This is a genomic window from Nocardia sp. NPDC056611 (genome assembly GCF_042792755.1).
GTDB lineage: Bacteria > Actinomycetota > Actinomycetes > Mycobacteriales > Mycobacteriaceae > Nocardia.
In genome coordinates, this window is sequence record NZ_JBHTVV010000003.1 from 169,464 (window position 1) to 227,134 (window position 57,671).

General features: G+C 69.6%; 48 protein-coding genes (2 of these 48 cut by a window edge). 27 read left to right on the plus strand and 21 right to left on the minus strand.

Annotated features, from left to right (window positions below):
• Positions 1-276 carry the 5' portion of a TetR/AcrR family transcriptional regulator gene (locus tag ACFRAQ_RS17400; RefSeq protein WP_379100579.1) on the minus strand. 372 nt of this gene lie to the left of the window's left edge, so only the first 276 of its 648 coding nucleotides appear in the window; its start codon is at positions 274-276; the stop codon falls past the left edge of the window.
• 108 nt (positions 277-384) lie between these two features.
• On the opposite strand from ACFRAQ_RS17400, the gene ACFRAQ_RS17405 reads away from it, so the two are divergent.
• Complete coding sequence (locus ACFRAQ_RS17405) at positions 385-2,673, plus strand: molybdopterin guanine dinucleotide-containing S/N-oxide reductase (RefSeq protein WP_379100581.1); 2,289 nt, start codon at positions 385-387, stop codon at positions 2,671-2,673.
• 18 nt (positions 2,674-2,691) lie between these two features.
• Here ACFRAQ_RS17405 and ACFRAQ_RS17410 read toward each other — a convergent pair whose 3' ends face one another.
• On the minus strand, positions 2,692-3,570 hold the full coding sequence (locus tag ACFRAQ_RS17410; protein ID WP_379100584.1) for a LysR family transcriptional regulator: 879 nt from the start codon (positions 3,568-3,570) through the stop codon (positions 2,692-2,694).
• Positions 3,571-3,664: 94 nt separating this feature from the next.
• On the opposite strand from ACFRAQ_RS17410, the gene ACFRAQ_RS17415 reads away from it, so the two are divergent.
• Positions 3,665-4,927 carry an MFS transporter gene (locus ACFRAQ_RS17415; protein WP_379100586.1) on the plus strand — a complete coding sequence of 421 codons (1,263 nt, stop codon included), beginning with the start codon at positions 3,665-3,667 and terminating at the stop codon, positions 4,925-4,927.
• Here the strand turns inward: ACFRAQ_RS17415 and ACFRAQ_RS17420 are convergent.
• The 3 genes from ACFRAQ_RS17420 to ACFRAQ_RS17430 form a co-directional block, all read right to left on the minus strand.
• Positions 4,900-6,300, minus strand: coding sequence for an aminotransferase class I/II-fold pyridoxal phosphate-dependent enzyme (locus ACFRAQ_RS17420; RefSeq protein ID WP_379100588.1), 1,401 nt, complete (start codon positions 6,298-6,300; stop codon positions 4,900-4,902). The genes ACFRAQ_RS17415 and ACFRAQ_RS17420 overlap by 28 nt on opposite strands.
• On the minus strand, positions 6,297-12,641 hold the full coding sequence (locus ACFRAQ_RS17425; RefSeq protein WP_379100590.1) for an SDR family NAD(P)-dependent oxidoreductase: 6,345 nt from the start codon (positions 12,639-12,641) through the stop codon (positions 6,297-6,299). The genes ACFRAQ_RS17420 and ACFRAQ_RS17425 overlap by 4 nt, the downstream gene beginning before the upstream one ends.
• Positions 12,642-12,741: 100 nt before the next feature.
• Positions 12,742-13,371 (minus strand): GNAT family N-acetyltransferase, encoded by a 630-nt coding sequence (locus tag ACFRAQ_RS17430; RefSeq protein WP_379100592.1) that lies wholly within the window; start codon positions 13,369-13,371, stop codon positions 12,742-12,744.
• A gap of 278 nt (positions 13,372-13,649) precedes the next feature.
• On the opposite strand from ACFRAQ_RS17430, the gene ACFRAQ_RS17435 reads away from it, so the two are divergent.
• Positions 13,650-14,744 (plus strand): TerD family protein, encoded by a 1,095-nt coding sequence (locus ACFRAQ_RS17435; RefSeq protein WP_379100594.1) that lies wholly within the window; start codon positions 13,650-13,652, stop codon positions 14,742-14,744.
• Positions 14,745-14,750: 6 nt separating this feature from the next.
• Here ACFRAQ_RS17435 and ACFRAQ_RS17440 read toward each other — a convergent pair whose 3' ends face one another.
• Both ACFRAQ_RS17440 and ACFRAQ_RS17445 read right to left on the minus strand, forming a co-directional pair.
• Positions 14,751-16,007 carry a TerD family protein gene (locus tag ACFRAQ_RS17440; RefSeq protein WP_379100596.1) on the minus strand — a complete coding sequence of 419 codons (1,257 nt, stop codon included), beginning with the start codon at positions 16,005-16,007 and terminating at the stop codon, positions 14,751-14,753.
• Positions 16,008-16,064: 57 nt separating this feature from the next.
• Complete coding sequence (locus ACFRAQ_RS17445; RefSeq protein WP_379100598.1) at positions 16,065-16,763, minus strand: haloacid dehalogenase type II; 699 nt, start codon at positions 16,761-16,763, stop codon at positions 16,065-16,067.
• Between the two features lie 46 nt (positions 16,764-16,809).
• On the opposite strand from ACFRAQ_RS17445, the gene ACFRAQ_RS17450 reads away from it, so the two are divergent.
• From ACFRAQ_RS17450 to ACFRAQ_RS17480, 7 genes are all read left to right on the plus strand, one after another.
• Positions 16,810-17,673: a class I SAM-dependent methyltransferase gene (locus ACFRAQ_RS17450; RefSeq protein ID WP_379100600.1), complete on the plus strand. Its 864-nt coding sequence runs from the start codon at positions 16,810-16,812 to the stop codon at positions 17,671-17,673.
• Positions 17,674-17,818: 145 nt separating this feature from the next.
• Positions 17,819-23,866: an amino acid adenylation domain-containing protein gene (locus ACFRAQ_RS17455; RefSeq protein WP_379100602.1), complete on the plus strand. Its 6,048-nt coding sequence runs from the start codon at positions 17,819-17,821 to the stop codon at positions 23,864-23,866.
• Between the two features lie 108 nt (positions 23,867-23,974).
• Positions 23,975-24,973, plus strand: coding sequence for an alpha/beta hydrolase (locus ACFRAQ_RS17460; RefSeq protein ID WP_379100604.1), 999 nt, complete (start codon positions 23,975-23,977; stop codon positions 24,971-24,973).
• 1 nt (position 24,974) lies between these two features.
• Positions 24,975-25,874 carry an SDR family NAD(P)-dependent oxidoreductase gene (locus ACFRAQ_RS17465; protein ID WP_379100606.1) on the plus strand — a complete coding sequence of 300 codons (900 nt, stop codon included), beginning with the start codon at positions 24,975-24,977 and terminating at the stop codon, positions 25,872-25,874.
• Positions 25,875-25,890: 16 nt separating this feature from the next.
• Positions 25,891-26,811 carry a ferritin-like domain-containing protein gene (locus tag ACFRAQ_RS17470; protein WP_379102125.1) on the plus strand — a complete coding sequence of 307 codons (921 nt, stop codon included), beginning with the start codon at positions 25,891-25,893 and terminating at the stop codon, positions 26,809-26,811.
• Positions 26,808-28,274, plus strand: a complete 1,467-nt coding sequence (locus ACFRAQ_RS17475; RefSeq protein WP_379100608.1) for a flavin-containing monooxygenase — start codon at positions 26,808-26,810, stop codon at positions 28,272-28,274. Before ACFRAQ_RS17470 ends, ACFRAQ_RS17475 begins: the two co-directional genes overlap by 4 nt.
• Before the next feature lie 72 nt (positions 28,275-28,346).
• Positions 28,347-29,111, plus strand: coding sequence for a MerR family transcriptional regulator (locus ACFRAQ_RS17480; RefSeq protein WP_379100610.1), 765 nt, complete (start codon positions 28,347-28,349; stop codon positions 29,109-29,111).
• Here the strand turns inward: ACFRAQ_RS17480 and rplL are convergent, their stop codons facing one another.
• From rplL to ACFRAQ_RS17495, 3 genes are read right to left on the minus strand one after another with little or no spacing between them, the layout of a single operon-like run.
• Positions 29,112-29,495, minus strand: a complete 384-nt coding sequence (gene rplL, locus ACFRAQ_RS17485; protein ID WP_379100612.1) for a 50S ribosomal protein L7/L12 — start codon at positions 29,493-29,495, stop codon at positions 29,112-29,114.
• Positions 29,496-29,537: 42 nt separating this feature from the next.
• Entirely contained in the window at positions 29,538-29,927 is a 390-nt protein-coding gene (locus ACFRAQ_RS17490) for an acyl-CoA thioesterase (protein ID WP_379100614.1), read from the minus strand.
• Positions 29,927-30,310 carry an acyl-CoA thioesterase gene (locus ACFRAQ_RS17495; RefSeq protein WP_379100616.1) on the minus strand — a complete coding sequence of 128 codons (384 nt, stop codon included), beginning with the start codon at positions 30,308-30,310 and terminating at the stop codon, positions 29,927-29,929. The genes ACFRAQ_RS17490 and ACFRAQ_RS17495 overlap by 1 nt, the downstream gene beginning before the upstream one ends.
• Before the next feature lie 114 nt (positions 30,311-30,424).
• Here ACFRAQ_RS17495 and ACFRAQ_RS17500 point away from each other — a divergent pair, with 114 nt between their 5' ends.
• The 3 genes from ACFRAQ_RS17500 to ACFRAQ_RS17510 are packed head-to-tail and all read left to right on the plus strand — an operon-like array spanning position 30,425 to position 33,344.
• Positions 30,425-31,402 (plus strand): GlxA family transcriptional regulator, encoded by a 978-nt coding sequence (locus tag ACFRAQ_RS17500; protein ID WP_379100618.1) that lies wholly within the window; start codon positions 30,425-30,427, stop codon positions 31,400-31,402.
• On the plus strand, positions 31,399-32,130 hold the full coding sequence (locus ACFRAQ_RS17505) for a DJ-1/PfpI family protein (protein WP_379100620.1): 732 nt from the start codon (positions 31,399-31,401) through the stop codon (positions 32,128-32,130). The genes ACFRAQ_RS17500 and ACFRAQ_RS17505 overlap by 4 nt, the downstream gene beginning before the upstream one ends.
• A gap of 20 nt (positions 32,131-32,150) precedes the next feature.
• Positions 32,151-33,344, plus strand: coding sequence for a cytochrome P450 (locus ACFRAQ_RS17510; RefSeq protein WP_379100622.1), 1,194 nt, complete (start codon positions 32,151-32,153; stop codon positions 33,342-33,344).
• Positions 33,345-33,364: 20 nt separating this feature from the next.
• On the opposite strand, the gene ACFRAQ_RS17515 is transcribed toward ACFRAQ_RS17510, so the two are convergent.
• On the minus strand, positions 33,365-34,492 hold the full coding sequence (locus ACFRAQ_RS17515) for an NADH:flavin oxidoreductase (RefSeq protein ID WP_379100624.1): 1,128 nt from the start codon (positions 34,490-34,492) through the stop codon (positions 33,365-33,367).
• A 118-nt stretch (positions 34,493-34,610) separates the two neighbouring features.
• Here ACFRAQ_RS17515 and ACFRAQ_RS17520 point away from each other — a divergent pair, with 118 nt between their 5' ends.
• Positions 34,611-35,054, plus strand: coding sequence for a MarR family winged helix-turn-helix transcriptional regulator (locus ACFRAQ_RS17520; protein ID WP_379100626.1), 444 nt, complete (start codon positions 34,611-34,613; stop codon positions 35,052-35,054).
• Between the two features lie 109 nt (positions 35,055-35,163).
• Here ACFRAQ_RS17520 and ACFRAQ_RS17525 read toward each other — a convergent pair whose 3' ends face one another.
• Positions 35,164-35,832 (minus strand): CoA transferase subunit B, encoded by a 669-nt coding sequence (locus tag ACFRAQ_RS17525; protein WP_379100628.1) that lies wholly within the window; start codon positions 35,830-35,832, stop codon positions 35,164-35,166.
• Entirely contained in the window at positions 35,829-36,575 is a 747-nt protein-coding gene (locus ACFRAQ_RS17530) for a CoA transferase subunit A (RefSeq protein ID WP_379102127.1), read from the minus strand. Before ACFRAQ_RS17530 ends, ACFRAQ_RS17525 begins: the two co-directional genes overlap by 4 nt.
• A gap of 176 nt (positions 36,576-36,751) precedes the next feature.
• On the opposite strand from ACFRAQ_RS17530, the gene ACFRAQ_RS17535 reads away from it, so the two are divergent.
• Entirely contained in the window at positions 36,752-37,531 is a 780-nt protein-coding gene (locus tag ACFRAQ_RS17535; protein ID WP_379102129.1) for an IclR family transcriptional regulator C-terminal domain-containing protein, read from the plus strand.
• 16 nt (positions 37,532-37,547) lie between these two features.
• On the plus strand, positions 37,548-38,756 hold the full coding sequence (locus ACFRAQ_RS17540) for an acetyl-CoA C-acetyltransferase (RefSeq protein ID WP_379100630.1): 1,209 nt from the start codon (positions 37,548-37,550) through the stop codon (positions 38,754-38,756).
• Between the two features lie 14 nt (positions 38,757-38,770).
• Here the strand turns inward: ACFRAQ_RS17540 and ACFRAQ_RS17545 are convergent, their stop codons facing one another.
• Complete coding sequence (locus ACFRAQ_RS17545; protein WP_379100632.1) at positions 38,771-39,598, minus strand: helix-turn-helix domain-containing protein; 828 nt, start codon at positions 39,596-39,598, stop codon at positions 38,771-38,773.
• Between the two features lie 254 nt (positions 39,599-39,852).
• Here ACFRAQ_RS17545 and ACFRAQ_RS17550 point away from each other — a divergent pair, with 254 nt between their 5' ends.
• From ACFRAQ_RS17550 to ACFRAQ_RS17590, 9 genes are all read left to right on the plus strand, one after another.
• The gene (locus tag ACFRAQ_RS17550; protein ID WP_379100635.1) at positions 39,853-40,743 is read left to right on the plus strand and encodes an NAD(P)-dependent oxidoreductase; all 891 of its coding nucleotides are present in this window, start codon (positions 39,853-39,855) and stop codon (positions 40,741-40,743) included.
• Complete coding sequence (locus tag ACFRAQ_RS17555; RefSeq protein WP_379100638.1) at positions 40,740-41,141, plus strand: nuclear transport factor 2 family protein; 402 nt, start codon at positions 40,740-40,742, stop codon at positions 41,139-41,141. Before ACFRAQ_RS17550 ends, ACFRAQ_RS17555 begins: the two co-directional genes overlap by 4 nt.
• Positions 41,141-42,208, plus strand: coding sequence for a maleylacetate reductase (locus ACFRAQ_RS17560; RefSeq protein WP_379100640.1), 1,068 nt, complete (start codon positions 41,141-41,143; stop codon positions 42,206-42,208). The genes ACFRAQ_RS17555 and ACFRAQ_RS17560 overlap by 1 nt, the downstream gene beginning before the upstream one ends.
• The gene (locus ACFRAQ_RS17565; protein ID WP_379100643.1) at positions 42,208-43,095 is read left to right on the plus strand and encodes an intradiol ring-cleavage dioxygenase; all 888 of its coding nucleotides are present in this window, start codon (positions 42,208-42,210) and stop codon (positions 43,093-43,095) included. The genes ACFRAQ_RS17560 and ACFRAQ_RS17565 overlap by 1 nt, the downstream gene beginning before the upstream one ends.
• Positions 43,096-43,213: 118 nt before the next feature.
• Positions 43,214-44,437, plus strand: coding sequence for an MFS transporter (locus ACFRAQ_RS17570; protein ID WP_379100646.1), 1,224 nt, complete (start codon positions 43,214-43,216; stop codon positions 44,435-44,437).
• A 32-nt stretch (positions 44,438-44,469) separates the two neighbouring features.
• Positions 44,470-45,543, plus strand: a complete 1,074-nt coding sequence (locus ACFRAQ_RS17575; RefSeq protein WP_379100652.1) for a zinc-binding dehydrogenase — start codon at positions 44,470-44,472, stop codon at positions 45,541-45,543.
• Positions 45,543-46,619: an MCE family protein gene (locus ACFRAQ_RS17580; RefSeq protein ID WP_379100655.1), complete on the plus strand. Its 1,077-nt coding sequence runs from the start codon at positions 45,543-45,545 to the stop codon at positions 46,617-46,619. Before ACFRAQ_RS17575 ends, ACFRAQ_RS17580 begins: the two co-directional genes overlap by 1 nt.
• Positions 46,620-46,725: 106 nt before the next feature.
• A complete protein-coding gene (locus ACFRAQ_RS17585; RefSeq protein WP_379100658.1) occupies positions 46,726-47,730 on the plus strand; it encodes a saccharopine dehydrogenase NADP-binding domain-containing protein in 1,005 nt (334 codons plus the stop codon).
• An 11-nt stretch (positions 47,731-47,741) separates the two neighbouring features.
• Positions 47,742-48,590, plus strand: a complete 849-nt coding sequence (locus ACFRAQ_RS17590; RefSeq protein ID WP_379100661.1) for an NAD(P)H-binding protein — start codon at positions 47,742-47,744, stop codon at positions 48,588-48,590.
• Between the two features lie 6 nt (positions 48,591-48,596).
• On the opposite strand, the gene ACFRAQ_RS17595 is transcribed toward ACFRAQ_RS17590, so the two are convergent.
• The 4 genes from ACFRAQ_RS17595 to ACFRAQ_RS17610 form a co-directional block, all read right to left on the minus strand.
• The gene (locus ACFRAQ_RS17595; protein ID WP_379100664.1) at positions 48,597-49,778 is read right to left on the minus strand and encodes an N-acetylglucosamine-6-phosphate deacetylase; all 1,182 of its coding nucleotides are present in this window, start codon (positions 49,776-49,778) and stop codon (positions 48,597-48,599) included.
• Between the two features lie 231 nt (positions 49,779-50,009).
• Positions 50,010-50,840: a DUF1460 domain-containing protein gene (locus ACFRAQ_RS17600; protein WP_379100667.1), complete on the minus strand. Its 831-nt coding sequence runs from the start codon at positions 50,838-50,840 to the stop codon at positions 50,010-50,012.
• Positions 50,841-50,873: 33 nt separating this feature from the next.
• On the minus strand, positions 50,874-52,367 hold the full coding sequence (locus ACFRAQ_RS17605) for an AIM24 family protein (protein ID WP_379102131.1): 1,494 nt from the start codon (positions 52,365-52,367) through the stop codon (positions 50,874-50,876).
• A gap of 205 nt (positions 52,368-52,572) precedes the next feature.
• Entirely contained in the window at positions 52,573-53,184 is a 612-nt protein-coding gene (locus ACFRAQ_RS17610) for a CGNR zinc finger domain-containing protein (protein WP_379100670.1), read from the minus strand.
• A gap of 104 nt (positions 53,185-53,288) precedes the next feature.
• Here ACFRAQ_RS17610 and ACFRAQ_RS17615 point away from each other — a divergent pair, with 104 nt between their 5' ends.
• Positions 53,289-54,128, plus strand: coding sequence for an SDR family NAD(P)-dependent oxidoreductase (locus tag ACFRAQ_RS17615; RefSeq protein ID WP_379100673.1), 840 nt, complete (start codon positions 53,289-53,291; stop codon positions 54,126-54,128).
• 46 nt (positions 54,129-54,174) lie between these two features.
• Here the strand turns inward: ACFRAQ_RS17615 and ACFRAQ_RS17620 are convergent, their stop codons facing one another.
• The 3 genes from ACFRAQ_RS17620 to ACFRAQ_RS17630 all read right to left on the minus strand — a co-directional run bounded on the left by ACFRAQ_RS17620 (position 54,175) and on the right by ACFRAQ_RS17630 (position 57,238).
• On the minus strand, positions 54,175-54,351 hold the full coding sequence (locus ACFRAQ_RS17620) for a hypothetical protein (protein WP_357287990.1): 177 nt from the start codon (positions 54,349-54,351) through the stop codon (positions 54,175-54,177).
• Between the two features lie 130 nt (positions 54,352-54,481).
• Positions 54,482-55,696 carry a glycosyltransferase 87 family protein gene (locus ACFRAQ_RS17625; protein WP_379100677.1) on the minus strand — a complete coding sequence of 405 codons (1,215 nt, stop codon included), beginning with the start codon at positions 55,694-55,696 and terminating at the stop codon, positions 54,482-54,484.
• A gap of 126 nt (positions 55,697-55,822) precedes the next feature.
• Entirely contained in the window at positions 55,823-57,238 is a 1,416-nt protein-coding gene (locus ACFRAQ_RS17630; RefSeq protein WP_379100680.1) for a nucleobase:cation symporter-2 family protein, read from the minus strand.
• Positions 57,239-57,646: 408 nt separating this feature from the next.
• On the opposite strand from ACFRAQ_RS17630, the gene ACFRAQ_RS17635 reads away from it, so the two are divergent.
• On the plus strand, positions 57,647-57,671 hold the 5' portion of the coding sequence (locus tag ACFRAQ_RS17635) for a xanthine dehydrogenase small subunit (RefSeq protein WP_379100682.1). The gene runs 1,400 nt beyond the window's last position; the window shows 25 of its 1,425 coding nt (coding positions 1-25); the start codon lies at positions 57,647-57,649; its stop codon lies beyond the right edge, outside the window.

Here is a 57,671-nt window from a genome sequence, read left to right on the forward strand (position 1 = left end):
GGTATCGGCCTGCGCGCGAGCCTGATCCGCGCCGGCCTCCAGCGCCGTGCGCAGCTCCTCGTTGTAAACCATCAGCAACAGTTCGCCTTTGGTGGCCGCGTAGCGGAACAGCGTGCCCGCCGCGATATCGGCGCGATCGGAGATCTGCTGGGTGGTGACCCGGTCGAAGCCCTGCTCGGCAAACAGGGTCGCGGCCGCCTCGAAGATTCTGGACTGTTTGTCGTGCATCTTGCGTTGCCGTCGTCCGACGTGCGCCGATGTGGCCGTTGTGGCCATCGGACACCTCCAACCCTGCCTGCGTAACTGAGTGGACTCAAAAATGAGCGTACTCCTAGCTACTGAATCCGCAACCCCGCCCCAAACGGCCGGGCGTATGTTGTGGGCATGGCCACGCACCTCACCCACTGGGGCGTTCTCGAAGCGGACAGTGACGGCGAACGGCTGACCGCGGTCCGCCCGTGGCGCGCGGACCCCGAACCCACTCCGCTCATCGAGAATGTCGCCTCGGCCCAGCATCATCCGGCCCGTATCGACCAGCCCTATGTGCGGCGCGGCTGGCTGGAACACGGCCCCGGGCCCGGACCTCGCGGCGCGGAGGAGTTCGTGCCGGTCTCGTGGGACACCGCGCTGGATCTGCTGGCCGGTGAATTGTCCAGGGTGTACCGGGAATTCGGTGCCGGCGCCGTCTACGGCGGCTCCTACGGCTGGGCCAGCGCGGGCCGATTCCATCACGCGCAGAGCCAGATTCACCGATTTCTCAACTGCCTCGGCGGCTACGTCTCGCACCGCAACAGCTACAGCCTGGGCGCGTCGACGGTGTTGCTGCCGCACATCCTCGCCGATATGGGCACCATCATGTCCCGGGCCACCACCAAGTCGGTGCTGGCCGAGCACTCGAAGCTGATCGTCTCCTTCGGCGGTCTGTCCACGAAGAACGTGGTGGTCTCGCCCGGCGGGGTCTCCAAGCACAACGGCCGCGGCTGGATCGAGACCGCGCACGCCAACGGCTGCCGCTTCGTCACCATCGGCCCGCTGCGCGACGACAGCCCGGCCGAGGCCCACGCCGAATGGATCGCGTCCCGGCCGGGCAGCGATGCCGCGCTGATGCTCGCGCTGGCCCAGGTACTGGACGCGGAAGGGTTGGCGGACAACGCTTTCCTGGACCGCTACACCGTCGGCTACGACCGCTTCCGGGACTATGTGCGCGGCGCGGAGGACGGCATCGCCAAGGACCCGCACTGGGCCGAGCCCATCACCGGCGTTCCCGCGGACCGGATTCGCGACCTCGCCCGCGCGATGGCGGCCACCCGCACCCTGGTCACGGTGAGCTGGTCGCTGCAGCGGGCCCGCTACGGGGAGCAGCCACTGTGGCTGGGCGTGGTGCTGGCCGCCATGCTCGGCCAGATCGGTCTGCCCGGAGGCGGATTCGGCCACGGCTACGGTTCGGCCGGAAATGTCGGTCTGGCCGTGCGGGTCACGTCCCCGCCGAAACTGCCGCAGGGGCGCAACGCCGTTCCCGACTTCATCCCCGTCGCGCGCATCGCGGACATGCTGCTGAACCCGGGCGAGCCGTACGAGTACAACGGCGAGCATCGCACGTATCCCGCCATCCGCCTGGTCTATTGGGCCGGTGGCAACCCCTTCCATCACCACCAGGACCTGGCCCGGCTGCGCACCGCCTTCGGCCGGCCGGACACCGTGGTGGTGCACGATCCGTTCTGGTCGGCCACGGCCCGGCACGCCGACATCGTGCTGCCCTCGACCATGACCATCGAACGCGACGATTACGGCTCGGGCGAGGGCGACCGCTACCTGTTCCCGATGCCCGCCCTGACCCGGCCGCACGCGCAGGCCCGCGACGACTACTGGATGTTCGGTGAACTGGCCGAAAGGCTCGGCGTCGGTAAGGAATTCACCGAGGGGCGCACAGATCGGGAATGGCTGCGCCACCTCTACGACGAGTGGCGCGACCGATTGAGCGCCCGCGGCCACGAGGTGCCCGACTACGACACCTTCTGGTCCGGGGAATCCCTGGACCTGCCGCTCGAAGCCGAGGAGCACATCGCCTTCGCCGACTTCCGCGCCGACCCGGACGCTCACCCGCTGCACACCCCCAGCGGGCGGATCGAGATCTTCTCCGAGACCATCGCGGGCTTCGGCTACGACGACTGCCCCGGCCACCCGGTGTGGCTCGAACCGGACGAATGGCTGGGCGGCCCGCTGGCCGCCCGGTTCCCGATTCAATTGGTGGCCAACCAGCCTCGTACCAAATTGCACAGTCAGCTCGATATCGGCGCGCACAGTCAGTCCTCGAAGATCCAGGGCCGCGAACCGGTCCGGCTGCACCCGGACGACGCGGCCGCGCGGGGTCTCGCCGCGGGTGACATCGTCCGGATTTTCAACGACCGCGGCAGCTGCCTGGCCGGGCTGGAGATCAGCGATTCGGTGCGCCCGGGCGTCGCGCAGCTGTCCACCGGCGCCTGGTACGACCCCGACCCGGACGACGCGACCTTCTGCCGCCACGGAAACCCCAACGCGGTCACCCGGGATCGCGGCACGTCCCGTCTGAGCCAAGGGTGCACGGGCCAGCTGTCCCTGGTGGAGATCGAGCGCTACGCCGATCCGCTCCCACCCCTGACCGTCACCGGCCCGCCCGCCATCGGCAACCTCTGAAGGCGGCGCGGGGGCAGGTCATCGCCCCGCTCCGCCGTGCGCGACGAGCGCCTCGATGACCGTGCGCGCCGCGTTCGACGGAGTCCGCGTGGCCGCGTGGCCGACGCACAGACGCCACGGCAGCGGATACGGCCGGTAGTCGGCGAACGGGACGCCGGGGGAGAGCCGCGCGACCGACAGCGGGATGAGCGCGACCCCGAAATCCTTGGCCGCCAACTCCAGTGCGAACGCCTGATCGGCCACCTCGATGACCGGGTAGCGGCCCGGGAACAGCTCGTCGGCGATGGTGCGGATGCCCCAGCCCGGCGGGAAGTCGATGAACCGCACCCCGTGCAGATCGGCGGCGTAGAAGGGGCGGCCCGCCAGCGGATGCCCGGGCGCGGTGCACAGCACCAGCGTCTCCTCGGCGATGAGATGGGTGGTGAGGCCGGGGAATTCGTCGCTCATGCCCGCGAGCAGCGCCAGTTCGAGCGAATTGTCCAGCAGCCCGGCCACATTGCCGGCCATTCCGGAGATGCTCTGGCGCATCCGCAGGGTCACCTCCGGATACTGCCGGTGCAGTGCGGCGATGATGCCCGCCAGGTCGATATTGTGGATGTTCATCAGATTGCCGACGACCACCTCGCCGCGGATCTCCCCGCGGGCGGCGTCGATGGCGTCCACGATGTCGCCGCGAGCGCGCAGCAGGGTGCGGGCGGGCGCGACCATGGCCCGGCCCGCGACGGTCGGTTCGAGGGTGCGCGGGGTGCGGTCGAACAGGCGCACCCCGAGTTCGCGCTCGAGTTTGGCGACGCTGGTGGAGACCGCCGACTGCACCAGGTTGAGGTGGCGGGCCGCGGCGGTGAAGGACCGGTGGTCGCAGCAGGCCAGGAAACATTCGATCTGACGCAGCTCCATGGGCCGAGCCTAGTCCTGCCATCAATTCGATAGATAGCAGTATCGAAAACCATCGCTTTTGTAGATTGAAATCCCCGCCCACCATGAAGCGGTGATGGTTTCCACGCTCCGCGCCGCAGCGCCCGCACCGATCGCGCCCGAGACGTCCCCGACGCTGACCCGGACGACGGTGCTGGTGTTCGCGGTGACCGCGGGCTCCTCGGCCGCGGGCAACTACTACCTGCAACCGCTGCTGCACCAGGTCGCCGGCGACCTGCGGGTGTCCACCGCGAGTGCGGCGCTGCTGGTGAGCGCGGCCCAGATCGGCTATCTGTGCGGCCTGGCGTTCCTGGTCCCGCTCGGTGACTTCCTGCGCCGCCACCGCATGGTGCCGGTGCTGCTGCTGGCCTCGGTCGCGGCCCTGCTGGTGTCGGCGTTCGCGCCGAACTACACGGTGCTCGTCGCCGGAGTGGTGGCCACCGGGGTGGCGGCCTCGGCGGCGCAGGTGGTGGTGCCGTGGGCCTCGGCGCTGGCCGATCCGGCGCGGCGCGGGCAGGCGGTCGGCACGGTGATGAGCGGCCTGCTGCTGGGAATCCTGTTGTCGCGGGTGCTGTCCGGGGCGGTGGCGCAGCTGGGCGGCTGGCGCGCGGTGCTGCTGGTGGCGGCCGGACTGCAGGTGGTGATGGCGATCAGTGTGTACCTGCTCGCGCCCGCCACCCCGCGCGCGGCGACCGGCGAGAGCTATCCGCGGGTGCTGGTGTCGATCCTGGGTCTGATCCGCCGCCACGCGGTGTTGCGGCAGCGCATGCTGCTCGGCTTCATCCTGATGGGGAGCTTCTCGCTGGTGTGGACCGCGCTGGCGTTCCAGCTGTCCGGCTCGGGCGGAAGTTCGTACCACTACGGCGAATTCGTGATCGGTCTGTTCGGTCTGGCGGGTGTGGTCGGGGCGTTGGGCGCGCCGGTGGTGGGCCGGCTGGCCGACCGCGGGCATTTGCGCCGCGTCACCACGCTGACCTGGCTGGTGCTGCTGGCCAGTTGGGTGCTGGTGGTGTGGGGCGGGCACAACGTGGTGGCGTTGATCGCCGCGCTGGTGGTCTTCGACTTCGGTATCCAGGGCGCGCATCTGACCAACCAGTCGGCCATCTACACCCTGGATCCGGCCGCGCGCAGCCGCCTGACCACCGCCTACATGGTCACCTATTTCCTCGGCGGCGTGACCGGATCGGTGACCGCCGGGGCCGCGTTCGAGGCGGGCGGCTGGACCCGGGTGTGCGAGATCGGCGTGGCCGCCACGGTGGCCGGTCTGGTGCTGTGGGCGGTGTTCGCACTCCGCCCACAGCACCGCCGGACTCAGACCGCCACGGCCTCCGGCAGCTGACCCGCCAGCGCGATCGCCTCGGCCAGCAGGTCCGCCGTCGACAGCAACTGCCGCTCGGTGTGCTCGGAGGTGATGAAGAAGCGCAGCCGCTCCTTGCCCACCGGCACCGCCGGGGCCGAGATGGCCCCGGCGTACACGCCCTGGCGCAGCAGGTGCGCGGACACGAACCCGGCCCGCATCTCGCCCGGCACGATCACCGGCACGATCGGCGTGCCCTGGGACTCACCGAGATCCAGTCCCCGCTCCCGTAGCGCGGTGTCGAACAGCCGGGCGTTGTGCCACAGCCGGGCCACCCGATCCGGTTCGGCCGCGAGCACATCCAGACCGGCCAGCGCCGCCGCGATGGCGGACGGCGCGGGCGCACCGGTCAGCATCGCCACGCCCGGCGCACTGGATTTCATCGCCGCGATCAGGTCGGCGTCGGCGGCGATGAACCCGCCGACGCTGCCCAGCGCCTTGGACAGCGTGCCCATCCAGATGTCGACCTCGGCCCCGGCCATGCCGTAGTGCTCGCGGATGCCGTGCCCGGCCGCGCCGAACACGCCGAGCGAGTGGGCCTCGTCCACCATGACGGCGCAGTCGAATTCGCGGGCCACGGCGGCCAGTTCGGCCACCCGGCCGACGGTGCCGTCCATCGAGTAGTGGCCTTCCAGCACCACCAGCGCCCGATCGAACCCGGACCGCGACATCTTCAGCACCGACCGCAGCGAGTCGGGATCATTGTGCCGGAAGTTGATCCGGCGGCAGCCCGCCCACTGCGTGCCCGAGACCACGCTGCCGTGGATCAGGCTGTCGCAGAACGCGACATCACCCTCGCGCAGCAGGAAGCCGATGACGCCCGCGTTGGTGAGGTAGCCGCTGGTGGTCACCATGGCGTCGCCCACGTCGTACATTCCGGCGAGCCGCTGCTCCAGTTCGCCGTAGAGCGGGATCTCGCCGGACACGATCCGGCTGGCCGAGGCCGACGCGCCGTACCGGTCGAGGGCCTCCTGGGCCGCCCGCACCACCCGCGGGTGGCTGGACAGTCCCAGGTAGTTGTAGGCGCTGAAGTTCACCAGGTCGGTGTCCATGGCCCGGATGACGGTGTCGTTCGGGCTGTTCCGCGGCAGGAACAGCGGATTCGGCATGCCCGACTGCTCGCTGATGGCCGCGATGGCCGCCCGTTTGGCGACGGCCGCCGCGACCTCCGGATGATCGGCGAACTGGCGACCCGGCCCGCGAGGGGCGCGAGCCGGACCGGTCCGCCCCGAGAGGGGAGCCGGCGTGGCGGGCGCGGTGTGCCGGACCGCGGAGGCCGGGCCGCGTACTCCCGCCTCCGTGGTCGCGTTGCCCGCCAGCAGCTTCCGTGCCAGGTCCCGTGCGGATTCGCTCATGCCGACACCGCCCCGGTGTTCGCGCCGACCAGCATCTCGGCGGCGCGCGCCCCCGCGAGCTGGAGGGTGAACGACCGCCCGACCTTCATCGACAGCAGGTCCACGCCCAGCGTCTTGCCCACCAGCGCACCGAATTCCACCGCCATCAGCGAGTCCAGGCCCAGTTCCGGCACCGGGATCGTGAGGTCGATGGAGTCGGCGTCGACGCCCATCACCACGGCCAGTTGCTCGGCCAGCATGTGCGCCACCACGTCGGCCCGCTTCTGCTCGTCGAGTTCGCGCAGCGCCGACACCAGCTGCGAGGCCGCCGAATTGTCCTGCGCCGCCGCGGCGATCAGCTCGGCGGTGCGGCCGGTCATGGCGTACCAGGACACCGTGGAGGCCACCGTCGACCAGTTGATCGGGATGATCGACGCCTGGTGATGGATGCCCAGTTCCAGGGCCTTCTCCAGGTATTCGACGCCCTCGTCCATGTCGATCGGGTCGAATCCGGCGGTGCGCAGGTAGCGGGACACGTAGTCGTCGTCGGCCATACCGCCGCCGGACATGTGACCCCAGCCGACCGCCAGCGCCGTGCCGCCGTCGCGGACCACCAGGTCGGCGGTGGCATTGAGCGCGAGATTGGCCGCGGTGTAGGCGTATTGGCCGATGCTGCCGAAGATGGTGCTGCCGGAGGAGAACAACACGAACATGTCGAGCTCGGCTCCGGCGGCGGCCAGCCCGTGCCGCAGCGCGATCACGCCCTCCGCCTTGGGCCGGTACACCTTGGCCAGGCTGTCCCGGTCCATGTCGGCGACCCGCTTGTCGTCGAGCGTGCCCGCGGTGTGGAAGACGCCGCGCAACGGGTGCTCGGCGGAATGGGCCCGCGCCACCACGGCTTCCATGGCGTCGATGTCGGTGACGTCCACCAGTTCCTCGGTGACCTCGACGCCCTGCGCCCGCCAGCGCGCCAGCTGGGCGCGGGCGGCGTCGGTGGTCGCGCCGCCCCGGCCCAGCAGGGTCAGGTGGCGTGCGCCCAGCCCGGCCAGCCAGCGCCCCACGGCGAGGCCGAACGCGCCGAACCCGCCGGTGATCAGGTACCGGGCCGCCGGATCCACGGTGACCGCCGCGATCAGCGGACGCACCTGCGGCGCTTCGGATTCCAGGCTCACCGCGATCCGGCCGAGCTGTGCCGAACGGGCCACGTCCTCGAAGGCCCGGGCCACGTCGGCGGTGTCGTACACCTCGAACGGCAGGTACCGGTAGTGGCCCGCAGCTAGCTTCTCCTGTACGCCGCGCACCAGATCGCTGGTGGCCGACCGCTTGATCGCCAGCATGCGGTCCAGGTCGAAGGAGTGGTAGGAGAGGTTCTTGTCGAAGTACCCCAGGTCGAGCACGCCGCCGCCGTAGATGTCGGCCTTGCCGATCTCCACGATGCGCCCGAACTCGGCCACCGCCTTGAAGTTCTGCCGCAGGATCTCCCCGGGCGCGGTGCTGATCACCACGTCCGCGCCGCGGCCCGAGGTGAGGCCCAGGACGTCGTCGGCGAAGTTCAGCGACCGCGAGTCCAGTGCGTGGTCGGCGCCCTGTTCGAGCACGTAGGCCCGGCGCTCGTCACTGCTGGCGGTGCCGATCACCGTGGCCCCGTACAGCTTCGCGACCTGCACCGCGGCCGACCCGACACCACCCGCCGCGCCGTGCACCAGCACCACCTCGCCCTTGCGCACCCGCGCCAGTTCGAGCAGCGAGTGCTCGGCGGTGGCGAACGCGACGGTGCTGGTGCACGCGCCGGGCTCGGTGTCGGCCGGCACCCGGGTGACCAGGTCGGCCTCGGTGGTGTGGAAGCGGGAGATCATGCCCTTGGACGTCACGAACACCCGGTCGCCGACCGCGAGATCGTCGACGCCCGCACCGGTCCGGACGACGACGGCGTCGGCCTCCATCCCGGGCTCGGTGCCGTAGAAGGTGCCCGCCATCTCGCGCTCACCGAGCACCCCGATGACCTTGAGCGGGTCCTTGTAGCCGAGACCGACCGCCAGGATGCGCACCTCGACCTCGCCCGCCCCGGGCGCGCGGCGTTCGCAGCGCCGCCACGCCAGCCGCGACAGCACCCGCGACTTGGGCAGCTCCAGCCGGAAGTTCGCCTCCGGATCGGTGAGCGGCTCGGCCCGGTCCAGGCCCTCGATGCGCTCGGGCAGGGTGGCCGCGACCACCGTCACCCAGCGCAACCCGTTGCGCAGCACCACTTCATCGGAGTGGTCGTAGGTGAACGCGCCCGGCACTGCCAGCTCCGCCGCCAGGTCCGCCTCGGTCACCTCCGGATCCACGTCGATGAGCCGCCAGCGCAGCCGCGGCTGCTCGTTGAGCAGCACCCGGCGGGCGCCGGCCAGCGCGGCGTGCGCCGGATCGGGGACCGCGTCCTCGTCGGGGTGCGCGAAGGCCCGCTCGGTGACCAGGGAGACGTGCACGGAACCGTCACCGGTCATGGGGATTTCCTCGCCGCGCTGCTCGAGCCAGTCCTCGAGGAAGGCCTCGACGGTGACCGCGATGCGGCGCAGCGTCCACAGCGCGTCGAGGTCGGCGTACTCGTGGCCCGCGACCAGCACGATGTGCGTGCGTTCGACGCCGTTCAGCGCCACGATCCGCTGGAGCCGCTCGCGCACGACGGATTCCAGGTCCGCACGGCCCGGATCACCCACGGCGAGCACCTCGCCGTGGGCCGTGGCGCCCGCGATGGATGTGGCCCGCGCTCCCGCCTCGGCGGCGAAGTCGACGGCCAGCGTGTACGCGGTGTCGGGGGTGGGCAGGGCGGTGGTGTCCACCGGTTCCCGCATGTCCCAGCGGTCCTCGTAGAAGTAGTCCGTGAGCCGTTGCAGCGCACCACGATCGGGGTTGATGTCGCCCAGCCGCAGGCCCAGGATCCGCATGACGATGTTCTCCTCATCGTCGAGCAGGTCGTAGTCGCAGGTGAGCTCGTCGGCGGTCCGGTCGCCGCCGGCGCTGTTGAGGCGGGCCACCACGGTCACCCGCTCCGGGATGGGCGCGAACACCCGCACGCCTGCGACGGCGACCGGAACCAGCGCTCCCCGTCCGGCGTTCGGCGCGGCGGCGAGGACCGCTCCGAAGCACTGCACGGCCGCGTCGACGACCGCCGGGTGGGCGAGGTGCCCGCTGTCGTGGGCGATGGTTCCGTCCAGGGTGGCGACCACGGTATTGCCGCTCACCCGCAGCGCGGTGGCGCGGCGGAAGTCCGGGCCGTAGTCGAGGCCGCGGGCGGCGAAGGCGGTGTAGTAGGCGTCGGGGTCGATGGCGGCCATCTCCTCGAGCACCGGCAGCTCGGCCTTGGACGGCTCGTAGACGCCCTCGACCAGGCGGCCGGTGGCGTTGACCGTCCAGGCGTCGCCCGCCGCGTCGCGGGAGCGAATGCTGAAGCGCCGTGTGGATTCCTCCACCTGTAGTTCCACCACCGGGGCCATGCCCTCGTCCACCACCAGCGGCGCGAGGAACCGGACGTCCTCGACGGCGACCCGGGTGGACTCGGTGCGCAGCGCCGCCGCGCTCAGGGCCGCGTCCAGGTACGCCGCGCCTGGCAGGATGCGGGAGCCGCCCACCACATGGTCGGCCAGCCACGGCATGTCGCCGACGCTGAGCTGGACGCGCCACGCGGTGTTCGGGTGCTCCGGTACGGGGTCGCCGAGCATGCGGTACATGCCGGGCGTGCCGTACTTGAGCCGCTGCATCCCGCTCAGTTCGACGCGTAGCCGGGTGCGCTGCCACGGGTAGCGCGGCAGGTCCACATGCCGGGTGACCAGATCGCCGAAGAGGGCGTCGATGTCGAGCACGCCCGCCGCGTACAGCCCGGCCAGGGTCTGCCGGACGCTCTCGGCGTCGTCCTGCTTGCGGTTGAGGGTGGCGACGGTGGTGCCGGTCTCGTTCGCGCCGATCAGGATCTCGCGAATGTTGGCGCCCAGCACCGGGTGCGGGCCGACCTCCAGGAACACCCGGCTGCCCGCGCCCACCAGTTCGGTGATGGCGTCGGCGAAGCGGACGGGCTGCCGCACATTGGCGCACCAGTAGGTCGCGTCCCAGTCGGCCGTGGTCACCCGGGCGCCGGTCACGGTGGACCACAGCGGGATACGCGGCTCGGCGAGGCTCAGCCCGGCCAGGGCGGCGGTCAGCTCGTCGAGGATGGGGTCCATCAGGTAGCTGTGATACGGCACCTCGACCTGGAGTCGGCGCGCGAAAACGCCTTGTTCGGTGAGGGATTCGGCGATCTCGTCGAGCCGCTGCTCGTTGCCCGCCAGGGTGACCGCGCTCGGGCTGTTGATCGCGGCGATGCTGACCAGCTCGTCGCCGTCGATCAGCTCCAGTGCGGCGGCGGGGGGCAGACCGACCGCGAGCATGCCGCCCGAACCGGCCGTGGTCGCCTGTAGGCGGGCGCGATGGAAGCTGACCAGCAGCGCGTCCCGCAGCGACAGCATCCCGGTGACGTAGGCCGCCGACACCTCGCCGACACTGTGGCCGACCACCGCGGCGGGCCGGATGCCCAGCTCCTCGAGCAGGGCGACCAGGGCGACCTGGATCAGGAAGTTGGCGGGCTGGGCGACCGCGGTCGAGGTGACCCGCGACTGCTCCTCGGGCCGCAGCAGCTCCTCGACGATCGACCAGCCCGAGATCTCCCGGAACACCGCGTCGATCCGCTCGGCCTCGGCGGCGAAAACGCCACCGGTGGTGAGCAATTGACGGCCCATGGCCCACCACTGCGGACCCATGCCGGTGAACACGAACACCGGTTCGGGCGCCTTGCGGGCGATCACCTTGGCGGTGCGGCCCTCGCCGCCCGCGAAGTCGATCAGCGCCCGCACCAGCTCGGCGTCGTCACCGAAGGTGAGGCCCGCGCGCACGCCGTGATGGTGCCGCCGGGTCCACGCCGCCTCGGCCAGCCGGGCGGGTTCGGCTCCGGCGGCGATGAGCTCGGCGTAGCCGCGGGCCAGTTCGCGCGCGGCGGTGTCGGTGCGCGCCGAGATCGGCAGCACACCAAGGTGTCTGGGCTCACGCTCCGGCGTGTCCGCCGCGACGTACTCCTGGAGGATGACGTGCGCGTTGGTGCCGCCGTAGCCGAATCCGTTGACCGCGAGCGTCATTCGGGTCTCCGGATCGACCGGCTGCGCCTCCACCTGCAGAGCCAGACCCAGCTCGTCGAACGGGATCTCCGGGTTCGGCTCGTTCAGCCAGCCCTGCGGCGCGATGGTGCGGTGGGTGATGGCCAGCGCCGACTTGATGACGCTCGCGATGCCCGAGGCGGCCTCGGTGTGCCCGAGCTGCCCCTTGACCGAGCCCACGCCCAGCGGCGCGGTCCGGCCCTCGACCTGCCCGTAGGCGCGCCCGATGGCCCGCAGTTCCAGCGGGTCGCCGACCGGGGTGCCGGTGCCGTGCGCCTCCACGTAGGTGACCTCGTGCGGGGCGATGCCCGCCCGTTCGGTGACCGACTTGGCCAGGGCCTCCTGCAGATCCGCGTTGGGGACGGTGATGGCGGTGGTGCGCCCGTCCTGATTGGATCCGGTGGCCTTGACCACCGCGTAGATCCGATCCCCGGCGCGCTCGGCGTCCTCGAGCCGCTTGAGCACCACCATGCCCGAGCCCTCACCGCGGCCGTAGCCGTCGGCGGCGGCGTCGAAGGGCTTGCTGCGGCCGTCGGCGGCCAGGAAGCCGCCCTTGCACATGGAGACGAACACCTCCGGCTGCAGCAGCATGGTGACGCCGCCCGCCAGCGCCACCTCGCAGTCGCCGTTGGCCAGCGCCTGGCAGGCCAGGTGGAAGGCCACCAGCGACGACGAGCAGGCGGTGTCGACGGTGAGCGCGGGGCCGATCATGTTGAGCGCGTACGCGATCCGGTTGGACAGCATGGTGTACGACGCGCCCGCCGCGGTGTGCATGTCCACCCACGGCAGCGCCGCGTTGGTGTTGGACACCGCCATCTGGTCCAGCGTGAAGGCCCCGACGTAGACGCCGATCGGCGCGCCCGCGGCCTGTCCGGCGATGCCCGCGTCGTCGAGCGCCTCCCAGGCCACCTCGAGGACGAGCCGCTGCTGCGGGTCCATGGCGGCGGCTTCGCGCGGCGAGATGCCGAAGAAGTCGGGGTCGAAGGCCCACGGGTCGCCGGTCATGAAGGCGGCCCGTTTGGTGTACATACGTCCCGGCGTGCGTTTGTCCGGGTCGTAATACCGGCGGTAGTCCCACCGGTCGGACGGGATCTCCACGACCCCGTCGCCCTTGTTGATGATGAAGTCCCAGAACGACTCCGGGGAATCGATGCCGCCGGCATAGCGGCACCCGATTCCGACAATGGCAAGGTCAGACACTGCATCTCCTCGGAAAACAGAACGAACCTGGTGATCCCCCCCGAGGGCGCGCGGCGGCGGCCCGATCGTGTTCCGCGATCGGGCTCCCCTCCGAGTCATGTCAGCCCGCGGTCACGCCCGCCGGCCGCAGCATGAAATTCAATTCCGGACCCTTACTCCCGATTCGGGTTCCGGCGAGCCGCGCGAAGTCCATCGCCTGGTAGTAGCCGACGTTGGCGTCCTTGCAGATGCCGCACAGGGCGCGCCCGTGGGCCTCGGACTCGGCGATGAGCCAGCGGGTCAATGCCCGGCCGATGCCCGAACGCGGGACCGTGGGGTCCGCGCCCAGGTAGACCATGTAGTTGTGCGGCTCGGCGGGGGCGGAGCCGGCGATGGCGGCGTCCACCTCGATACCCCGGCGGGTGGCCGCCGGACCCATGGCCCACAACAGCTGTGGACCCGAAATCGCTTCCCGCCAAGCGGTATTGCGGAAGCGGTCGGGAATCCACAGCAACGCGCCGACGATCACGCCGTCGATCTCCGCGACGATGGCCGCCTCGGCGGGCAGGTAGCGATGCCGGACGAGGACGCGCAGCATGCCCGGCGTGCGTCGCGCGCGCACCTCCGGATCGGGGAAAACGTAGTCCTCGATCGGATCGTCGGACTCGAAGGCCAGGGCGATGACCCGGACGATGTCCTCGATGTCGGATTCGGTGGCGCGGCGAATGGTCGGTGTACCCGACTGAACCAAAACTGTCCCTTACGTTTTCGTGCCCGCCAGCGCCCGACTTCGATGACGGCCAGTCCTTCGTCCTACTACTCGACGGTAACCTGAACGGCTACTGATCGGTAATGTACCCAACAGTTACTGAACATGCGACCGATTCACTTTGTGGCATAAAACGATTCGCCGGGAGATGGCCAAGCGCCTCCGTATGCCCTAAGGTTCGCGCGCACAAAGTGCCACGCGCGAAACAGATATGGGTTCGTTTCATCCAGGTGTCGGGCCGAACCCATAGAGTGGAGAACGTGGCCGCACTTCTCACCCAAGGGCAGACCGGTGAACTGGGCGTCTCGGACATCACCGTGACGGTGCATTTCAGCGCGGGAGTCGATCTCGCCGCGCTGCTCCTGACCGATCGCGGTGCCGTACGTGACGATACCGACCTGATCTTCTACAACCAGCCCACCGGCCCCGGCATCCAGCTGGTGCCCGGGCACCACGCCGTCGCCGTGAACCTGAGCGCCGTGCCGCCGGGCGTGGCCCATATTCGCATCGTGGCCAGCCTCGACGACCGCGACAGCCGCTTCGGCGACCATCCCGCCCCGCACATCGGCATCGCCGACGATCGCGGAAACCCGCTGTACGAGTACGTGATCGACGGCCTCGGCAACGAGACCACGGTGGCGGCGGTGGACCTGGACCGCGGCGACGACGGCTGGTACGCCCGCGCGGTCGGCTTCGGCCACCCCCGCGGCTTCGCGGCGCTGGTCGCGGATCACGGTGTGTCCATCAGCAATTCGCCGCACACGGCCCGCCCCGCCGCCCCGGCGATCGCGCCGGTCATGAAGTCCGGCGACACGGTGGCCCTACGGCGGCAGGGCCAGGACCTGAGCTTCGTCAAGATGGGCCTGGGCTGGGATCCCGTGCACGTGCAGCACAAATGGGGTTCGCGGCCGGTCGAGATCGACCTCGACGCCTCGGCCCTGGTCTACGCCGGGCACGATCTGATCGACGCCGCCTACTACGGCCAGCTCGTCACCAAGGACGGCGCCATCCGGCACTCCGGCGACAACCTCACCGGTGAGGGCAAGGGCGACGACGAGACCATCACCGTGGACCTGACCCGGATCGGCCCGCAGGTCACCACCATCGTCTTCGTCATCACCTCCTACGCGGGCCACACCTTCGAGCGGGTCCGGAACGCGTTCTGGCGCTTGACCGACGGCACCACCAGCACCGAGCTCACCCGCTCCAATCTGAGCTCGGGCGGCGCGCACACCGGCATGGTGGTGGCCAAGGTACATCGCGAGGACGGCATCTGGAAGGTGTCGGCGCTGGGGCATCCGATCGAGGCCGGGCACCCGGTCGAAGCGGCCTCCCAGGTGGTCGGATTCCTGTGAGCGGGTTCAGTCCACGGTGATGAACCGGCCCAGCTGCGGCACCGCCTCGCCCGGGTGCTTGGCCTGGAAGCCCTCGCCGATGGCCTGCAGTTTCCATTCGCCGCCCGAGCGGAACACCTTCGCCATGGCGATGGCCGTGAACGGCATGCCGCCCGCCAGCGCGTAGCGGGCCAGCTCGGCCTGCGTGGTGTCGTCCACCAGCCGGCAGTAGGCATTGCTGACCTGCTCGAAGGTGTGGCCCTGGTAGGAGGTGACGATGAACAGCAGCGTATTCACATGGCGCGGAATGCGACTCAGGTCGACCAGGATCACCTCGTCGTCCCCGGCCGCGCCCTCGCCGGTGAGATTGTCGCCGGAGTGCCGGATGGACCCGTCCTTCGAGATCAGCTGACCGTAGTAGGCGACGTCCACCAGGTGCCGGTCGGCGAACATGGCCACCCAGGCGTCCAGGTCGATGTTCGCCGCGCGGCGGCCGAACAGTCCGCCCTGTTTGGCCGGGTCCCAGCCCAGGCCCATGCGGATGCGGGTCAGCGCGACCCCGCCCTCCTTGCGCAGCGTGACGCGCTGCCCCTTGGACAGATTCACCGGCTTGGCGCCCGAGAGCCCGCCCTCGGTGGGCTGCTGTGGCGGATAGGGCGGCGGAGGCGGCGGCTGGGTGCGGTCGGCCGGCGTCGGCGGGACCGGGGGCGGAGCGATCGGCGGCGGGTAGGCCGACGGCGGCGGTGGGGGAGCGACGGGCATCGGGGCGGGCCGCGGCGCGTCCTCGACCGTCACGCCGTGATCGCGGACCAGGGCGGCGAACCCGCCCGCGTATCCCTGTCCGACCGCCCGCACCTTCCAGGCGCCGTAGCGCCGGTACAGCTCGACCGCGATGACGATGGACTCGCTCTGCAGGTCCTCGATCTTGTACTCGTACAGCGCGTTCCCGCCCGGGTCGGAGACCACCGCGACCGGCGGGGCGATCCGCCCGAAGGTGGCCCCGGTCCCGTCGAGGGTGATGACGGCCCGGATCTGGGTGATCTCGGCGGGCACCTGCGCCAAGGAGACCGCCAGGTCGGCGGGCGGTCCGGCCACGCCGTTGCGCAGCCGCACCCCCGGACCGGTCGGCTGGTTGTAGAACACGAAGTCGTTGTCCGAGCGCACTTTCCCCTGCTCGGTCACCAGCAGTGCGGACAATTCGGCGGTGGCCGCGACGCGGACGGAGACCACCACCTCCGCCGCGGCCAGTGCGCCGTTCTGACCCTTCACGAGTGTTGTGGACAAGGCCGATCCTCCCGTATCGAAAACGCCCACCTGCCACTCTAGGAGACGGGTCGGCCCTCAGCAGGCGAGCTGGTCGGCCAGATCCAGGAAATCCACGGCATTGATATCGAACTCGGCGGAGAACTCGGCATCGGCGAGCGCGGGATCGCCGTATTCGAGCGGCCGGGCCACGAACGCGGTCCGGAAACCGAGCTCGCGCGCGGCCCGGATGTCGTACTTGTGGCTGGCCACCATCATGATCTCCGACGGCTCCAGGCCCAGGTAGCGGGCGGCCAGGCCGTAGGTGCGCGGATCCGGCTTGAAGGCGCCCACCATCTCGGCCGCGAAGACGGCGTGCCAGGGCAGGTCACCGTGGCGCGTAATCTCCACCACCGCACTGACATCGGCATTGGACAGGGTCGCGAGAGTGAACTTCGTGCGCAGGCGGCGCAGGCCGGGGACCGTATCGGGCCACGGATCCAGACGCGCCCAGGCGCGGGCCAGTTCGTCGCGGGCGGCGAGCTTCAGGTCGATGCCCTCGGCCGCGAGCAGCGGGTCGAGGGTCTTGCGGTAGATCGACGCCACGCTCACCCACCCGCTGTCCGCGGGCTGCCGCGAGGTCTCCGTGAAATAGGCCGCGCGCCAGTCGTTCACGAACTTTCCCCAGTCCTGGTCCGGGCTCAGCTCCCCGGCGGCCGCGACGGCGGCCCGCACGATGGTCGAATGGAAGTCGGTGGCGGTTCCCTGGACATCGAACAGCAGTGCTCTAGGCCTCATCGCGTTCACGGCGAAAGCCTACGAGATCGGTTCTAGGCTGGCGGGCATGGAGATCGGTCGGGCCAGCAGAACAGCCTTGGCGACCGCGTACGCGCGCGCCTACCACCAGCTCTCGGGCGAACCACGGGTCTTCACCGATCCCCTGGCGGCGCGGATCGCGGGCGTCACCGCCGAGCGGATCGCCGATCTCGACACCGCGACCCTGGACCGGCCCGGCGGTCCGGACCCCCGGCAACGGATCCGGCGCTACTTCCTCGCCGCCCGGGCTCGATTCGCCGAGGACGTGGTGGCGAGCGCGGTCGCGGCGGGAACCGAGCAGGTGGTGATTCTCGGCGCGGGGCTCGATACCTTCGGATACCGCAATCCGTATCCGGGACTGCGCGTGTTCGAGGTCGATCACCCGGATACCCAGACCTGGAAGCGCGACCGGCTCGCGCAGGCCGGGATCGAGATTCCCGAGTCGCTCACCTTCGTGCCCGTCGACTTCGAAACCGACACGCTGGCAGCGGGTTTGGCCGCCGCCGGATTCGACAGCGAGCGGTCCGCGGTGTTCGTCTGGCTCGGGGTGGTGATGTACCTGACCCGGCCCGCCATCGAGGACACCCTGCGGTTCATCGCCGGACAAGGACGGCCGGTGCACCTGGTCCTCGACTACCTGAGCAGCGGCACCACCGACGAGGAACGCGCGTCGGTCCGCGAGCGCGCCGCCCGGATCGCCGCCATCAGCGAGCCCTGGCTCAGCTACTTCGAGCACGAGGACATCGAGGCGCTGCTGCGGTCCTGCGGCTTCAACACCGTCGAGGCGCGGCCGCTGGCGGAGCTGTTCACCGACTACCTCGGCGAGCCGCTCGCGGGCCTGCCCGCCCGGAACCGGCCCGCGCCGCTGCTGTACGCCGCGGCCGGGGCGTGAGCCGCCGCGCTCACCCGTTTGCCCGGCATTTGCACTGGTAGCCCCGGTGCGGTGGCGCTCGACCGATGTATTGCCCGATCAGCTTCGGACCGGTATTCAGTTCGCTCGGGTGGGAACGCGAGTCGAGGCTTGAAGGTAGGAACCGGTGACCGTCGATCTTCCCGCGGCACGCCGGGCGCCGGGTCCCGGCGGCCGAAGACGGGTCCAGACGCTGCCGCGTCTGCTGGCCGCCGCGGTCGAGAGCAGACCGGACGGCATCGCCCTGTGCGCGGGCGGACGCTCGCTCACCTATGCCCGGCTCGACGCGTACTCCACCCGGGTGGCCCGGCTGCTCATCGCCCGCGGACTCGGTCCCGGCGACCGCGTGGTGCTGGCGCTGCCGCGTTCGGTCGAGGCCGTCGTCGCGGTCTGGGCGGTCGCCAAATCCGGGGCGGCCTTCGTGCCCGTCGACCCCGCCTACCCGCCGGACCGGGTCGCGCACATGCTCGCCGACGCGGACGCGGCCTGCGGGCTCACCCTCACCGCCACCCGCGAGCGGCTCGGCGACGGGCTCGACTGGCTCGAACTCGATGCCCCGGACTGCCGCGCGGAACTGGCCGATCTCTCGGCCGAACCGCTGCACTACACCGACCGCACCCGCCGAGTGCACGGCGATGACATCGCCTACGTCGTCTACACCTCCGGTTCGACGGGCCGCCCCAAGGGCGTCGCGGTCACCCACACCGGATTGGCCGGGCTCTGCGGCGAACTCACCAGCCGGTTCCGGGTCGCCCCGGATTCCCGCACCCTGCACTTCGCGTCGCCCAGCTTCGACGCGGCCGTCCTGGAACTCCTGCTGGCCGTCGGCTCGGCGGCCACGATGGTCGTCGCGCCCGCCGACTGCTACGGCGGCGGCGAACTCGCGGAGCTGCTGCGGGCCGAGCGGGTGACGCACGCTTTCCTCACCCCGGCCGCGCTGGCCGGGATCGATGCCTCGAATTTGCCGGACCTCGCGGTAGTGGTGGCGGGCGGTGAGGAATGCCCGCCGGATCTGGTGGCCCGCTGGTCACCGGGGCGCGGGTTCTTCAATCTGTACGGGCCCACCGAGACCACCGTCGCCGCGACCATCAGCGACCCGCTCACCAGCGCCGACACCGTCACCATCGGCGAACCGATTCCCGGCGTGACCGCCCTGGTGCTCGACGCCCGGCTGCGGCCGGTGCCGACCGCCGTGGCCGGTGAGCTCTATCTGGCCGGGCCGGGGCTCGCACGCGGGTATCACCGGCGGCCCGGACTGACCGCAGCGAGCTTCGTGCCGCACCCGAACGGTAAGGGGGAACGCATCTATCGCACCGGAGACATGGTGCGGTGGGTGCTCGATCGTGACGGGGCGCCGGGTCTGCAATACCTGGGGCGCAACGACTCCCAGGTGCAGATCCGCGGCATCCGGGTGGAGCTGGACGAGGTCGACGCGGTGCTGTTCGCCCACGAATCCGTCGCCTTCGCGACCACGCTGGTGCGCCGGCTGCCCAGTGGCGTCGACGGGGCCGTGTCGTACGTGGTGCCCGTCCCCGGAGCCGATATCGATGCCGCCGCGCTGACCGACCATGCGCGGCAACAGCTTCCGCGCCACGCGGTGCCGGCCGCCATCACGGTGCTCGACAGTATTCCGCTGACCCCGTCCGGGAAGCTGGATCGCGACGCGCTGCCCGAACCGGTATTCGCCGCCCGGCCGCACCGGCGGGCCCTGACCTCGACCGAGCGGGAGGTGGCCGCGGCCTTCACGGAGCTGCTCGGTGTCGCGCGCGTGGGTGCGGTCGACGACTTCTTCGACCTCGGCGGAAACTCCTTGCTCGCTACGAGATTGGCGGGACGACTCGGGGCCGGGCGGGCCGTCCGGGTGCCTGTGCTGCTGGTGTTCGAGCATTCGACGGTCGCCGCTCTGGCGGCGGCCATCGACGGGCTCGGCACCGGCGACCGGCCCGCACCGACCGCGCGGCCGCGGCACGGGACGCGGGCTCCGCTGTCGCTCGCGCAGCAGCGCATGTGGTTGCTGGCGCGCTTGGATCCGGAGTCCGCGGCCTACAACATTCCGTTCGCGCTGCGCCTGACCGGGGAACTCGACGTGGCCGCGCTCGCGTGGGCGCTGCGGGACCTGGTCGAACGGCACGAGGCACTGCGGACCGTCTATCCCGAGGACGGTGGCGACGGGTACCAGGACATCCGCCCGGCGGACGCGGTGCCGATCGACCCGGCCGCGGCCGACGTGACCGAGTCCGGGGTGCGGAGCGAACTGATCGCCTTGGCGGGCACGAGATTCGACGTCACCGCCGAGGTTCCGCTGCGACTGCGGCTGTTCCGGGTCACGGAGCGGGACCACGTGCTCGGGGTGGTCATCCACCATCTGGCCGCCGACGGCTTCTCCATGGTCCCTTTGACCCGCGACCTCATGACCGCCTACGCCGCTCGCACCCGGGGCGTCGTCCCGGACTGGACGCCGCTGCCGGTGAGCTACGCCGACTACGCCGTCTGGCAGCGCGAATTACTGGGCGCGGCCGATGATCCCGGCTCATTGCACGCCGAACAGCTCGGTCACTGGCGGACCGCGCTCGCGGGGTTGCCGCCCCTGCTGGACCTGCCCGTCGACCGTCCCCGCCCGGCGGTCGCCTCGCATCGTGGTGCGGCGCGGCATTTCCGGGTGGACGCTACCCTGCATCGGACTCTGGCGGAGCTGGCCCGCGCCCGGAATGTCTCGCTGTTCATGGTGGTGCACGCCGCGCTCGCGGTCGTCCTGGCGCGGCTGGCCGGGGTGGACGACGTGGCCGTGGGCGCGCCCGTGGCCGGCCGTGGGGAACCCGAACTCGACGATGTCGTGGGCATGTTCGTCAATACGCTGGTCCTGCGCACCCGCATCGACCCGGCCGAGCGCTTCGCCGATCTGCTGGACCGGGTGCGTGACACCGACCTGGCCGCCTTCGCGCACGCCGAGCTGCCCTTCGAACGGCTGGTGGCCGCACTGGACCCACCCCGCACGCAGGCCCATCACCCGGTGTTCCAGGTGGCGCTGTCGTTCCAGAACTTCGGAGATCAGGTGCTGCGACTGCCCGGGCTCACCATCACCGGAATCGATCTCGGTGAGGCTGTGTCACCGCTGGATCTCCAGCTCACCGTGGTGCCGCGGCAGCAGGCCGAAGGTCCCGCGGGACTGCACTGTTCGTGGCGATACGCCACCGACCTGTTCGACGAGAGCACGATCGTCCGGCTCGGCGGGCGGGTTTCCGCCGTGCTGGCCGCCATCGCCGCCGATCCGCACGCGACCGTCGGCGACCTGCCCTGCACCGATCCGGCCGAACTCGCGGCCCTGCCGACGACGGGTCCGCGGCGCGAGGTGCCGCAGGCCTTTCTGTTCAGCGGCTTCACCGATCGGGCGGTGCGCACTCCCGAAGCGGTGGCCGTGACCGGTGACGGCATGGCGCTGACGTACGGCGAACTTTTCGAGCGGTCGAACCGGTTGGCGCGCACGCTGATCGCCTCGGGTGTCGGACCCGGAACCGTGGTCGGCGCGGACGTGCGGCCCGGACCCGATCTCGTGATCTGCCTCTACGCCATCGTGCAGGCGGGCGGCGCGTACCTGCCGATCGACCCCGACCAGCCCGCCGAACGCACCGCCGACATGCTCGCCGCGGCGGAGCCCGTCTGCGTCGTCACCGCCGATCTCGTGAATGCCCCTGAGCTGGAGAATTTCTCGCCCGCACCGATCACGGACGCCGACCGGTCGCGGCCACTGCGTGAACAGGATCTCGCGTACCTGCTCTTCACCTCCGGGTCCACGGGCCGTCCGAAAGGCGTCGGCATCTCGCACGCCGCCATCGCCAACCACATCGCCTTCCTCACCACCGAATACGGGCTGTCCGAACGCGATACCTACATCCAGCTGGTGCCGAGCACCTTCGACGCCTCCCTCATCGGCTACACCGCCCCGCTCGCCGTGGGCGGTCACCTGGTGATCCCGTCGCCCGCCCGCCGCACCGATCCGGACCATCTGGCCGACCTGCTGATCCGGCACCGGGTGACGGCTTTCCTCACGGTGCCGTCCCTGCTGCGGGCGCTGCTGGAGTTCGCGCCCGACGGCGCGTTGTCCGGCCTGCGAGTGGTGTGCGTCGGCGGCGAGCCCCTGCCCGCCGAGCTGATCGCGCGGTTCCGGGCCGCGAGCCCGGCCCGGTTGCACAACCTCTACGGGCCCACCGAGGCGACGATCTCCATCACCGGCGCCGACGTCACCGACCACGACGGCGGCCCGATCTCCATCGGTGCGCCGCACTGGAATTCCCGCGCCTACGTGCTCGACGCCCGACTGCACCCGGTGCCGCCGGGCACACCCGGGGAACTGTACGTCGCGGGCGCGCAACTGGCCCGCGGCTACCTCGGCCGCCCCGCGGGTACCGCCGGCCGCTTCGTCACCGACCCCTTCGGCGGTGCGGGGGAGCGCATGTACCGCACCGGTGACCTGGTCCGCCGCACCCGCGACGGGGGACTGGAATACCTGGGCCGCACCGACTTCCAGCTCAAACTGCGGGGTCAAAGGCTGGAGCCGGGGGAGGTGGAGGCCGCGCTGCGCGCCCACCCGGAGGTGGCCGAAGCCGTGGTCGCTATCCGCCGGGACCGGCTCGTCGGATACCTGCGCGCCGTCACCGGTAGCACGCCGTCCCCGGACGAAGTTCTGGCCGCGGCCCGAAAGCGGCTGCCCGGCTACATGATTCCCTCGGACCTCGTCATTCTGGACGCCTTCCCGCTCGGCTCGACGGGCAAGCTGGACCGTGCCGCTCTCCCCGACCCGGAACCGTCGTCGCGGGCTTACACCGCGCCGGAAACGGCCGACGAGCATGCGGTCGCGGACGTCTTCGGCGCCGAACTGTGCGTCGAGCGGGTCGGACGCGACGACGACTTCTTCGCCCTGGGCGGAAACTCCTTGTCCGCCATCAGGGTTCGTGCCGCCCTGGCCGGCCGGCTCGGCCTTCCGGTGCCCCTCGCGGACCTGTTCGCCCACCCGCGCGTCCGCGACCTGGCCGCCGCGCTCCGAGCGGAAACAACCGTGGCCGGCGCCGGACCGGACCCGGTGGCGGACGCCGTGCTGGATCCGCGGATCACCGCGGCCGGTTTCGCCCCCCGGCGTCCGGGTTCGCGGTCGGCGGTACTGCTCACCGGCGCAACGGGTTTCCTCGGCGGCTTCCTGCTCCGGGAGCTGCTCGAACGAACCTCCGCCATCGTCCACTGCCTCACCCGTGCACCCGGTGTATCCGAGGCCCGCCGCCGCATCGTCGCCAATGCCGACCGATTCGGCATCGACCTCGTCCCGCATCTGGATCGAATAGTGCCTGTCCCAGGTGATCTCGCGCAGCCCGGTCTCGGCCTGAGCGCGAACGAGTTCGCCGGCCTGGCCGAGCGGATCGACGCGATCTACCACAATGGCGCGCTGGTCAACCACCTCGAACCGTATGCCCGCATGCGCGCCGCCAATGTCACCGGCACCGCCGAGATCCTCCGGCTGGCCGCCACCCACGCCACACCGGTCCACTTCATCTCGACGGCCTCGATCTCGAACGGCCCGCTCCCGGACGGCGTGGCCGGCTATATCGCCACGAAATGGGTGGGAGAACAGCTGGTTCGAGCCGCCGCCGAGCGTGGTGTGCCGGTCCGCGTCTACCGCCCCGGCCTCATCACCGGCGATTCCCGGTGCGGCGCGGCCGGGGCCGACGACGCGTGGTGGACGATGCTGCGCGCCATGCTGGTCCTCGGTCTCGCCCCCGAGCTGCCCGATGCGGAGGTCGCCATGGTGCCCGTCGATCAGGTCGCCGCCGCGATCGTCTCCGCGGCCCGGAAACCGGCCGAACCCGGTGACGTCGAGACCGTCACCCTGCTGCCCGTCCGGACGGTGTCCCTCGCCACCGTGCGCGACGAAGTCCTCTATCACGGTTATCGTCTCGCCCCGGTGGCTCCGGCGGACTTCGCCGCGGCCCTGCTCACGGCGGCCGAACGGCCGGAGGCCGACGCCCGTCTGGTTCGCGCCGCCGCCCTCAGCGTCAACTATTCGGCCGAGGTCACCGGAATGGCCGCGCGCGATCCCCGTTCGGCCTGTCCCGGAGTCGATCGCCCCATCCTGGCCCGCTACCTCGACTACTACGTGAAGACCGGTTTCCTGCCCCCGCCGTCCTAGATGTACCAGGTCACGGCCCTGTGCTGTGGCGTAGCGGGCTATACAAGTGACTAGGTTGTTAATAATGTGCCATTGACAACTGGCACATTGAATGGCGATGCTGTGCCCATGAGGACGAGGTCAATGGCGACCTTCCCGCCGACGGCGGTCCCCACCCGGGCGGCGACGCGGACGCGACTCGCGGCCGCGGCGTCGGTGGTGGGGCTACGCCAGGTCAATGGGTGGTTGCCGAACAATCGAATCGGGATCGAGGCCGGGCGCGCGCTCATCGCCGCGATCATGGCGGCGGGCGGCCCCACCCCGGCGGGGACCGCGGTCACCCCGGTGCGCTCCGGCGGCGTGCGCGGCGAATGGGTCCGGGCCGCCGGTGTACGGCACGGCGATCGGGCCATCTACTACCTGCACGGCAGCGGCTACGTGGTGTGCTCGGCCAAGACCCACCGCGGACTCGCGGCCCGGCTGTCCAAGGCCACCGGGCTGCCGGTGTTCGTGCTGGACTACCGGCTCGCGCCCGAGCATCCGTTCCCCGCGGCCGCCGACGACGCCGCGGCGGGCTACCGGTGGCTGCTCGAACACGGGTATCGCGCAGGCGATCTGGTGATCGGCGGCGACTCGGCCGGCTGTCACCTGACCCTGGACCTGCTGCTGCAGAACGCGATCGACGGCACCGCGCAGCCCGCGGGCGCCTTCATGTTCTCGCCGCTCATGGATCCCACCCTGACCCTCGCCGAACGCCGCGACCGGGTGCTGCCCGATCCCATGGCCCCGGCCCGCACCGGGCGGCGGCTCATCGAGCTGTACACCGCCGCCGAGCCCGGGGATTCGCCACGGCTGAAGCTGACCATTCCGGCCGGCACCGTGCTGCCGCCGCTGTTCGTGCAGGCCAGTGCGGGGGAGATGCTCGCCGACGACGCCCGCCACCTGCGCGACATGGCCGCGGCGGCCGGCGTGCCGTGCGAACTGGAACTGTGGCCGGGGCGCATCCACGTCTTCCAGGCCCTGCCGCTGCTGGTGCCCGAGGCCGGGCCCGCCCTGCGGCGCGCCGCCGGGTTCGTGACCTCGGCACTGGCGCAATCGGATTCGACTCCAAGAAAGCGGGTGGGCTGACATGTGGCCGATCGACGAGGTGATCTTCGCACTGGGCGGCAAGCGCCGCTCCCAGCGCGCCAAGGCCGTGGTGACCGGCGCGGGCAGCGGGATCGGGCGCGCGTTCGCGCTCGAGATCGCCGCGCGCGGCGGTGAGGTCGTGTGCGCGGACATCGACAAGGACCGCGCCGACGAGACCGTGCGGCTCATCGAGCGCACCCACGGACGCGCGGCGCACGCGGTGTTCTGCGACGTGTCCCGGCGCGCGGACGTGGAGAGCCTGGCCCTGCACGCGGAACTGCTGTTCGGCGGCGCGCCCACCCTGGTGATCAATAACGCGGGTGTCGGCATCGGTGGAAAACCGGTGGGCGACATCGGTTTCGGCGACTGGGAATGGGCGCTCGGCATCAACCTGTGGGGGGTCGTGCACGGCTGCGAGATCTTCGCACCCCAGCTGCGCGCGGCCGGGCGCGGCGGCATCATCAATGTGGCCTCGGCCGCGGGCTTCGCGGCCGCGCCCGGCATGGCCGCCTACAACGTGTCCAAGGCGGCGGTGGTGTCGCTGTCGGAGACCATGGCCGCCGAGCTGGCGGGCAGCGGGGTCGCGGTGACCGCGCTGTGCCCGACCTTCGTGCGCACCAATGTGGTGACCGACGGCCGGATCACCTCGGGGTCCTCCCGCTTGGCGGACGGGCTGATGCGCTGGACCGGGTTCTCGCCCGAGTCGGTGGCCCGCACCACCCTCGACGCCCACGACCGGGGCGCGCTGTACGTGCTGCCGCAGCTGGACGCCCGCGTGGTCTGGCACCTCAAACGGCACTTCCCGGCCCTCTACACCCAAGCCCTCGGCGTCCTGAATCGCGTCCTGCCGCAGCAGGATGCGGCGGCGACCGGCACGAATCTTCAGAAGACAGGAGTCTGACATGTCTGCGAAAACCATCTCCTTCGACTTCGACAACATGCTGGCCAAGATCAAGTCCAAGCAGTGGGCGCTGGCCGACATCGATTGGGACGCACCGGGCGCCGAGCTCATCGACCCGGCCCTGCACGCCAAGCTGAAGCCGTTCATGGCCGATCTCATGTGGATCGAGAACGTCGGCGCGCGCGGCTTCGCGGCCATGGCCAAGAAGGCCCCGACCCCCGCGCTGGCCGAGATCTACCGCTACTTCCACGCCGAGGAACAGCGGCACGCCAATGCCGAACTGGCCCTCATGCGCCGCTGGGGCATGCTCGAGGGCGACGAGATCCCCGAGCCCAATATCAATGTCAAGCTGGTCATCGACTTCCTGGACAAGTACTCCGACGGCATGTCGCTGTCCTTCCTGGGCACCGTCATCCCCATGCTCGAGGTGGCCCTCGACGGCGCGCTGATCAAGTTCGTCACCGACGAGATCGCCGACCCGGTCGCCCAGGAGGTCTTCAAGAAGATCAACAATGACGAATCCCGGCATCTGGCCACCGATTACGCGGTCATGGAGCTGCTCGGCCACGCCAGCGCCCGCAAGCTGGCCATCGACCTGGTGGGCGGCTGGATCAAGCCGTCGCTGTTCATCGGGCTGCTCAGCTACATCCCGCTGCTGAACAAGATGCGCGACAACATCGTCGACATGGGCGTGAGCGAGGAGAAGCTCTACGCCGCCATGGCCCGCTTCAAGCAGGTCGGCGAGCGCGCGCCGATCGTGAACCGGCTGCCCATGTACCGGTTCGTGAAGATGCATTCCGACTGGGTCGTCAACCGCGAGCACCCGTATCACCTGTTCGCGGACGCCATGGTCAAGGTCACCGGGGCGATTCCGGACCGCCTGCTGCCCACACAGCCGACCTGGTCCAAGGAACTCACCTACGAGCCCGTCGCATGAGCGCCGTGCACAAGCCACTGGACGTGGCGATCATCGGGGCCGGATTCGCGGGCATCGGCGCGGCCATCCGCCTGCGGCAGAAGGGGATCACCGACTTCGCGGTCTTCGAGCGCGGCGACCGGGTCGGCGGCACCTGGCGCGACAACACCTATCCGGGCGCGGCCTGCGACATTCCGTCGCGGCTGTACTCCTACAGCTTCGCGCCCAACCCGGACTGGTCGCGGACCTACTCCGGCAGCGCCGAGATCCTCGGCTACATCGACACCATGGTCGCGGATTCGGGCATCGCCCCGCACATCCGGTTCGGGCACACCGTGACCGGCATCGTGTTCGACGACGAGACCGGGCTGTGGACGCTGTCGTTCGGCGCCGGGCGGCGAAAGGTGCGGGCGCGCACCGTGATCCTCGCCTCCGGCCCGCTGTCCAATGCCGGGTTCCCGGACATCGCGGGCATCGACGACTACGCGGGCCACAAGATCCACAGCGCCCGCTGGGATCACGACTACGACTTCACCGGCAAGAAGGTGGCCGTGGTGGGCACCGGCGCCAGCGCCGTGCAGATCATCCCTGAGCTGGTGAAACAGGCCGCCTCGGTGAAGGTTTTCCAGCGCACGCCAGGCTGGGTGCTGCCGCGGGTCAACCGGCGCACCAACGGCCTCACCAAACAGGTGTACCGGCAGCTGCCGGTCACCCAGTCGCTGGCCCGGGAAGCCTGGTTCTGGGGCCACGAGTCGGTGGCGCTGGGCGTGGTGTGGAATACGCCGCTGACCCGGGTCGTCGAATCGGTCGCCTTGATGCACCTGCGTTCCCAGGTGCGTGATCCGTGGCTGCGACGGCAGCTCACCCCCGATTTCCGGGCCGGCTGCAAGCGGCTGTTGATGAGCAGCGAGTACTACCCGGCCCTGCAGGCCGACAACTGCAAGCTCATCACCTGGCCGATCGCGGAACTGTCCCCGCACGGCATCCGCACCGCCGAGGGCATCGAGCACCGCTTCGACTGCATCGTGTTCGCCACCGGGTTCGAGGTGTCCAAGCAGGGCTCGCCGATTCCGGTGACCGGGCGCGGCGGCCGGGTGCTGGCCGACGAATGGCGCGGCGGCGCATACGCGTTCAAGAGCGTCACGGTGGCCGGGTACCCCAATCTGTTCCTCACCTTCGGGCCGAACTCGGGGCCGGGCCACAATTCGGCGCTGGTCTACATGGAGGCGCAGATCGAATACCTCACCGACGCCATCAAGATCGTGCTCGACCGCGGGCTGCGCACGCTCGAGGCCCGGCGGGATCGGCAGGACCGCTACAACCGCGGCCTGCAGCGCCGGTTGACCGCCACCACCTGGAACTCCGGGTGCAGCAGCTGGTATCTCACCGAGGACGGGTTCAACGCCACCATGTACCCGGGATTCGGCAGCCAGTACGCTCGGCAGCTGGCCAGGGTGGATCTGGCGGATTTCCACCTGCGCTAGTGTTCAGAACGGCTGCGCCGATGTTCCGGCGGAGCCAGGGGGTCGCCGGCGGAAGGGACGGGAACAGGACGAATGGCGGAGTACCGCATCGACGATCTCGCCCAGGCCGCCGGCACCACGACGCGCAATGTGCGCGCCTATCAGGAGAAGGGGCTGCTGCCCACGCCCACCCGCCGCAGTGGGCGCGCGCTCATCTACGACGACACCCACCTGGCCCGGCTGCGCATCATCGACGCGCTGCTGCAACGCGGGTTCACCATCGCCCACATCGCCGACTTCATCACCAGCTGGGAGACCGGCAAGGATCTCACCGAGATCCTCGGGTTGCAGAGCGCGGTCACCGACACCTGGGGCAAAGCCGAAGAGCCGTTGGCGATCCCGCGCGAACTGGTGGACACCTTCTTCAGCGACACCGAGGAGCACCAGGTCGACTCCGACCAGCTGGCCCGGCTCGAACAGCTCGGCATGGTGCGGCTGCGCGACGACACCGTCGAGCTCACCCGGCCCGAACTGCTCGGCATCTTCGCCGATCTCAGCTCCTACGGACTCCGGCTGCCCGAACTCATCGATCTGCACAGCGCCATCGCCGAGCGGCTCGAAGCCGTCGCCCGGCTCATGGTGGTGGCGGCCAAGGACCACATCGTGGCCGCGCACGGGCCCGGCTGGATGCCCGAGACCGACGCCGAGATCGCCGAGACCGCCGGGATGCTCAAGCATTTCCGCGAACTCGGGACCCGCTCGGCGCGCGACAGCCTCGACCAAGCCCTCGACAAGGTGCTGCAGGCCGAACTCGGCGAGTACCTGGAAGCGGCTGCCCGCCGCCACGCGAAGGAGTGATCAGCGCAGGGCGGCGCGGGCTCCGGCCGCCTCGAGCTTGATCCGGGCGGCCTCGGCGGCGTCCTTGTCGACCTTCTCCAGCACCGCCTTCGGCGCGGCCTCGACCAGGTCCTTGGCCTCCTTGAGACCCAGCCCCGGGATGATCTCCCGCATGGCCTTGATGACCTGAATCTTCTTGTCCCCGAAGGATTCCAGGACGAGATCGAACTCGTCCTGTTCGTCGGCCGCCTCCGCGGGAGCCGAATCCGCGGCGACTTGGACGGCCACCGGGGGCGCGGCGCTGACGCCGAACTCCTCCTCGAACGCCTTCAGGAACTCCGAAAGTTCCAGCAGCGTCATCCCTTTGAACACGTCGAGCAATTCGACGACGGTCATCTTGGCCATGATGTAACCCCTTGCAACGCTGACCAGGCGATACAAGTAATTCTAGGCGGAAGGAACCGCCAAGGTCATCAGATATTCGCGCTCCCCGCGTGTCAGCGGGCGTGGCGCGCCGTCGGCGATGGCGACCAGGGTGGAAGTCGCGTAGAGATAAAGGAATTCGCCGTCGCGCACCTCGTGCCGCAGGGTGAACGAGGTGGTGCCGAGCTTCTCCACCGCGGAGGTGACGGTCACCGGCGCGGCCCGGAAGACCAGCGGCATGCGGTAGCTCAGCCGCTGACCCGCCACCACCACGCGCCACGGACCGCCGTCGGAGTCGTAGCGGTCCAGCAGATCCGCGCGCGCCTCGTCGAGGTACTGGGCGAAGACCACATTGTTGAGATGCTGCTGCGCGTCCATATCGGTGCGGCGCAACTGGATGTCATAGGTGTGCATCAGGCCCCCAGATCCTTCAGGAGCACGCGCTGGTCCTCGGGCAGCGCACGGGACCGCTGGGTCTCCTGGTCGAAGGCGACCATCGTGCACACCGCCGTCGAATACACCACGTCGTCGTCGCGGATCTCCTGCTCCAACACGAACGAGGAGGTACCGACCCGGCTCACCCAGGTCTCGATCCGCACCGGATCGGGCCGGTACCGCAGCGGCGTCAGATAGTCGATATCCATCTGCGCGACCACGTTCGCCCCGCCGAACCCCTTCTTCCAGAACAGATCGATCCGGGATTCCTCGAGGTAGCGCAAATGCGCGGCATTGTGCACGTGCCCGTCGGCGTCCATATCGGACCACCGCAGCGGGCACTGGAAAAGGTGTCGGGCCACCCCGCATTCATATCAAGCGGGCGGGGCCGGCAACCTCGCGGCCATCGCCGCCATGGCCGAATCTGCAAGAGTCGTGTCGTTGACGCCGTCGCCTGCGGGCCGCAGGCTGAGGGCATGCGGGTGGTGCTGATCGTGGTGTTCGACGGGTTCCAGCTGACCGATCTGGCCGGCCCCGCGGACGTCTTCTCCGGCGCCGCCGCCCTGCTCGGCGACGGTGGCGGCTACCGGGTCGAACTGGCCGCGGCGCAGGCCGGTCCGGTGCGGTCCTCGTGCGGCATCGAGGTGACCGCGCGGCACGGGCTCGACACCTGGACCGGGCCGCTGGACCTGCTGCTGGTGGTCGGCGGGCTGGCCTTCTGGGCGGCGTCCGGCGACGCCGAACTGGTGGCGGGGATCCGCCGGGTGGCCGCGGTGGCCGACCGGGTGGGCTCGGTCTGCTCGGGCACCTTCCTGCTGGCCCGCGCCGGACTGCTGGACGGCCGCCGCGCCACCACGCACTGGGCGGGCGGTGAGCTCCTGGCCCAGCAGTTCCCGGCCATCACCACCGAACCCGACCGCATCTACGTGCGCGACGGCCCGATCTGGACCTCGGCCGGGGTGACCGCGGGCATCGACCTGGCCCTGGCCATCGTGGCCGCCGACCACGGACCCGAACTGGCCCGCGAGGTGGCGCGCTGGATGGTGGTGTACCTGCACCGGCCCGGCGGGCAGAGCCAGTTCAGCGCGCCGCTCACTGGCAACCCGCCCCGGCGCGATCCGCTGCGCGAACTCCAGGTGTGGATGGAGGAGCATCCGGCCGCGGACCTGTCGCTGCCCGCGCTGGCCCTGCGGGTCGGCATGAGCACGCGGCACTTCTCGCGCGTCTTCGCCGGCGAGACCGGGACCACGCCCGCCCGCTATGTGGAGCGGGTGCGGATCGCCGCCGCCCGGCGCCTGCTCGAGACCACCGACCAGCCCATGGACCGGGTCGCCGCCGCGGTCGGACTGGGCAGCCCCGAGACCCTGTACCGAATCTTCCACCGACACCTGGGCATTCCCCCGGGCGAGTACCGCGCCCGATTCAAGAACTCCGAAGGAGAGCGTGTCTCATGACATTCCAGATCGCCATCGTGCTCTATCCCGGCATGACCGTGCTCGACGTGGTCGGACCCTACGAGGTGCTGCGCGGCATCCCCGACAGCGAGATCCGTTTCGTCGCCGGGGAAGTCGGCCCGGTGGTGGCCGACAGCGGGGTGCTGGCGCTGGGCGCGACCCACACCTTCGCCGAGACGCCCGCACCCGATCTGGTGCTCGTCGGCGGCGGGGAACAGGGCACCACCGGGGCCATGGCCGACCGGGAGCTCATCGACTGGCTGCGGGCGGTGCACCCGAAGACGCAGTGGACCACGTCGGTCTGCACCGGATCGCTGATCCTGGCCGCCGCCGACATCCTGCGTGGTCAGCCCGCCACCACCCACTGGCTCGGCCAGCCCGCGCTCGCGCCCTTCGGCGCCGAATCGCGTCCGCACGACCGCATCGTGCACAGCGGCAAGATCGTCACCGCCGCAGGTGTTTCCGCCGGCATCGACCTCGGGCTGTGGCTGGTCGGCCGGATCGCGGGGGAGGAGCGGGCGCAGATGACCCAGCTCTACATCGAGTACGACCCGCACCCGCCGTACGACACCGGCCACCCCGACAAGGTGAGCGCCGACCTGCTGCGCAAGACGCGCCTGCTCGCCACCAAACGCTCGGCCAAGCCGCGGGTGCCGCTGGAGGTGGCCACCGCCCTCTGGCGTCTGACCCTCAACCGCATACGGGATCGGGCCGCCGCCACACGCTGAATTCCCGTACCGTCGGAAGGGTGACCGAGCTGCTCGGCGATCACTTCTTCGCCAATCCGCATGCGTACTACCGGCTTTGGCGCGAGGACGGGCCGGTGCTGCGGGTGCGGTTCGGGGACGGCGTGGAACGCTGGCTCGTCATCGGCTACGAGGAGGCCCGCGCCGCGCTCGCGGATCCGCGGCTGCGCAAGGACATCGACCTCCTCGAATCGGTGATCGCCCGCAAGCGCACCGGGCCCTGGGAAGGGCCCCGCACCCACGACGGGCTACGGCACATGCTCAATGCCGACCCGCCCGACCACACCCGGTTGCGGCGGGCGGTCTCGCAGGCGTTCACCGCGCGGCGGGTGGCGGCGCTGCAACCGGTCATCGAGCGGACGGCGCGAGAACTGCTGGACGCCATGGCCGATCACGACGAGGTGGATCTGCTGCGGGCCTTCGCCGTGCCGCTGCCGGTCGCGATCATCTGCCACCTGCTGGATGTGGACATCGAGGACCAGGGCACCTTCCGGGAATGGACCAAGGCGCTGGTCGGCACCCTGGAACCCGGCGTGGACCCGGCCCGGGCGCACGGCGAGATGGTGGCCTTCCTGCGGAACCTGCTGCGGCGCAAGCGGTCCGAGCCGGGCGAGGACCTGCTCTCGGCGCTGGTCACCGACGCCGATGCCCGCCTCGACGAGGGCGAACTGATCGGCATGGCACTGCTGCTGCTGGTCGCCGGGCACGAGACCACGGTGAACCTGATCGGCAACGGCATGCTGGCGCTGCTGCGCGACCGGCCCTGGCTGGACCGGCTGTGCGCGGCGCCGGAACTGATCCCCGCCGCCGTCGAGGAGTTCCTGCGCTTCGACGGGCCCGTCGACCTGGCCACCCTGCGGTTCACCGCCGAGCCGACCACGGTGGGCGACACCGTCATTCCCGCGGGCGAACTGGTCCTGGTGGCCTTGGCCGCGGGCAACCGGGACCCGCGCCACTTCACCGACCCGCACCGCCTGGACCCGCTGGCCGAGCACGTCGGGCACCTGGGCTTCGGTCACGGCGTCCACTACTGCGTCGGCGCGCCGTTGGCCCGGCTCGAGGCCCGGGTCGCGTTCACCCAGCTGCTGGACCGGTTCCCGGACATCGAACTGGCCGTGCGCGATTCGGAGCTGCGCTGGCATCCGAACCCGGTGATCCGCGGCCTGAAGCGACTGCCGGTGCGGCTGCGGAAGTGAATCCCTCGCTCGCGGGGTGGCTAGCTCAGCGTCTTCAACGCCGCGCCGTCGTACGGCTTCAGCTCGTCGAGCCGCCCCGCCAAGACCTTGGCCGCCCACTGCGGGTCCTGGAGCAGGGCTCGGCCGACGGCGACCAGATCGAATTCGTCACGCTCCAGCCGATCGAGCAGATTGTCGAGGCTGCCGAGTTCGGCGCCCACACCGGCGAACGCGCGCAGGAACTCGCCGTCGAGGCCGACCGAACCGACGGTGATGGTGGTCTTTCCGGTGAGTTTCTTGGTCCAGCCGGCCAGGTTCAGGTCCGAGTCCTCGAATTCCGGCAGCCAGTAGCGGCGGGTGGAGGCATGGAAGGCGTCGACGCCGGCCGCGGCGAGCGGGGTCAGGATGGCTTCCAGCTCCTGCGGGGTCTCGGCGAGCCGCGCGTCGTAGGCGTCCTGCTTCCACTGCGAGTAGCGGAGGATGATCGGGAATTCGGGCGAGACGACCTCCCGGACCGCCGCCACGATCTCGGCCGCGAACTTGGTCCGGGCCACGGCATCGCCGCCGTAGGCGTCGGTGCGCCGGTTCGTGCGTGCCCACAGGAACTGGTCGAGCAGATAGCCGTGAGCGCCGTGCAGTTCGACGCCGTCGAAGCCGATGCGTTCGGCGGCCGCGGCGGCCTCGGCGAATGCGCCGATGACGTCGTCCAGATCTTGTCGGGTCATCGCGTTGCCGGCGCCCTCGGTGCCGTCGACGCGGATACCGGACGGGCCGACGGCGGGAGCCTCGGTGAAGGGTCCGTCACCCTGGTTGCGGACCATGCCGATGTGCCACAGCTGCGGCACGATCGTGCCGCCCGCGGCGTGCACGTCCGCGGCCACCTTCGCCCACCCGGCCAGCTGCTCCTCACCGTGGAAGCGCGGCACCCGATCGCTCTGACCGGCCGAATCGTGGCCGACATAGGTTCCTTCGGTGACGATCAGTCCGACGCCGGCGGCGGCGCGGCGGGCGTAGTAGGAGCGCACATCGTCCCCGGGAACGCCGCCGGGGGAGAACATGCGCGTCATCGGCGCCATCACGATGCGGTTCGGAACGGTCAGCCCGTTCAGGGTGACGGGCCGAGACAGAACCTGAGCCGTGCGGGCGGCTTCGGACGCGGTGACGGTCACGGGACACACTCCTCATAGTTACTTGCCAACCTAGATGGTTGAGAACTTCAAGCAATGTGAACAAACGCTAGTGGTGAATATTTGAGATAGTCAAGTTTCTGTGGATAGGCTTATCCATATGGCAGAAGGTCCCCGCGTCGACACCGCTCAGCTCATGGAGCTGCTCTCGCTGTCGCTCGGCGCCTACTACGGAGACTTCACCCTCGCCGCGGCGAGCGAGAACCTCACCGCGATCCAGGGCAAGGCGCTGACCGTTCTGCGCCGCGGCCCGATCGCGATGCGCGCGCTGGCCGAGATCATGACCTGCGACGCCTCCAACGTGACGGGCATCATCGACCGGCTGGAGAAGCGCGGCCTCGTACGCCGCGAGGTCAGCGCATCGGACCGGCGCGTCACGAACCTCGTCATCACGGCCGAGGGCGAGCAGGTCGCCGACGCCATCCGAGCGAAGATGCACACCACCCGAGAGGGCCTGAACAACCTCGACGCCGAGGACCGGGACCGCTTGTACGCCTTGCTGAAACGGGTCTTCGTCGCCCGCCCCGCCGCTCGGCAGGAGTGACCTGCGACGGTAGCCGGACCGTACGCGCCAACGACCTCGTCAGGAGAGCGTCGCCGCCTCGATCATGGCTTGTTCTCTTCTGATGATTCCGTGGAAGCGGCAGGCTGGGCTATCGAGGTGAGATCGGTTGCAGGACTGCGAGATCCGGCGAGACCGCGTAGTCGGCCCCGGTGGCCGCCCGGACCTCGGATTCACTGATGCCCGGAGCGATTTCGACCAGCACGAGCCCTTCGGGTCCGACGTCCAGCACGGCCATGTCGGTGATGATCCGGTGGACGCACCGTGCCCCGGTCAAGGGCAGCGCGCAGGTCTCGACGATTTTCGGTTCGCCACCGCGTGATTGGTGTTCCATCATCACGATGACCCGGCGCGCGCCGTGGACCAGGTCCATCGCGCCGCCCATGCCCTTGACCATCTTGCCGGGAATCATCCAGTTGGCCAGGTCGCCGCGCGCGCTGACCTGCATCGCGCCGAGCACCGCCACGTCCAGGCAGCCGCCGCGGATCATCGCGAAGGACTGTGCGGAGTCGAAGTACGAGGCGCCGGGAAGCACGGTGATCGTCTCCTTCCCGGCGTTGATCAGTTCGGGATCGACCTCGTCCTCGCCCGGATAGGGACCGACGCCGAGCACGCCGTTCTCCGAGTGCAGGACCACCGAGACGTCGTCGGGGAGGTGGTTGGGTACCAGGGTCGGCATTCCGATCCCGAGGTTCACGTACTGCCCGTCGCGCAACTCCGCGGCCACTCGCGCCGCCAGCTGCTGCCGTGTCAGTTTCATGCGCGCACTGTCCTGTTCTCGATTCCGACTTCGACCTCGCCGACATGGACCACTCGCTGGACGTGGATGCCAGGCGTATGGATCTGGTCGGGATCCAGCTCGCCGGGCTCGACGAGAGTCTCGACCTGGGCGATGGTGATGCGCCCGGCGGAGGCGGCCGGCGGGTTGAAGTTGCGGGCGCTGCGCCGGTAGACGAGGTTGCCGTGGCGGTCGCCTTTCCATGCGTGCACCAGCGCGAAGTCGGTCACGATCGCGTGTTCGAGCACGTAGGCGACGCCGTCGAAGACCCGGGTCTCCTTCGGCGGGCTCGCCAGTGCGACCGCGCCGGCGCCGTCGTAGCGCAGCGGCAGACCTCCTTCGGCCACCTGCGTCCCGACGCCGGCGGGTGTGTAGAACGCCGGGATTCCGGCGCCGCCCGCGCGCATCCGCTCGGCCAGGGTGCCCTGCGGGGTCAGCTCGACTTCCAGCTCCCCGGAAAGGAATTGGCGAGCGAACTCGGCGTTCGCGCCGACATACGAACTCGTCGTACGGCGAATCCTGCGTGCTTCCAGCAGTACGCCGAGACCGACGCCGGCGGTCCCGCAGTTGTTGCTGACGACTTCCAGATCGGTGGCGCCGTGGGCGAGCACGGCATCGATCAATACCTGCGGTACGCCGACCAGCCCGAAGCCCCCGACCGCCAGCGACGCGCCGTCATGAATATCAGCGACCGCGTCGGCTGCCGAGGCAAAGACTTTGTCCATCACGCCAGCGATCATAGACATGTGTTCGTAATCCGCACCAGTGTTCGTTATGTGAACATCTTGGTATGGTGGTCGTGATGACCCCGGGACGTAGCCTCAGCCCTGTACTCGATGACATGACGTTCACCGGCCGTGAACGCCGTCGAGTTACTGTGCGAGAAGGAGCTACCGCAGCGATGACAGAACCCTCGTCGGATTACGTGCAGTCGCTCGGGCGCGGTTTGGCGGTCATCCGCGCGTTCGACGCGGGCCATCCGCGGCGCACGCTGAGCGAGGTGGCCAAGGACACCGACCTCACCCGCGCGACGGCGCGGCGCTTTCTGCTCACGCTGGTCGAGCTCGGCTACATGCGCACCGACGGCACGCTGTTCTGGCTCACTCCGCGCGTGCTCGAACTCGGCTACAGCTTCCTGTCGAGTCTCACGCTGCCCGACGTCGCCGGCCCCCACCTGGAAACGCTGGCCGAGCGGGTTCGCGAGTCGACCTCGGTGTCGATTCTCGATGGCAACGACATCGTGTACGTCGCGCGCGTGCCGGTGAGCCGCATCATGACCGTGTCGATCAATATCGGCACGCGGTTCCCCGCCTTCGCGACCTCGATGGGGCGCGTGCTGCTGGCCGATCTCGACACCGACGCGCTCGAGCGGTATCTCGCCGACGCCGAGTTGAGCGCGTTCACCGACGCCACGATCACGACGCTGCCCGAACTGCGCGACGAACTCGACCGTGTCCGTGCCGACGGCTACTGCGTCGTCGATCAGGAACTCGAGCAAGGGCTCCGCTCGCTGGCCGCGCCGATTCGCGATCGGGAGGGCAAAGCCGTTGCCGCGGTGAATATCTCGACCCAGTCAGCCCGCTACTCGACCGACGAGATCCACGACCGGCTGATCCCCGCCCTGCTCGACACCGGTGCCGCGATCGAGCTCGACCTCAATCATATCCGAACCAACACCTGACGCCTCGAGGATTTCCATGCCGGAAGCTGTTATCTGCGAACCTCTTCGCACGCCCGTCGGCCGCTACGGCGGCGTGTTCAAAGACATCCCCGCGCAGGATCTGGCCGCGGCGGTGATCACCGAACTGATCACTCGCACCGGAATCGGCAGCGACGCAATCGATGACATCATCCTCGGGCAGGCTTCGCCGAACGGCGACGCCCCCGCGATCGGCCGAATCGCCGCCCTGGACGCGGGTCTCGACGTCACTGTTCCCGGCATTCAGGTCGACCGGCGCTGCGGGTCGGGACTGCAAGCCGTCCTGCAGGCGTGCATGCAGGTCCAGAGCGGTGGCAGTGATCTGGTTCTGGCCGGCGGCGTGGAGTCGATGAGCCGCACCGAGTTCTACGCCACCGACCTGCGCTGGGGTGTGCGAGGCGAGGCCGTCGGGTTGCACGATCGGCTGGCGCGGGCACGGGTCACCGCCGGTGGCAGAAACTTCCGCATCGACGGCGGCATGATCGAAACCGCGGAGAACCTGCGTGCGGAGTTCGGCATCAGCCGCACCGACCAGGACGCCCTCGCCGTCCAGTCACATCAGCGAGCCGTGGCCGCACAAGCGGCCGGCCGTTTCGACACCGAGATCGTGCCCGTCACCGTTCCCCGGCGCGGGCGAGCCGCGGAGTCCGTCCGTGCTGACGAGCACCCGCGCGCCGACACTGATCTGGCGTCCTTGGCCCGGCTGCGACCGATTCGCGTCGAGGCCGACCCGGATGCCACGGTGACCGCCGGGAACGCCAGCGGCCAGAACGACGGGGCGGCCCTGTGCGTCGTGACCACTCCGCGGCGAGCCCGGGAGCTGGGGTTGCGCCCCTCGGCCCGGCTCGTCTCGTGGGCGGTCGCCGGCGTGCCGCCTCGCACCATGGGAATCGGGCCGGTACCGGCGACCGAAAAAGCTTTGGCGCGTGCGGATCTCACCCTCGACGACCTGGACGTGATCGAACTCAACGAGGCCTTCGCGGCACAGACGTTGGCCGTACTGCGCACGTGGAAACTCGAACCCGACGATCCGCGGGTGAACCCGAACGGCTCCGGGATCTCCCTCGGCCACCCCGTCGGCGCCACCGGCGCACGGATCCTCGCCACCTTGCTGCACGAGCTGACTCGCAGGCAGGGGCGCTACGGGTTGGAAACCCTCTGCATCGGAGGCGGGCAAGGTCTGGCGGCGGTGTTCGAGCGATTGTGAGCCCGGCGGTCGCGTCAGCCGCGCGGGGAATCCGCCGCCCCTCGGCCTTCGTCCTCGTCGGGGCCCACAGGCCCCGGCCGGGCGGCGGCCAGCAGATTCAGCACGTCGATGGCGTTCTCCACATGAGGTGACGCGCCGCCGGGCGCGGCGCCCAGTTGCGTGGTGACCCAGTCGCGCATGCGGTCCTGTTCTCGGCGCCCCGAGACGAACCACAGTCCGCACGCGGCCTCCGCGCTCTGGTTGACATACATGTGCGGGCGGGTGGAATCGAAGCACAGGGAGTCCCCGGCGGCGACGGTGTATCGGTCGAAGTCGAGCAGCAGCGTCAGCTCGCCCGCGAACAGGTACGCGTACTCGGTTCCCAGGTGGCGCATCATCGTTCGGTCGACCGAGCTGGCGGCGCCCGGCTCGTAGGTCACCAGCAGGACATCGACGTCGGCCTGCGGATCGACGGCGAGTCGTTCCCATCGAACCCCGTTCGCCATTTCCAGAACGGGGTTGTCCGCCCCGCGCTGCACGACGCCGGGGGGCTGGCTCGCCGTGTCGCGCTGCGGCGTCGGGGCCACGCCCGGCGCTGCCGCGGGGGAGGCGCCCCCGCGGTCGATGCCCAGCAGTTCGTCGAGCGAGGCGTTGAGTTGGGTGACCAGTGCGTAGAGCGCGCTGACCGACGGCTGCGATTTGCCGGTCTCGATCTGTGACAGCTGGCTCGCCGAAATGCCCGCGGCGGCCGCGAGCTCACGCAGGCCCAGCCCGCGATCCAGGCGCGCCTGCCGCAGTGCCGGCCCGACCTTGTCGTGCATCAGCGCACCCCTGTCCTCGTATCCATCAGCCTTCACTCTCATTGAACAGTACTGTCGCGGCCGCGATGCTCGCCCTTCTGCGCCTCCAGCTGCTCGATACGACGGATATAGCCCGCGGCTTTCACAGGGACGTTCAGTGTCTATTGACACTATTGCTGATGTGTTCCATGATACTGAACAGCTCCTGCGGCTTCTGTTCCGCACTGTTTCCGTCATCGACGACGAAGGAATCCCGTGTCTTCCACAATCTCCGTGCTCGGCGCATCGCACTCCCTGCCTGAAGGGATGGGCTCGTCGTGCTGATCGGATTCGCCGGGCTGGGACGAATGGGGCTCCCCATGGCCACGCATCTGGCTCGGGCCGGGCACACCGTCCTGGCCTACGATCCCGCATTCGAGCAGCCACCGGCGGAGCTCACCCTCGCCGCTGCTCCCGGGGAACTGGCCGCCGCGCCGGTGACCATCAGCATGCTGCCCGACGGCCCGTCCACCCACTCGTTGGTCGCCGGTGATCTGCGAGCCGTCGCGCCCGGCCATGTCCATGTCGTGATGGGCACCGTCGGTCCCGACGTGATCGCGGAGCTGAGCCACGAGCGGCACCTCACGGTCATCGACGCGCCGGTCTCGGGCAGTGTGTCGATGGCCGAAACCGCGTCCATCACAACGATGGTCGGGGCGACCCCGGAGCAGTTCGAGACGGTCCGTCCCGTGTTGGCCGCAATGACCGCAGCCCAGTTCCATACCGGCCCCGTGGGTTCGGGCTCCACCGCCAAACTCGCGGTGAACGCCGTCCTCGCCGGGCTGAGTCAGGCTGTGGCGGAAGGGATTCTGCTCGCCGAAGCGGGCGGCCTCGATTCCGCCACGTTCTACGACATCCTGCGGCACAGCGCCGCGGGCGCACCGTATGTCGGCTACAAGGAGCAGCACTATCTCGCGCCGGATACCACCGCCGTCGCGGCTCCGGTGTCGTTGATCCGCAAGGATCTCGGCCTCGCCCTGGATCTGGCGCATCGCCACCGGCTCACCCTGCCCGGCTCCCTAGCCGCGTTCGAGGTGCTCGAGGACGCCATGGCCACGGGCCTGGCGCACGCCGATATGGCGCAGGTCCTGACCGTTCTCCGTCAGCGCAATGCCGCGCGACGTCACGAAACCCTTTCCACCACACAGCAGACGGGAGCACGCCGATGAGCGGCGACACCATCACCACAACCGAGGTCGAAGCGCTGATTCGCAGACTGGAGGACGAACGCTATGCCGCCGTACTCGACGGCGATGTCGATGCCTTCGTCGCGCTGGCCCACCCGGACCTCGTCTACACCCATTCCAACGCCGAGGTCGACAGCCTCGACAGCTACGTCGAGAAGCTGCGCGCGGGGTTCTACCGCTACCACCGCATCGACCACCCCGTGACTCGGATCATCGTCACCGACGAGGTCGCGGTGGTCGTCGGTGAGATGCACGCCGATATCACCGCCGGCGGGACGCGAAAGACCTTGTCCAACCGGGCGCTTGCGTTGTGGGTACGTGCCCGGAACCGCTGGCTGCTGCTGGCCTACCAGCCGACCGTGCTGCCCGAGGCGAGCTGATGACGGCCTTCGTCTACGACGCCCTGCCGGGCCGCGTCGTCTTCGGATCCGGCACCGCGCGAACCGCGCTGGCCGGGGAGCTCGATCGCTTCGCCGCGACCCGCGTCCTGCTGGTATCCGCACAGTCCGAGTCGGATGTCGCCGCGGATCTTTGTACGCCCTTCGCCGATCGCGTCGCCGCGACATTCTCCGGCGTCCGCCCGCACGTCCCGGTGGAGGTCGCCGAACAGGCGCGCGCCGCGGCGGTCGGAGCCGATCTGGTGCTGTCGGTGGGCGGCGGATCCACCACGGGTACAGCAAAAGCCATCGCATTGACCACAGGTCTGCCGATCATCGCCGTCCCGACGACCTACGCGGGTTCGGAGGTGACTCCGGTGTGGGGCTTGACCGACGCGGGCCGCAAGACCACCGGCACCGATCCCCGGGTCCTGCCGCGGACCGTGATCTACGACCCTCGGCTGAGTATGTCGCTGCCGGTGGATCTTTCGATCGCCAGCGGGCTCAATGCGCTGGCCCACTGCGTGGAGGCGTTCTGGGCGCCGCGCCGCAACCCGATCTCCAGCTCGATCGCCGAGGACGGTATCCGCCACCTCGCCACCGGTCTGGAGACAGTCGCCGCGACACCCCAGGGCATCGATACCCGCACCGAACTGCTGCTGGGAGCCTATCTGGCGGGGTCCGCGTTCGCGGTGGCTGGTTCCGGGTTGCACCACAAGATCTGCCACGTCCTGGGCGGCGCGTTCGATCTGCCCCATGCGCAAACCCACGCCATCGTGTTGCCCCACGTGCTGGCCTACAACGCTCCCAACGCGCCGGAGGCCGTCGACCGCATCGGCCGGGCGCTGGGGCGCTCCGACCTGCCCGACGGCCTGCGGGAGTTCGGCGAAAAGCTCGGCGTCCCCGCTGGATTGCGCGCCCTCGGCATGCTCGAATCCGACATCGACACCGTCGTCGACGACATCCTGGCGATCGCGCCGGCGGACAACCCCACCCCGGTCACCGCGGCCGGTATCCGGGCGATTCTGTCGGCGGCGTGGGCCGGAACCGACTTGGAAACGGGCCGGTGATGAGGATCGACGACCGCACCCGCGCATCCGGCCGGGAGCAAGCCGTCACCGAGGAGGTGCTGGCGAGCTTCGACGCCACGCCCGATCCGCGGCTGCGGGAGGTGATGCACAGCCTGGTACGGCATCTGCACAGCTTCGCGCGCGAAGTCCGCCTCAGCGAACGCGAATGGGACGCCGCGATCGAATTCCTCACCCGGGCCGGCCATATCACCGATGCTCACCGCCAGGAGTTCATCCTGCTCTCCGACGTGCTCGGCCTGTCGATGCTGACGGTCGCCATCAACGAGGCCGCCGCGCCCGGGGCCACCGAATCCACGGTATTCGGCCCGTTCTTCGTCGACGAGGCTCCCGAGGTCCCACTCGGCGGCGATATCGCGCGTGGTGCGGCGGGTACACCCTGCTATGTGTCGGGGCAGGTGCGGTCGGTCACCGGCGCACCGATCGAGGGCGCGAAAATCGAGGTGTGGGAAGCCGATGACGATGGTTTCTACGACGTGCAGTACCTCGATGGCCGCTCGGCGGGCCGCGGTCGACTCCGCTCCGGAGACGATGGCGAGTACCGCTTCTGGTCGGTACTGCCCGCGCCGTACCCGATCCCGCACGACGGGCCCGTCGGAGACCTGCTGACGGCGACAGGGCGAGGTCCCATGCGGCCGGCTCATCTGCATTTCATGGTCACCGCTCCCGGTTTCCGCACGCTGATCACCCACCTGTTCGTCGCGGGCGACCCATACCTGGACTGCGACGCGGTCTTCGGTGTCAAGCCGGGCCTCATCGTGGAGGCCGCCCACCATCTCGGCGAGCCCGCACCCGACGGCACTCATCCCCGGGGCGCGTGGACATCCATCGCCTTCGATCTGGTCCTCGCCACCGGTCACACCCGGTAATTCCGCGCTGGGATCGCGGCGCCCGACACCGCGACGTGAGGCGCTGCTCCGAATTTCGAAAAACACTGCTGCTGAACGGCATCGGCCGAGCAGTGGCGCGCACAATGGAGGTGCGACGATGCGACGGACTCGTTGGATCGTGCTCGGCGGGTGTTTCCTCGCCTACCTGTTCGACGCCCTGGAAATAGTTCTGTTGTCCATGGCGCTACCTACGATCCGCAAGGACCTGGGCCTGTCGATCACCCAGGGCGGACTGCTAGCCACGGCCACGCTGATCGGCATCGGGGTCAGCAGCGTCCTGGGCGGATACGTCGCCGACAACTTCGGACGCAAGAAGGCCCTGCTCGCCGCACTGATCACCTTCGGTGTCTTCACCGCCGCGCTCGCCGCCGCACCGGGGTTCGAAACGTTGCTACTGCTCCGTTTTCTCGCCGGCATCGGGCTCGGAGCCGTGTGGAGCGTGGTGTCGGCCTACGTCGTCGAAACCTGGCCCGTGGAAAGCCGTGGCCGTGCCGCCGCGTTCGTGATCAGCGCCTTCCCCGCGGGCGGCGCGATCGCCGCCACCGTCTCCGGATGGTTCCTGCCGGACTGGCGAACGATGTTCCTGGTCGCCGGGGTCGCCGTGGTGGTTCCGGTCGCCGTGGTGGTCGCCTTCTTCCGCGAGTCGGAGACCTGGTCAGCGCAAAAGGCCACCGGCGCACAGGATGTCGTCTCGGTCCGGGAGGTTCTCAGCGGATCGTTGCTGCGCACCACCTTGCTCGGCACCCTCATGGCCGCCCTCGCTCTGACCGGCTACTGGGGCGCCACGACCTGGCTGCCCACCTATCTCACCAGCGAACGGCATCTGCCGTCGAGCACGGTCGCGATCCTGGTGACGATCCTCAATGTAGGAATGTTCCTGGGCTACAACGGTTTCGGATTCCTCGCCGACCATATCGGCCGCCGCCGGACGATCATCATCACGCTCGTGGGGGTAGCGGTCACCCTGCCGATCTACGCGGTCACCACCCAGCAGAGCGCCCTGCTGTGGGTCGGGCCCCTCTTCGGCGTGTTCACCGCCTTCTTCGGACTGTTCGGCTCCTACCTCGGCGAACTCTTTCCCACGAGATCGCGGGCCACCGGCGCCGGATTCTGTTTCAACGTCGGACGCGGTGTCTCGGCTCTGGCTCCGTTCGCCCTCGCCGGCCTGGCCAAGTCCATCGGATTCAGCGGCGGGCTGATCGTGTGCGCGAGCTTCTTCGCCCTCGCCGCGCTGGTGGCCACCGCGCTGCCCCGGATCAACGAAAACCCCGGCCACGCGACGACGGCCGATCCGCACAGCGACGCATCCGTCACCGCGTGACATCCACTCCGACATATCGAAAGTGAGGCCCCGTGCCACCCACGATGAAGGCCGCGGTCTACCACGGTGCGCGCGACATTCGGCTCGAAGAAGTCGCCGTCCCGACTCCCGCCGCCGGTGAAACGCTTGTCCGGGTGTTGCGGTCGGGGATCTGCGGCACCGACGCCTCGGAATGGATCAACGGTCCCAAGGTCTTCCCGGTCGAGCGGCGTCACTCGCACAGCCGGCATCTCGGGCCGATCATTCCCGGACACGAGTTCGTCGGTGAGATCGTCACCGCCGACCCGGATTCCGGTCTCGCCGTGGGTGATCTGGTCGCCAGCGGGGCCGGTGTGTGGTGTGGGACGTGCCGGCGCTGCCGAGAAGGCCGAACCAACCAGTGCGTGCGGTACAAGACCCTGGGGCTCAACCTCAACGGCGGCATGGCCGAGTTCGTCTCGGTTCCCTCGATGACGCTGTGTCCGTTGCCCGCCGGATTGCCGCTCGATCACGCCGGCCTGGCTCAACCGCTCGCGGTCGGCATCCACGCTGCCCGGCGGGCCGGGGCTCGGGACGGGGACAGCGTCGTGGTCATCGGCGCCGGCGCGATCGGATCGTTCGTGCTCGCCGGCCTGAGCCACCTCGGCGACTTCGACATCACCGTCATCGACTTCCCGGGTGGCCGGCTCGATCGTGCGGCGAGACTCGGCGCCGCCCGCTGCCTGTCTCCGTCGCGAAGCCTCGTCGACGATGTCCGCGATGCTCTCGGCGGCCGCAAACCCGATGTCGTCATCGAGGCGAGCGGAGCGGCCGGGCAACTGGCTCGTGCGCTCGAGCTGGTCACCGACGGCGGTCGGGTTCAGGCCGTCGGAATTCCGAAAGGCAGTCCCGAGATCGACATTCACGCGATGGTCTTTCGTGAGATCACGCTGGAGACGACCCTGGCCCACGTCTGTGACACCGACCTGCCCGCCGCGTTGCGCATCCTCGCCGACAGCCCGCTGGGCGGCGAGTTCTCCCGGGCCCCGGTCGGACTCGACCACCTGTCCGCTTCGCTCGACGATCTCGCCGCCGGCCGAGTCGAAGGAAAGATCCTCATCGACCCCAGCCAGGAAGCACTCGCCTGATGGCACTGACACGCACCGGGCTCATTGCCACACTGGGGGCCGCGGTCCTGCTGTGCGGCGGATGCTCGGCACCGCACAACCCGATCCGGCCCTCGGCCAGCATCACCGCCGACTTCCGCAACACCGCGGGGATCTTCGAGGGCAATCCCGTCACCGTCCTCGGCCTCGAGATCGGGACCGTTGAGAAGATCATCCCGCGCGGCGAGTACAACGAGGTGCACCTCGCCGTCGACGCCACCGTGCAGATCCCCGAACATGTTGTGGCAGTCATAATTTCACCATCCATCATCACCGACCGGCACATCGAGCTGACCCCCCGCTACTCCGGCGGCCCCACACTGGCCAGCCACGCGCATCTGACAACCCAGCAGACACGAACACCCGTCGAGCTCGACACCATGATCAAAACAATCGATCAGTTCGCAGCCGCGCTGGCGCCCAAGGACGGCAACGATGTCGGACCGCTGTCGGGACGAGTCCTCTACCCACTACTCGAGGGACAGGGCGAAAAGCTCAAAAACACCCTCACAGCGCTGTCAGGGGCTCTGAAGACCGGAACCGACAATGGGGCCGCCATTGCCGGCATCATCGTCAAACTCAACGAGCTGGCCTCGATGCTGGCCGACAACGACCAGACCGTGCGCCAATTCAGCGACCGGATGACTCAGCTGTCGACTCTGCTGGCCGAGCAGGCCCCGGGGCTCCGAGCCACCCTCGACCAGCTCAACGGCATGCTCACAAACATCAGCGGAGCATTCAGCCAGTACCAGGACCAACTCGCGGGCGCCCTCACGAGCCTTACCGCAGTCACCAACCAGCTGCGCGCCAACGCCGCCGGCGTGGTCGAGGTCGCCGATGTCACACCACTGCTCATGCAGAATCTCGACCGGGCCGTGAACCGAGAACAGGGATTCGTCCGCGTCCACGCCCTTCTCGGTACGGCTCTCTCCGGTGAAGCAGTCAGCCTGTTCTGCGAACGGATCCAGATGCGCTCCGACGGGTGTCGAACCGGACGCGTCGAAGATTTCGGTCCCGACCTCGGTCTCATGGCGGCGTTGCTCGGACTCACCCGCTGATCCATGCGGGCTCCTCGGCGTGAGCGATGAATTTCGGTCGGTCGCGAGGTCTATATCTCTGAACGGACGTTCGAATCATTCATCGAGTCAAAAGAGTTGATCTTTCATGACCGTATTCGCCATCTACGGGGCCACCGGTCACACCGGCCGCCTCGTCGCCGCCGATCTCATCGCACGGGGGAAGGACGTCGTGGTGTCCGGGCGCGATCCGGAAGCCCTGGCCGCCCTGGGGCATTCGCGGGTCATGCCCGCCGCGCTCGACGACCCGGCGGCGCTGCGGGCGCTGGCCGAGGCCGCCGACGTGATCATCCACTGCGCGGGGCCCTTCGCCGCCACCGGATTGCCCGTGGCCAACGCCGCCGTCGAGGGAGGCTGCCACTACGTCGATCACGCGGTGGAGGTGCACCACGTGAAGCGGCTGTTCGACGACTTCACCGAACCCGCCCAGCGGGCCGGGATCACCATGCTGCCGAGCGTGAGTTTCTATGGGGGACTGGGTGATCTGCTCGCCGGGGCCGTCGCGCGCTCGGCATCGGGCATCGACCGGATCACCGTGGCCTACCACGTCACCAACTGGATGATGACCCACGGCGCGGTGGAGACCGCGCGACTGCTGTTCGCCGACACCGACCGCATCGGCTACGAGGACCGGCAGCCTCGATACGGATTCGTGGAACCGCGGCAGGCGATCTTCGCGTTCCCGCCACCGGTGGGGCCGCGGCCCATGATCGCGCCGGTGCCGTTCCCCGAGGCCGTCACCGTGCCCCGGCACACCCGCACGAAAGCGGTTGAGGCGCAACTGACCGCGCACACCTTCGCCGAGGATCAGGCCTTCGCCAGCGAGCAGGTCGATCCGGCCGCCCGCGCCGACAGCCGATTCATGATCGCCGCCCAGGTGCTCGCGTCCAATGGCTCGGCGTCCGGGACCCTGACCGGGCGGGACCTGTGGTCGGCGGCCGCGCTGGCCTCGGTGGAGGCGGCGGTGCGGCTCACCGAGGGCGCCGTCAAGAGCGGAGTCGCCAGTCCCGCCGAGGCTTTCGAGGCCGCCGGCTTCCTGCGGGATCTCGCCGCGCGCGGGGCCTTCGAACTCCGGTTGCCGGAACAAGCGTGAGGAGCACGACCATGGAACCGATTCTCGTCACCGGCGCGGCCGGAGGCAGTCAGGGCGGCACCGGCCGTCGCGTCGCCGAGACCCTGGTACGCGCGGGCCTGCCGGTGCGCGCCTTCGTGCACCGCGACGACGGCCGCGCGGCCGAGCTGAAGGACCTGGGCGCGGAGGTGGTCACGGGCGATCTGCGCGAGATCAGCGCCGTGACACCCGCTCTCCAGGGCGTGCGCCGGGCGTACTTCACCTACCCCGTGACCGCCGGAATGCTCGACGCCACCGCGGTTCTCGCGGCCGTCGGGAAGCAGGCCGGGCTGGAGCGGGTGGTCGCCACCTCCCAGCTCGGCTCCGATCCGCAGGCGGGCACCCCGCACATGCGGCGGCACTGGGTGGCCGAACAGGTCCTCGACCATGCCGGGATCGGCGCGGTGCACCTGCGGGCCGCGGTGTTCTTCGAGAACCTGCGGGTGGCCATCGGAGACCGGGGTGAACTGGCGCTGCCGCTCGGCTCGCCCGACACCGTGCTGCCGCTCATCGCGGGCGCGGACGTGGCGGGCGTCGGGGCCGGGGTGCTGCGCACCGAGGGCCCGGTGGATCCGGTGCTGTGGCTGGCCGGGGAGATCATGACCGTCGGCGAGGCCGCCGAAGTACTCGGCGTCCCTTACCGGAACGTGGATCCGGCCGAATGGTCCGCATGGGCCATGACGGTGTACCGCGACGACGTGGCCGTGGAACACCTGACCCATCTGTGGACCATGTTCGCGGCCATCGGCTCCGGGCACGAGCTGTTCCGCGTTACCGAATCCATCGAGCGCTTCACCGGGCGGCCGCCGATCACCCTGCGGGAGTTCACCGCCGGGGCCTGAGGCCGGTCAGGCCAGCCAGCGTCCGTGCCGCAGCACCCGGCGCAGGCCCAGCTGGTCGTCGAGCACCACGGCGTCGGCGTACATGCCGGGGCGCAGGTCGCCGACGTCGTCGAGGCCCGCCGCGTCCGCGGGGGTCGAGGTGACGGCGGCGACCGCGTCGCGGAGCGGGATGCCGCAGTCGCGGACCGCCCAGCGCAGGCAGTGCAGCAGCGTCGCGGTGCCGCCCGCCAGCGAACCGCCCGGCACCCGGGCCACCCCGTCGGTGACGGTGACCGGGCGCGGTCCCAGCCGGTACTGGCCGTCGGGCATGCCCGCGGCCTGGGTGGCATCGGTGACCAGCACCACCCGGTCGGGGGCGGTGGCGAAAACGAGTGCGCCGAAACCGGGGTCGACGTGCACGCCGTCACCGATCACCTCCACGAACGCCTGCCGCTGAGCCGCCGCCACCAGGCCCGCCGCTACCGGGCCGGGCGCGCGGTGATGCAGCGGCGGCATGCCGTTGGCGAGATGGGTGACCAGGGTGCCGCAGCCCTGCGGGCTCAGCGCCGCCCGGAAGCGGGCGAAACTCGAATCACTGTGCCCGACCGCCACCACCACGCCGCTGTCGGCCAATTGTTTGGCGGCGGTGTCGAATCCGGGACGTTCGGGGGCCAGGGTCATGACCCGCAGCTGACCGTCGGCGGCATGCAGGAGACGGTCGATGAGCTCCGGGTCCGGATCGGTAAGATAGCCGAGATCGTGTGCGCCGCAGCGGGTCCGCGACAGAAACGGGCCCTCGATGTGAACGCCCGCGATCACGCCGTCCGCGGCGAGCCGGCGCAGCATGGCCGCCTGCGCCACCATGGTGTCGGGAGCGGCGGTCACGATGCTGGCGAGCACACTGGTCGAGCCGCGCCGATGGTGGAACGCCGCGGCCTCCTCGGCCTCGGCCGCGTCCTCGGTGTCGAAGCGATACCCGAAACCGCCGTGCGTGTGGATGTCCACCAGACCCGGCACCACCGTGCCCGCGTAGACCGGCGGCAATTCCCGGTGCGTGGTGGCCCATTCGGTGGCCGGCCGGACCGCGGCCACCCGCTCACCCCGCACGGTGATCACGCCGTCCTCGAGCACGCCCGCGCGGGTTACCACGCGGCCGCGCAGTTCCAGGCCGCGCCGCCCGCTCGCCAGACCCGTTGCCGCGTCAGCCATCACGCCACACCCATCAGCTCAGAATGACCGATCGCGGGACGGTGCGCGGGTGTTCGGTCCTGTCGATTTCCTGTTCAAACGAATCACATTCGGGCGGCCGCCGCGTTAGATTCGAGAGATACCGATCATTCGTCCCGAAAATTGCTCTCTCAGCACCAATTTCGATTCAGCAGACGGCGAATTGAGGGGCGCCGTCTGCCCCTGCACCCACTGAATCGGGCGCCACCCGATTCAGCGGGGGCGCAGCACCACCAGGCCCGGGACCGTCGTCAGATACTGGGTCAGCGGAGTGTCGACGACCTGCTCGTTCGCGGCCAGCGAGGACGCGTTGCGGAACATCGGCCCATTCGGGGTGTCGATGAAAATACCCACGTGGGTGACGTCCAGGCCCGCGGCATCGGTGTACGCGCCCAGGAAATCGCCGGTGCGCAGATTGCCGATCACCGTATTGTCGACCGCCGCGGCCGGAACATAGGTGATGTCACGGTCCACCACCGGCAGGCCGGGAAGATAGTTGCCGCCATCGGCTTTCGCGTTCAGATGCTTGGTCACGGTGACCGCGGCGGGTGTGAGGCCGCGCGTGATATCGGTGGCGGCGACGCGGTTCACCGCCGCCCAATCGGTGAAGAAATGCTTGCGGCTGGCGAATTCCACCCGCGAATCCGCGTAGCGGGTGGCCACCAGGTTCTGCACGAACTGGGCGCGGTCGGCCGAACGGCTCAGCGCGTCCACGTAATCGAGATAGGTGAAGCAGTCGACCCGCCGGAAGTCGACCACCAGCTGCTCGGCCCGGGTGGCCGAGCCGATCAGCATGTTCGCCCCGTAAGGGGTGCCGAGGAAGCGGCCGGACAGTTGCGCGATCGCGTCGGTCCGGGCGCCCGGGATCGAGTTGCGCAGCGCGAGTAGCTCGTCCAGCTGCCGGGAGGTGGACTCGTCCAGAGCGGGTTCGGACGGAGCGGCCAGAGCTGGTTCGGCCGGCGCGGCCAGGGCCTGCGACGGCGGCAGCGCCAACGCCGAAACCAGCGTGACCAGCATCAGCAGTAGCCGGGTCAGTGTGCGCACGAGCCCTCCCTCGGAACGAGACTGCCCCCGACGCTACCCCAGCAGACCGCCGAGCAGGCCACCCTGCTGTCCGGCTTCCTGCCCGCCGCCGGTCCCGCCGATGAATCCGCCCGGCGGCAGCTCCGACGGCTGCACGATCACGAAACCGCGACCCGAGAACGAGAGCGTGAGGCCCTCACCGGTGCTGCGACCGATCAAGCGGGCGAAACCCATGGAGTCGTTGCGCTTGATCCCGGTCTGCAGACTCGACGACCAGGCCACCGCCGCCTGCGGGTCGGCATAGGTCGGCTGATCGACATTCAGCACCACCGGCTGACCGTGCGTGGTGATGGCGATCCGGCCGCGGCCGGAGAACACGCAGTTGAAGAACCCGGCATTGCTGGCGAAACCGGCCGCGCCCTGCACCCGCTGGATGTTGTAGGACAGCGAGGAATCGAAGGCCAGCACGTTCGCGCCGTTGATGGTCAGCCCGTCGGTGCCGTCCAGATCCACGACGTGCACATCGGCGGCGGCATTGGCCAGGAACAGATCCCCGCGCCCCTGCACCTGCATGAGCGGCACGCCCTCACCGGTCAGCCGCTGCTGGATGGCCCGCCCGATCCCGCCGGACCCGAGCGCCTTGAAACGCAGATCACCCTGATAGGCCACCATCGACCCGGCCCGCGCCAGCGTCTCCCCGTCCACCGCGACGCGAATCATCTTGCCGCCCTGCTTCTGGATGCCGAAACCGCTGACCTCGGCGTGTTGCGGATTGAACAGCTCGCTCTGCACGGGCGGAACTCCTTGTGATGCGGGTGTATTCGGAACAGGGGCCGCGGGCGGATACGCGGGCGGTGAGAAGGACTGCGGGGCAGCGGGCATCGGCTGCGGAGGCGGTGGCACCGGCTGCTGGTAGGGCTGCGGCGGCGCCGGCTGCTGATAGGACGGGGCGGGCACCGGCTGCTGGTGGGGCTGCGCGGGCATGGTGGGCGGCGGCATCTGCTGCGGCGCCGGGTTGGGCTGCGTCGGCAGGTAGCCCGCGGCCTGGGGCGGCGCCGCGAAACTGGTCGGCGGGGGAGCCTGTGCGGGTTCCGGTTCGTCGTCGATATTGACGCCGAAGGCCGCGGCGAGACCCGCGAGCCCGTCGTCGTACCCCTGGCCGACGGCGCGCACCTTCCAGCCGTCCCCGCGCCGGTAGATCTCGACGCACACCACGGCGACCTCGCTGGTCAGGCCGTTCATGGGGAATGTCAGTGTGCCCGCGTCGGATCCGATGGTGGCGGTCAGCGAGCCCGCCGCCCCGGCGAAGGTGGCGGGGCCGCTGCCGTCGAGGCTGGCGGTGATGGCGATCTTGTCCACGTCGGCGGGCAGCGCGGCGGTGATCACGTCGACCATGTCGCCCGCGCCGCGCCCGTGCCGGTACACCACGCCGGGACCCACCGGCTGGTTGAAGAAGATGAAGTCACCGTCGGATCTGACCCGTCCGTCCGCGCCCAGCAGCAGCGCGGACACATCCACTGCGACGGAACAGGTCACGGTGACCGTCATCCGGTCGGCGGGCGCGGGCCGGTTCTCGCCGCGCGCGAGGGCGGTCACCGGTGGCCTCCGCGGTGGGCGCAGACCCGTTCGGGCGATAGACGATTCACGGCTACCAGTGTGTCGAAACTTGGCCGCCAGGGCTATCCGGGGTTTCCCCGAGCTGGCGCGTCGCACGGTGTGGTGGCCGCCGGGACGCCGCTGCGGCGGCGAGTCCTCACGCCCGGGGCGGTTCCTGACTCTCGTGCCGCTGCCGCCGGCGATAGTTGCGCATGGACACCTGGGAGCCGCAGCCGGGACTGCAGTACAGCCCTGCTCCATTGCGGGTGCGGTCGAAGAAACCGAAGTGGCACGGGGGGTTCCGGCACGCCTTGATGCGCCCCCAGTCGCTGCTCTGGGCGAAGGTCGTCACCGCGGCCAGGACGGTTCCGAACACCCCCTCCACCCCCGCCTGCGGCGATGCCAGTTCGACACCGCCGGCCGTCACCACCGTCGCCAGCGGGTAGAGCGAGCCCGCGCGCCGCAGGTGCCGCTCGGCATGTCGCAGCGGCTCACCCAGGCTCTCCTCATCACCCGAGTGCGCGAGCAGGACGGTCACCAGGGCATCGCGCAGTTCGCGCGCGGTCGCGGCATCGGCATCGGTCGCCACGGTGTCACCGCCGAACTCGTCGTACTCCGCCAGCCACGCCGCGAACGAGTCTCCGTCCCCGAACAATTCCCGCCGGCCGGACCCGTCAGCGCGCGTGTTCACGAACGTCAGCACGGTCTCCACCGCCGGTGTGACGGTGCGCGGACTGAGTTTGGGAGATCCGGCTGCCGCACTGCTCATGCTCTCACCCTACCTCAGGAGGAAGAGGCACTAATCCGTCTAACGGGCAACCTGGTGTGGAAAGCGGATTGACTTGTTGTGCTCTAACTCGTTACGGTCGCAACATGACGAATAGGCAGACCCACCCCCGAACCTGGCTCATCACCGGCGCGACATCCGGCATCGGCCGCGAACTGACGCTGCAGGCGCTCGAGAACGGCGACGTCGTCTCGGCGCTCGCCCGTGACACCGCCGCCCTGGATGAATTGGCCGAAACGCACGGCGAGCGATTGCTTCTCATCGCGGCGGACGTGCGGGACGAGCAGGCTGTGCGGGCGGCGGTGGAGCGCACGCTCGCACGGTTCGGCCGTATCGACGTGGTGGCCAACAACGCCGGCTACGGACTGTTCGGAGCTGTCGAGGAGGCCTCCGACGCGCAGATCCGAGCCGTGTTCGACACCAACGTCTTCGGGGTGCTCAATGTGCTTCGCGCGACGCTGCCGGTGCTGCGCGCACAGCGATCGGGGCACATCCTGCAGGGCTCGTCCATCTACGGGCAGTCCGCCCATCCGGGTGTGGGGCTGCTGGCCGCGACCAAGCACGCGGTCGAGGGATTGTCGGAGGCGCTGGTGGCCGAGGTCGCACCGCTCGGCATCACGGTCACGATCGTCCAGCCCGGGCTGACCGCGACACCCTTCCTGGCCAACCTCGATGTCGCGGACGGCCTGGCCGACTACGACCAGACCGTCCGCGAGGTTCGGAAAGGCATCGGAGAGTTGCCGGAATCCGCGTTCTCCTCCGCGGCGCGGATCGCCGCGGGCATCCGGACCGCGGTCGACAGCCCGAATCCTCCGCTGCGCCTGGCCCTCGGCGCCTCCGGCGCCACGGATATGCGCGCCGCGTTGGAGGCCCGCATCACGGACCTGGACGGCTGGCAGAGCGTGACCGTCGCCGTCGACAGGTAATCGCCGGTCCCCGGCGGCCTGATCTGCGCATGCTCGAGGTGCGTCGTCAGGCCGCGCGGTCGGTGCGCTCGGTGTGGTCCGGGTGCGGGAGGTCCGCCTCGTACTGGGCGCGGTGCAGCGCGCAGCGGTATTTCGGGCCCGGCTTGATGTAGGCGGGGTCCAGCCGCTGGGTGAAGCTGAGGTTGTCACGCCGCCAGCAATCGATGCACATCGGCTCGGTCATGGCGTCCTCCTCTGTCATCGCTTCCGCGAAGGGTATGCGGGAGAGGGATTCCCACTCACGGCCTGTTTCGGATATAGGTCCGGGCACTCTTGCGTAACGGATGCGGCCGGTTTGCCGACCGGTCGGTTGCTTAATGGGTGTCACGGGCGCGCCGCACGGACGCGATCAGGCATCCCGCGATCACCGCGTACACGACGACGTAACAGTTCAACAGGATCGGGGAGATCGGCCACGACGGCGGGAACAGGAACCAGCCGACCACCACCCAGGTGTCGGTCCAGTGGTAGGCCCACGCGCCGGTCGCCACATAGACGGCGCCGGCCGCCGCCCACCAGCGCGGGTCCGACACCGCCCGATGCACCAGGTAGACGAACAGCGGCAGGAACCACACCCAGTGGTGATTCCAGGAGAACGGCGACACCACGCACGAGGTCAGGCCCGCGAGCGTGACGGTCAGCAGCTTCTCGCCGCGCCCATAGAGTTCCGCCGCGAGCAGCAGCCCGCCGACCGCCACCGGCGCGGCCAGCAGCAGCCACAGCCATTGCGGCACTTGGCCACCCGTGAGGTGCGCGATCGTGCCGCGCAGGGACTGGTTGGCGGGCTGGGTATCCGGGGCGATCCGGTCGGACTGGAAGAAGGTGCGGGTCCAGTACTGCCGGGAATCCGAGGGCAGCACCGCCCCGGCGAGCCCGATCGTGAAGACGAAGGTCGCCGCGGCCATCACCGCCGCCGCCCACTGCCGCAGCACCACGAACTGCGCCACGAAATACAGCGGCACCAACTTGATCCCGGCGGCCAGCCCGACCCCGACACCGCGTATCCGGCTGTTCGGCGGGCGCGAGAAGTCCCACAGGATCAAGGCCATCAGCACCAGGTTGATCTGGCCGTAGTAGAGGGTGGTGCGCACCGGCTCCAGGAACATGCAGGTGGCCGTGAGCAGCGCGCTCAGCCCGGCCAGCTGCCAGGTCAGGCGGAAGCCGAGCACCCGCCAGCACAACAGGACGCACGCGTAGAGCACGCCAATGTTCAGTGCCAGCCAGGTATTCGTGACGTACGCCCACGGGATGGCCAGCATCGGCAGGAAACTCAGGGTGGAGAACGGGGTGTAGGTGAAGGACAGCCCGCGATGGGTGGTCTCGGTGTAGAGAGGATGCCCGTTGTAGATCTTCCAGGCGCCGTCGCGATAGACGTGCACATCGAAACCGCCGGCCAGGAAGCCCACCTGGTCCAGCCAGGGGTCGACGGTGGTGAAGATCAGGGCCAGGGACAGCGCCGCGCCACAGGCCAGCACCCACGCCGTCGTCCGATTCCACGGCCGCGGTGGCGCACCGGAATCACTCGCCACCGCTTGGTCTTTCGACTCGACCGCACCGTCTTCTGTTTCAGCACCGATCAACACCCAACCCACCTCAGATGTTCGATACCCCCTCCCGGATGGCCTGAACCCTACCGGCAGGGTTTGATGGTTTCGTCACACGACGGTCCCACCCGGCGAACGCTGTCGTTTCCCCGCGCCCCAGTGGTTGAAGACCAGGTTCAGCACGAAGACCACGATCACCGCCGAGGTGATCGGGCTGCCCGCGATCATCTGGAAGTCGGTGGGGAACTGCTTGTAGATGTTCGGGGCGACCGCGGGCAGCAGCGCCACCGACAGGGTGACCGCGATGATGAGCATATTGCTGGTCCCCTCGAACTGGACCTTGTGCAGAATGCGCAGACCGACCGCGGTGACCATGGCGAACATGACGGTGGCCGCCCCGCCGATCACCGGACCCGGCAGGGCCGCGACCACGCTGCCCACCTTCGGCACCAGGCCCAGCGCGACCAGCATGCCGCCGCAGGCCGCCACCACCCAGCGGCTGCGCACCCCGGTCAGGCCGACCAGGCCGACGTTCTCGGCGAAGGCGGTGTCGGGAAAGGAGTTCATGAAGCCGGCCAGCACCGCGGAGAAGCCGTCGGCGGCCAGGCCGCGCGCCAGATCGGGCGGTTCGAGCTGCTTGTCGACCATCTCGGCGACGGCGACCATATCGGCGGTGGACTCGGTGAAGGTCACCAGCATGACCACGCACATGGAGATGATCGCGCCCAGGTGGAACTCGGGCGCGCCGAAGATGAACGGCCGGGACACGGCGAACCAGCCCGCCGACCCCACCCCGGACATGTCCACCAGATGCATGGGCACCGCGACCAGCGTGCCGATCGCGACACTGAGCAGCACCGCCAGCTGACTGATCAGACCGCGGCCGAACCGGTGGATCACCACGATCAGCGCGATCACCAGCCCGGCCAGCGCGATGTGCGAGATCTGGCCGTAGTCGGCGGCTTTCGGGTCGTCCCCGGCGATCAGCCCGGCATCCGCGCCGATCAGCGACAACCCGATCACGCAGATCACACAGCCCGACACCAGCGGCGGAAAGAAGCGCACCACCATGGCGAAGAAGCGGGCGATGATCAAACCGAACACGCCCGACACCAGGATCGCGCCGTACACGGTCGGCAGCCCGGCCTCGCCGCCGCCGAACTCCTGCGCGATCAGGATCATGGGCGAGACCACGGTGAAGGTCGCGCCCGCGACCACCGGCAGCCGCACACCCAGGATGCGGCCGATACCGACCGCCTGAATGATGGTGACGATGCCCGAGACGAGCAGATCGGCGTTGACCAGCAGGGCGATGGTGTGGGCGGGCAGCTTCAGCGCCCCGCCGACGAGCAGCGGCACCGCGACCGCGCCCGCGTACATGATCGCCAGATGTTGCAGGCCCAGCAGGAACAGCTTGGGTGGCGGTGGTATCTCGTCGACCGGGTGACGGGCCTTGACGAGTCCGGTGGCGGCATCGATTTCGGATTTACGGGAGGGGCGCACTTTTGCGAGAAAGCGCATTTGCATGACAAGCCTCCTGGAACACGTGGATCACCGGCCGGGGGAGGCCGTGACCACGAACCGAATGATGGCGCAGGAAATACCGGGTCCGCAGCGGATTGTTCGATTGTCCAGCCGGTTCGGCGTGGCTCCCGGCCGCCTTCGTATTTTCCTACAGAATCACACGATCAGTGGCGTCCCGTGTTGACCGAATATCCCGCCGGACGTAGGTTCAGGCCACATAACCCGTGGTCACAGACAGGAGGCGAGCGGATGTCCACCAACTCCGATCTGCGTCGCCTGGCTCATCGCACGGTGTGGGTGCCCGGGCGCGTCGCCCACGGCTGCTGAGCCGTCTTTCTCGACGAGCGGAATTGATCCGCCGACACTGGATAGTGCACTCCACGACGAAAGCGGCCGGCAATGGCAATTTTCATGACGGTGAACGGAAAATCGACAC

Bases quoted from the DNA above. Each gene is read 5' to 3' on its own strand.
- ACFRAQ_RS17555 (WP_379100638.1), top strand. From the start codon at position 40,740: ATGAGCGGCGACACCATCACCACAACCGAGGTCGAAGCGCTGATTCGC.
- ACFRAQ_RS17415 (WP_379100586.1), top strand. From the start codon at position 3,665: ATGGTTTCCACGCTCCGCGCCGCAGCGCCCGCACCGATCGCGCCCGAG.
- ACFRAQ_RS17445 (WP_379100598.1), bottom strand. From the start codon at position 16,763: ATGAGGCCTAGAGCACTGCTGTTCGATGTCCAGGGAACCGCCACCGAC.
- ACFRAQ_RS17610 (WP_379100670.1), bottom strand. From the start codon at position 53,184: ATGAGCAGTGCGGCAGCCGGATCTCCCAAACTCAGTCCGCGCACCGTC.
- ACFRAQ_RS17565 (WP_379100643.1), top strand. From the start codon at position 42,208: ATGAGGATCGACGACCGCACCCGCGCATCCGGCCGGGAGCAAGCCGTC.
- ACFRAQ_RS17530 (WP_379102127.1), bottom strand. From the start codon at position 36,575: ATGGACAAAGTCTTTGCCTCGGCAGCCGACGCGGTCGCTGATATTCAT.
- rplL (WP_379100612.1), bottom strand. From the start codon at position 29,495: ATGGCCAAGATGACCGTCGTCGAATTGCTCGACGTGTTCAAAGGGATG.
- ACFRAQ_RS17540 (WP_379100630.1), top strand. From the start codon at position 37,548: ATGCCGGAAGCTGTTATCTGCGAACCTCTTCGCACGCCCGTCGGCCGC.
- ACFRAQ_RS17580 (WP_379100655.1), top strand. From the start codon at position 45,543: ATGGCACTGACACGCACCGGGCTCATTGCCACACTGGGGGCCGCGGTC.
- ACFRAQ_RS17620 (WP_357287990.1), bottom strand. From the start codon at position 54,351: ATGACCGAGCCGATGTGCATCGATTGCTGGCGGCGTGACAACCTCAGC.
- ACFRAQ_RS17490 (WP_379100614.1), bottom strand. From the start codon at position 29,927: ATGCACACCTATGACATCCAGTTGCGCCGCACCGATATGGACGCGCAG.
- ACFRAQ_RS17460 (WP_379100604.1), top strand. From the start codon at position 23,975: ATGAGGACGAGGTCAATGGCGACCTTCCCGCCGACGGCGGTCCCCACC.
- ACFRAQ_RS17500 (WP_379100618.1), top strand. From the start codon at position 30,425: ATGCGGGTGGTGCTGATCGTGGTGTTCGACGGGTTCCAGCTGACCGAT.
- ACFRAQ_RS17465 (WP_379100606.1), top strand. From the start codon at position 24,975: ATGTGGCCGATCGACGAGGTGATCTTCGCACTGGGCGGCAAGCGCCGC.
- ACFRAQ_RS17570 (WP_379100646.1), top strand. From the start codon at position 43,214: ATGCGACGGACTCGTTGGATCGTGCTCGGCGGGTGTTTCCTCGCCTAC.
- ACFRAQ_RS17615 (WP_379100673.1), top strand. From the start codon at position 53,289: ATGACGAATAGGCAGACCCACCCCCGAACCTGGCTCATCACCGGCGCG.
- ACFRAQ_RS17480 (WP_379100610.1), top strand. From the start codon at position 28,347: ATGGCGGAGTACCGCATCGACGATCTCGCCCAGGCCGCCGGCACCACG.
- ACFRAQ_RS17535 (WP_379102129.1), top strand. From the start codon at position 36,752: ATGACAGAACCCTCGTCGGATTACGTGCAGTCGCTCGGGCGCGGTTTG.
- ACFRAQ_RS17545 (WP_379100632.1), bottom strand. From the start codon at position 39,598: ATGAGAGTGAAGGCTGATGGATACGAGGACAGGGGTGCGCTGATGCAC.
- ACFRAQ_RS17590 (WP_379100661.1), top strand. From the start codon at position 47,742: ATGGAACCGATTCTCGTCACCGGCGCGGCCGGAGGCAGTCAGGGCGGC.
- ACFRAQ_RS17405 (WP_379100581.1), top strand. From the start codon at position 385: ATGGCCACGCACCTCACCCACTGGGGCGTTCTCGAAGCGGACAGTGAC.
- ACFRAQ_RS17630 (WP_379100680.1), bottom strand. From the start codon at position 57,238: ATGCAAATGCGCTTTCTCGCAAAAGTGCGCCCCTCCCGTAAATCCGAA.
- ACFRAQ_RS17410 (WP_379100584.1), bottom strand. From the start codon at position 3,570: ATGGAGCTGCGTCAGATCGAATGTTTCCTGGCCTGCTGCGACCACCGG.
- ACFRAQ_RS17585 (WP_379100658.1), top strand. From the start codon at position 46,726: ATGACCGTATTCGCCATCTACGGGGCCACCGGTCACACCGGCCGCCTC.
- ACFRAQ_RS17420 (WP_379100588.1), bottom strand. From the start codon at position 6,300: ATGAGCGAATCCGCACGGGACCTGGCACGGAAGCTGCTGGCGGGCAAC.
- ACFRAQ_RS17475 (WP_379100608.1), top strand. From the start codon at position 26,808: ATGAGCGCCGTGCACAAGCCACTGGACGTGGCGATCATCGGGGCCGGA.
- ACFRAQ_RS17605 (WP_379102131.1), bottom strand. From the start codon at position 52,367: ATGACGGTCACCGTGACCTGTTCCGTCGCAGTGGATGTGTCCGCGCTG.
- ACFRAQ_RS17505 (WP_379100620.1), top strand. From the start codon at position 31,399: ATGACATTCCAGATCGCCATCGTGCTCTATCCCGGCATGACCGTGCTC.
- ACFRAQ_RS17560 (WP_379100640.1), top strand. From the start codon at position 41,141: ATGACGGCCTTCGTCTACGACGCCCTGCCGGGCCGCGTCGTCTTCGGA.
- ACFRAQ_RS17520 (WP_379100626.1), top strand. From the start codon at position 34,611: ATGGCAGAAGGTCCCCGCGTCGACACCGCTCAGCTCATGGAGCTGCTC.
- ACFRAQ_RS17595 (WP_379100664.1), bottom strand. From the start codon at position 49,778: ATGGCTGACGCGGCAACGGGTCTGGCGAGCGGGCGGCGCGGCCTGGAA.
- ACFRAQ_RS17450 (WP_379100600.1), top strand. From the start codon at position 16,810: ATGGAGATCGGTCGGGCCAGCAGAACAGCCTTGGCGACCGCGTACGCG.
- ACFRAQ_RS17525 (WP_379100628.1), bottom strand. From the start codon at position 35,832: ATGAAACTGACACGGCAGCAGCTGGCGGCGCGAGTGGCCGCGGAGTTG.